35 protein-coding genes and 3 pseudogenes (1 of these 38 only partly in view) are annotated in these 41820 nt (G+C 61.0%); 22 read left to right on the forward strand and 16 right to left on the reverse strand.

All coding sequences use genetic code 11. The annotated features are described in order from the left end of the window. The 3 genes from sigX to hrpA form a co-directional block, all read left to right on the forward strand. Window positions 1-58: the 3' portion of an RNA polymerase sigma factor SigX gene (gene sigX, locus FBY03_RS11530; protein ID WP_147172472.1), read on the forward strand. Its footprint begins 533 nt before the window's first position; the window shows 58 of its 591 coding nt (coding positions 534-591); its start codon lies beyond the left edge, outside the window; the stop codon is at window positions 56-58. 113 nt (window positions 59-171) lie between these two features. Further along, window positions 172-1137 (forward strand): OmpA family protein, encoded by a 966-nt coding sequence (locus tag FBY03_RS11535; RefSeq protein ID WP_147172509.1) that lies wholly within the window; start codon window positions 172-174, stop codon window positions 1135-1137. Between the two features lie 265 nt (window positions 1138-1402). Further along, window positions 1403-5443 (forward strand): ATP-dependent RNA helicase HrpA, encoded by a 4041-nt coding sequence (gene hrpA, locus FBY03_RS11540; RefSeq protein ID WP_147172473.1) that lies wholly within the window; start codon window positions 1403-1405, stop codon window positions 5441-5443. 164 nt (window positions 5444-5607) lie between these two features. Here hrpA and FBY03_RS11545 read toward each other — a convergent pair whose 3' ends face one another. Then, the gene (locus FBY03_RS11545) at window positions 5608-6681 is read right to left on the reverse strand and encodes a GlxA family transcriptional regulator (protein ID WP_147172474.1); all 1074 of its coding nucleotides are present in this window, start codon (window positions 6679-6681) and stop codon (window positions 5608-5610) included. Between the two features lie 157 nt (window positions 6682-6838). On the opposite strand from FBY03_RS11545, the gene FBY03_RS11550 reads away from it, so the two are divergent. Together FBY03_RS11550 and FBY03_RS11555 are read left to right on the forward strand one after the other, a co-directional pair. Continuing rightward, entirely contained in the window at window positions 6839-7669 is an 831-nt protein-coding gene (locus tag FBY03_RS11550; RefSeq protein ID WP_147172475.1) for a S9 family peptidase, read from the forward strand. Between the two features lie 52 nt (window positions 7670-7721). Further along, a complete protein-coding gene (locus FBY03_RS11555; protein WP_147172476.1) occupies window positions 7722-8516 on the forward strand; it encodes an acyl-CoA thioesterase II in 795 nt (264 codons plus the stop codon). A 39-nt stretch (window positions 8517-8555) separates the two neighbouring features. Here FBY03_RS11555 and FBY03_RS23260 read toward each other — a convergent pair. Further along, window positions 8556-8845 (reverse strand): annotated as a pseudogene (locus tag FBY03_RS23260) (IS4 family transposase); the annotation flags it as partial. Window positions 8846-9070: 225 nt separating this feature from the next. Here FBY03_RS23260 and FBY03_RS23265 point away from each other — a divergent pair. Genes FBY03_RS23265 through FBY03_RS11570 form a run of 3 tightly spaced genes read left to right on the forward strand, consistent with a single transcriptional unit; the run spans window position 9071 to window position 11198 of the window. Further along, window positions 9071-9538 carry a hypothetical protein gene (locus FBY03_RS23265; RefSeq protein WP_147172477.1) on the forward strand — a complete coding sequence of 156 codons (468 nt, stop codon included), beginning with the start codon at window positions 9071-9073 and terminating at the stop codon, window positions 9536-9538. 44 nt (window positions 9539-9582) lie between these two features. Continuing rightward, window positions 9583-10710 carry a saccharopine dehydrogenase NADP-binding domain-containing protein gene (locus FBY03_RS11565; RefSeq protein WP_147172478.1) on the forward strand — a complete coding sequence of 376 codons (1128 nt, stop codon included), beginning with the start codon at window positions 9583-9585 and terminating at the stop codon, window positions 10708-10710. A 2-nt stretch (window positions 10711-10712) separates the two neighbouring features. After that, a complete protein-coding gene (locus tag FBY03_RS11570; RefSeq protein WP_147172479.1) occupies window positions 10713-11198 on the forward strand; it encodes a DUF2269 domain-containing protein in 486 nt (161 codons plus the stop codon). 332 nt (window positions 11199-11530) lie between these two features. Here FBY03_RS11570 and FBY03_RS11575 read toward each other — a convergent pair whose 3' ends face one another. Next, complete coding sequence (locus FBY03_RS11575) at window positions 11531-12103, reverse strand: hypothetical protein (protein WP_147172480.1); 573 nt, start codon at window positions 12101-12103, stop codon at window positions 11531-11533. Window positions 12104-12436: 333 nt separating this feature from the next. On the opposite strand from FBY03_RS11575, the gene FBY03_RS11580 reads away from it, so the two are divergent. Beyond that, window positions 12437-12874, forward strand: a complete 438-nt coding sequence (locus FBY03_RS11580; protein ID WP_147172481.1) for an HIT family protein — start codon at window positions 12437-12439, stop codon at window positions 12872-12874. A gap of 41 nt (window positions 12875-12915) precedes the next feature. On the opposite strand, the gene FBY03_RS11585 is transcribed toward FBY03_RS11580, so the two are convergent. Then, complete coding sequence (locus tag FBY03_RS11585; protein ID WP_147172482.1) at window positions 12916-13542, reverse strand: cysteine hydrolase family protein; 627 nt, start codon at window positions 13540-13542, stop codon at window positions 12916-12918. Between the two features lie 118 nt (window positions 13543-13660). Here FBY03_RS11585 and FBY03_RS11590 point away from each other — a divergent pair, with 118 nt between their 5' ends. The 5 genes from FBY03_RS11590 to FBY03_RS11610 all read left to right on the forward strand — a co-directional run bounded on the left by FBY03_RS11590 (window position 13661) and on the right by FBY03_RS11610 (window position 16892). Then, a complete protein-coding gene (locus tag FBY03_RS11590; RefSeq protein WP_147172483.1) occupies window positions 13661-14611 on the forward strand; it encodes a helix-turn-helix domain-containing protein in 951 nt (316 codons plus the stop codon). Window positions 14612-14851: 240 nt separating this feature from the next. Then, window positions 14852-15100, forward strand: coding sequence for a hypothetical protein (locus FBY03_RS11595; RefSeq protein WP_147172510.1), 249 nt, complete (start codon window positions 14852-14854; stop codon window positions 15098-15100). Beyond that, window positions 15097-15399, forward strand: coding sequence for a cell division protein ZapA (locus tag FBY03_RS11600; protein ID WP_147172484.1), 303 nt, complete (start codon window positions 15097-15099; stop codon window positions 15397-15399). Before FBY03_RS11595 ends, FBY03_RS11600 begins: the two co-directional genes overlap by 4 nt. Window positions 15400-15602: 203 nt before the next feature. Beyond that, entirely contained in the window at window positions 15603-16028 is a 426-nt protein-coding gene (locus tag FBY03_RS11605; RefSeq protein WP_147172485.1) for a 3-isopropylmalate dehydratase, read from the forward strand. 291 nt (window positions 16029-16319) lie between these two features. Beyond that, entirely contained in the window at window positions 16320-16892 is a 573-nt protein-coding gene (locus tag FBY03_RS11610) for a cysteine dioxygenase family protein (protein ID WP_218570774.1), read from the forward strand. 153 nt (window positions 16893-17045) lie between these two features. Here FBY03_RS11610 and FBY03_RS11615 read toward each other — a convergent pair whose 3' ends face one another. Together FBY03_RS11615 and FBY03_RS11620 are read right to left on the reverse strand one after the other, a co-directional pair. Beyond that, window positions 17046-18665: a M28 family metallopeptidase gene (locus tag FBY03_RS11615; RefSeq protein ID WP_147172486.1), complete on the reverse strand. Its 1620-nt coding sequence runs from the start codon at window positions 18663-18665 to the stop codon at window positions 17046-17048. Between the two features lie 266 nt (window positions 18666-18931). Continuing rightward, window positions 18932-19348, reverse strand: a complete 417-nt coding sequence (locus FBY03_RS11620) for a CBS domain-containing protein (protein ID WP_218570775.1) — start codon at window positions 19346-19348, stop codon at window positions 18932-18934. Between the two features lie 654 nt (window positions 19349-20002). Here FBY03_RS11620 and FBY03_RS11625 point away from each other — a divergent pair. Continuing rightward, a complete protein-coding gene (locus FBY03_RS11625) occupies window positions 20003-20968 on the forward strand; it encodes a YeeE/YedE thiosulfate transporter family protein (RefSeq protein ID WP_256677917.1) in 966 nt (321 codons plus the stop codon). Window positions 20969-21032: 64 nt separating this feature from the next. Here the strand turns inward: FBY03_RS11625 and FBY03_RS11630 are convergent, their stop codons facing one another. From FBY03_RS11630 to FBY03_RS11640, 3 genes are all read right to left on the reverse strand, one after another. Then, window positions 21033-21644, reverse strand: coding sequence for a LysE family translocator (locus tag FBY03_RS11630; protein ID WP_147172513.1), 612 nt, complete (start codon window positions 21642-21644; stop codon window positions 21033-21035). A 294-nt stretch (window positions 21645-21938) separates the two neighbouring features. Next, window positions 21939-23273, reverse strand: a complete 1335-nt coding sequence (locus FBY03_RS11635; protein WP_147172488.1) for an OprD family porin — start codon at window positions 23271-23273, stop codon at window positions 21939-21941. A gap of 176 nt (window positions 23274-23449) precedes the next feature. Next, window positions 23450-23878, reverse strand: a complete 429-nt coding sequence (locus tag FBY03_RS11640; protein WP_147172489.1) for a hypothetical protein — start codon at window positions 23876-23878, stop codon at window positions 23450-23452. Window positions 23879-24290: 412 nt separating this feature from the next. Between FBY03_RS11640 and FBY03_RS23475 the strand changes: the two are divergent. Together FBY03_RS23475 and FBY03_RS23480 are read left to right on the forward strand one after the other, a co-directional pair. Next, window positions 24291-24893, forward strand: a pseudogene (locus FBY03_RS23475) (type IV pili methyl-accepting chemotaxis transducer N-terminal domain-containing protein); the annotation flags it as partial. A 342-nt stretch (window positions 24894-25235) separates the two neighbouring features. After that, window positions 25236-25751, forward strand: a pseudogene (locus FBY03_RS23480) (methyl-accepting chemotaxis protein); the annotation flags it as partial. A 46-nt stretch (window positions 25752-25797) separates the two neighbouring features. On the opposite strand, the gene FBY03_RS11650 reads toward FBY03_RS23480, so the two are convergent. Continuing rightward, window positions 25798-26343, reverse strand: a complete 546-nt coding sequence (locus FBY03_RS11650) for a PadR family transcriptional regulator (protein WP_147172491.1) — start codon at window positions 26341-26343, stop codon at window positions 25798-25800. A gap of 118 nt (window positions 26344-26461) precedes the next feature. Here FBY03_RS11650 and FBY03_RS11655 point away from each other — a divergent pair, with 118 nt between their 5' ends. Continuing rightward, window positions 26462-28111: an NAD(P)/FAD-dependent oxidoreductase gene (locus FBY03_RS11655; RefSeq protein ID WP_147172492.1), complete on the forward strand. Its 1650-nt coding sequence runs from the start codon at window positions 26462-26464 to the stop codon at window positions 28109-28111. A 65-nt stretch (window positions 28112-28176) separates the two neighbouring features. Here the strand turns inward: FBY03_RS11655 and FBY03_RS11660 are convergent, their stop codons facing one another. The 5 genes from FBY03_RS11660 to FBY03_RS11680 all read right to left on the reverse strand — a co-directional run bounded on the left by FBY03_RS11660 (window position 28177) and on the right by FBY03_RS11680 (window position 37074). Beyond that, on the reverse strand, window positions 28177-29250 hold the full coding sequence (locus FBY03_RS11660) for a lipocalin-like domain-containing protein (RefSeq protein WP_178090644.1): 1074 nt from the start codon (window positions 29248-29250) through the stop codon (window positions 28177-28179). Then, a complete protein-coding gene (locus FBY03_RS11665) occupies window positions 29240-31711 on the reverse strand; it encodes an FtsX-like permease family protein (protein WP_147172494.1) in 2472 nt (823 codons plus the stop codon). The genes FBY03_RS11660 and FBY03_RS11665 overlap by 11 nt, the downstream gene beginning before the upstream one ends. Beyond that, window positions 31711-32376, reverse strand: coding sequence for an ABC transporter ATP-binding protein (locus tag FBY03_RS11670; RefSeq protein WP_147172495.1), 666 nt, complete (start codon window positions 32374-32376; stop codon window positions 31711-31713). Before FBY03_RS11670 ends, FBY03_RS11665 begins: the two co-directional genes overlap by 1 nt. A gap of 302 nt (window positions 32377-32678) precedes the next feature. Beyond that, window positions 32679-34292 carry an FMN-binding glutamate synthase family protein gene (locus tag FBY03_RS11675; protein ID WP_147172496.1) on the reverse strand — a complete coding sequence of 538 codons (1614 nt, stop codon included), beginning with the start codon at window positions 34290-34292 and terminating at the stop codon, window positions 32679-32681. A gap of 172 nt (window positions 34293-34464) precedes the next feature. Next, window positions 34465-37074 (reverse strand): CHASE domain-containing protein, encoded by a 2610-nt coding sequence (locus tag FBY03_RS11680; RefSeq protein ID WP_178090646.1) that lies wholly within the window; start codon window positions 37072-37074, stop codon window positions 34465-34467. Between the two features lie 634 nt (window positions 37075-37708). On the opposite strand from FBY03_RS11680, the gene FBY03_RS11685 reads away from it, so the two are divergent. From FBY03_RS11685 to FBY03_RS11700, 4 genes are all read left to right on the forward strand, one after another. Further along, complete coding sequence (locus FBY03_RS11685) at window positions 37709-38830, forward strand: beta-ketoacyl-ACP synthase III (protein WP_147172498.1); 1122 nt, start codon at window positions 37709-37711, stop codon at window positions 38828-38830. Beyond that, on the forward strand, window positions 38830-39441 hold the full coding sequence (locus tag FBY03_RS11690; RefSeq protein ID WP_147172499.1) for an RNA polymerase sigma factor: 612 nt from the start codon (window positions 38830-38832) through the stop codon (window positions 39439-39441). The genes FBY03_RS11685 and FBY03_RS11690 overlap by 1 nt, the downstream gene beginning before the upstream one ends. Beyond that, the gene (locus tag FBY03_RS11695) at window positions 39435-39668 is read left to right on the forward strand and encodes a zf-HC2 domain-containing protein (protein ID WP_147172500.1); all 234 of its coding nucleotides are present in this window, start codon (window positions 39435-39437) and stop codon (window positions 39666-39668) included. Before FBY03_RS11690 ends, FBY03_RS11695 begins: the two co-directional genes overlap by 7 nt. A gap of 441 nt (window positions 39669-40109) precedes the next feature. Beyond that, window positions 40110-41408 carry an OprO/OprP family phosphate-selective porin gene (locus tag FBY03_RS11700; protein ID WP_147172501.1) on the forward strand — a complete coding sequence of 433 codons (1299 nt, stop codon included), beginning with the start codon at window positions 40110-40112 and terminating at the stop codon, window positions 41406-41408. Between the two features lie 131 nt (window positions 41409-41539). Here FBY03_RS11700 and FBY03_RS23270 read toward each other — a convergent pair whose 3' ends face one another. Continuing rightward, window positions 41540-41674: a hypothetical protein gene (locus tag FBY03_RS23270; RefSeq protein WP_256677918.1), complete on the reverse strand. Its 135-nt coding sequence runs from the start codon at window positions 41672-41674 to the stop codon at window positions 41540-41542. Between the last annotated feature and the right edge of the window lie 146 nt (window positions 41675-41820).

The following is a 41820-nucleotide window of genomic DNA, read 5'->3' on the forward strand; positions in this document are numbered from 1 at the left end:
CTATAAACGCGCTCTCGACCGGTTGCGCGAAAAATTTTCCGATAGCGCCGAAACTTAAATTGTTTTCAGTATGTCGAAGTGCAGGCTTACTTCTGATACAGTTCGCCGGCTAAGGTTGTCTTGAGTTTGTCGGACAACTTACTGGCTACCAAGACACAACAGGGATTAATGATGAAACTGAAAAACACTTTAGGCGTTGTCATCGGCTCATTGCTCGCTACCTCTGCTCTCAGCGCGCTGGCGCAGGGCCAAGGCGCGGTCGAAGTGGAGGGCTTTGCCAAGAAGGAAATCTTCGACAGCGCTCGTGACTTCAAGAACAACGGCAACCTGTTCGGCGGCAGCGTCGGTTACTACCTGACTGACGACGTTGAACTGCGTCTGGGCTACGACGAAGTGCATAACGCCCGTGGCGAAGACGGTCGTAACATCAAGGGTGCCAATACCGCCCTGGATGCTCTGTACCACTTCAACAACGCCGGCGACGCGCTGCGCCCTTACGTCTCAGCCGGTTTCTCCGATCAGAGCATCGGTCAATCCGGTCGCAACGGTCGTAACGGTTCCACCTTCGCCAACGTGGGCGGCGGCGCCAAGTACTTCATCACTGAGAACCTCTACGCCCGCGCTGGTGTTGAGGCTCAGTACAACATCGACCAAGGCGACACCGAGTGGGCGCCAAGCGTCGGTATCGGCATGAACTTCGGCGGTGGCAGCAAGCCGGTTGCCCAGGTGGTAGAAGCGGCTCCAGAGCCGATGCCAGAGCCAATGCCTGTTGAAGAACCGGCCCAGGTTGTGCGCGTTGAGTTGGACGTTAAGTTCGACTTCGACAAGGCTCGCGTCAAAGAAGAAAGCTACGGTGATATCAAGAACCTGGCTGATTTCATGAAACAGTACCCGCAGACCACCACCACCGTTGCCGGTCACACCGACTCCGTCGGTACTGACGCTTACAACCAGAAACTGTCCGAGAAGCGTGCAAGCGCCGTTCGTGAAGTTCTGGTCAACCAGTACGGTGTTGAAGGCGAGCGTGTAAACGCTGCCGGTTATGGCGAAACTCAGCCAGTTGCCGATAACGCAACTGAGTCGGGCCGTGCCATCAACCGCCGTGTAGAAGCTGAAGTAGAAACCCAAGTTAAGTAAGGGTTTTCCACTTTAGATAAAGCCTGGCCTCGACCAATGCCTGTTAACTAAGGCGTTGGCTCGGCAGGCCAGGTAATAAAAGCAGGCCCATGTTTTACATGGGCCTGTTTTTTTTTGCCTCTGTGGAACGGTTTGTAACGAGCTGTCGAGCATTCGCGGATTATTCACAGTGGCAGGAGTATTCGTCCTCGGTTGAGGCTTTTTTCGGGCTGGCGGAGAAATCTGCGACAATCGCGGCCCTCACGAATATGTTCACGGCTGCCTGATGACCGATCCGTTACCCGCCTTCGACCAGTTGCAGAAAAACCTCGAGCACGCCCTCTACGCCGACCGCCATCGCCTGCGCCGTCAACTCCACGAACTGCACAAACGGCCGGATGAGGCCAAGCTGGCGCAGTGGCTGGAGCGTTTCCAGGCCTCCGCTGCCAAGGTCGAGGCGCGGCGCCTGAGTGTGCCGCCGATGCGTTACGACGACGCCTTGCCGATCGCTGCCAAGCGCGACGAGATCAAGGCGGCCATCAGCAAGCATCAGGTGGTGGTGATCGCCGGCGAAACCGGGTCGGGCAAGACCACGCAGTTGCCGAAGATCTGCCTGGAGCTGGGTCGCGGCGTGCATGGCCTGATCGGCCACACCCAGCCGCGGCGGCTGGCCGCGCGCAGTGTGGCGACCCGGGTCGCCGAGGAGATCGGCACGCCACTGGGCGAGCTGGTCGGCTATCAGGTGCGTTTCGAGGACAAGAGCAACGAGCGCAGCTTGATCAAGCTGATGACCGACGGCATCCTGCTGGCCGAGACCCAGCACGACCGCTTCCTCGACAAGTACGACACGCTGATCATCGACGAGGCCCATGAGCGCAGCCTGAACATCGACTTTCTCCTCGGCTATCTGAAAACCCTGCTGGCGCGGCGCCCCGACCTCAAGCTGATCATCACCTCGGCGACTATCGACCTGGAGCGCTTCTCCAAGCACTTCGGCGACGCGCCCATAGTCGAAGTCTCAGGGCGCACCTATCCGGTGGAGACCTGGTACCGGCCGCTGACCGCCGAACAGGACGAGGAGGGTAACCGGGTCGAGGAGGATCTGTCCGTCGACCAGGCGATCCTCGCTACCCTGGATGAAATAGACGCGTTCGAGCGCAGCGAGGGCAAGCGCCCGGGCGACGTGCTGGTATTCCTGCCCGGCGAGCGGGAGATTCGCGACGCCGCCGAAGTGTTGCGCCGGGCCAACCTGCGCTTCACCGAAGTACTGCCGCTGTATGCCCGGTTGACCCCGGCCGAGCAGCAGAAAATCTTCCAGCCGATGGCGGGACGCAAGATCGTTCTGGCCACCAACGTCGCCGAGACCTCGTTGACCGTGCCGGGCATCCGCTACGTGATCGACAGCGGCACGGCACGCATCAGCCGCTACAGCTACCGCGCCAAGGTCCAGCGCCTGCCCATCGAGGCGGTGTCCCAGGCCAGCGCCAACCAGCGCAAGGGCCGCTGCGGCCGGGTCGAGCCGGGCATCTGCGTGCGCCTGTACAGCGAGGAAGATTTTCTCGGCCGCCCCGAGTTCACCGATCCGGAAATCCTGCGTACCAACCTGGCGGCGGTGATCTTGCAGATGCTCCATCTGCGCCTGGGCGAGATCGAAGACTTCCCCTTTGTCGAGCCGCCAGACGGCAAGGCCATTACCGACGGCTTCACCCTGTTGCAGGAGCTCTCGGCAGTCAGCCGCGAAGGTCAGCTGACCCCGCTGGGTCGGCAACTGGCGCGTCTGCCGGTCGACCCACGGCTCGCGCGCATGGTGCTGGAAGGCGCCAAGCAGGGCAGCCTGGAGGAAGTGCTGATCATCGCCAGTGCCCTGTCAGTGCAGGACGTGCGCGAGCGCCCCTCGGATCGCCAACAGGCCGCCGACCAGGCGCATGCGCAGTGGAAGGATGTGGACTCCGATTTCGCCGCGTTGATCAATCTCTGGCGCGGTTTCGAGGAGCAGCGCCAGGCCCTGGGCTCCAGTGCGCTGCGTAGCTGGTGCCGCAAGAACTTCCTCAATTACTTGCGCCTGCGCGAGTGGCGCGATGCCCACCGCCAACTGGTGTTGATCGCCCGTGAGCTGAACCTGTCGCAAGCCAGTGGCGCCAAGGGCAAGAGCGAGCCTGCTGGCGATGCGGCTGGTCAGCGAACGGCTGATCGCGGCCAAGGCCGCTCCCACAAAGGCCAAAGTCTCCTGCCGCAGAGCGTCGCAGGCACGGACGCCACGCAAAGAAGTATCGACTACGCCAAGGTGCACAAGGCGATTCTCTCCGGGTTGCTCAGCCAGATCGGCCAGAAGAGCGAAGAGGGCGACTACCTTGGCGCCCGCCAGCGGCGCTTCTGGGTGCATCCGTCCTCCGGGCTGGGTAGAAAGAAGCCCAACTGGATCATGACCGCCGAGCTGGTCGAGACCACCAAGCTGTTCGCTCGCATGGTGGCGAAGATCGAGCCGGACTGGATCGAGCCGCTGGCCGGTCACCTGATCAAGAAAAACCACTTCGAACCGCACTGGGAGAAGAAGCGCGGTCAGGTCGTGGCCTTTGAACAGATCACCCTCTACGGCCTGATCGTGGTCGGCCGCCGGCCGGTGCATTACGGCCCCATCGACCCGCCGGTGTCGCGCGAGCTGTTTATCCGCGAGGGCCTGGTGCGCGGCGAGATCAACAGCCGCGCCAAGTGCCTGAGTGCCAATCGCCAGCTACTCGAACAGCTCGATGAGCTGGAGGCCAAGGCGCGCCGCCGCGACATCCTCGCCGACGAAGAGACCCTGTTCGCCTACTACGAGGCACGGTTGCCGGCTGAGATCCATCAGGCTGCGACTTTCGACAGCTGGTACAAGATCGAGAGCGCGAAGAATCCGCAGTTGCTGGTCATGCGCGAGGAAGATGTACTGGCCCGCGATGCCCACGAAGTCACCGCCACGCACTACCCGGATACCCTGCACCTGGGCGAGCTGACCCTGCCGCTGAGCTACCACTTCGAGCCCAATCATCCGCGTGACGGCGTCACTCTGCGCGTGCCGGCACCGCTGCTGCCGCAGCTGCCGGGCGAGCGTTTGCAATGGTTGGTACCGGGTTTGCTGGAGGCCAAGTGCGTGGCCCTGGTGCGCAACCTGCCGAAAGCGCTGCGCAAGAATTTCGTACCGGTGCCGGACTTCGTCGGCGCCGCGTTGAGCAAACTCAGCCTGGGCCAGGGCAGCCTGCCCGAGGCCCTGGGCCGCGAGCTGACGCGTATGACCGGCGCCCGCGTGCCCGACGAGGCCTGGGTCGAGGCCGAGGCGCAGCTGGAAAACCACTTGAAGATGAACCTGGAAGTGGTCGACGCCCAGGGCAAGTTCCTCGGCGAAGGGCGTGACCTGGCCGAGCTGTGCGCGCGGTTTGCCGAGGCCAGTCAGGCTGCGCTGGCGATTCCGCGAACCGATAAAACGCCGAAAACGGTGGAGGCCAAGGCCTTCGCCCAGGTGGCGGAAAAGACCCAGCAGAAGATTGCCGGCCTGTCGATGACCGTCTACCCGGCACTGGTAGAGGAGGCGGGCACGGTCAAGGAAGAGCGCTTCTCGACCCAGGCCGAAGCCGAATACCAGCACCGCAGAGCCCTGCAGCGGCTGCTGTTGCAGCAACTGGCCGAGCCGGCCAAGTTCCTGCGGGGCAAGTTGCCGGGCCTGACCGAGCTGGGCTTGTTGTACCGCGACATGGGCCGGGTCGAGGCGCTGGTCGAGGACATTCTGCTGGCCAGCCTGGACAGCTGCGTCCTCGAAGGGCAACAGCCGTTGCCGCGGGACGGCGCCGCGCTAGCTACTTTGGCCGAGAGTAAACGCAGCGACTGGACCGCGCATGCCGAGCGTCTGGCCAAGCTCACCCTGGAAATTCTCAAGCTCTGGCATGGCCTGCAGAAGCGCTTCAAGGGCAAGATCGACCTGGCCCAGGCCATCGCCCTCAACGACATCAAGCAGCAGCTGGGCAACCTGGTCTATTCCGGCTTCGTCCGCGAAACCCCGGCCGAGTGGCTCAAGGAATTGCCGCGTTATCTCAAGGCCATCGAACAGCGTTTCGAGAAAATTGGCGCCCAGTTACAGCGCGATCGGGTGTGGAGTGGTGAGCTGGCCGGTTACTGGGAGCAATACCAGGCGCGTCTGGCCAAACACGGCCAGGAAGGCAAGCGCGACCCACAACTGCTGCTGTATCGCTGGATGCTGGAGGAATACCGGGTCTCGCTATTCGCCCAGCAACTCGGCACCAAGATCGCGGTGTCGGACAAGCGCCTGAGCAAGCAGTGGAGCCAGGTCGAGGGCTGAGGCGCTTCGGTGGCTTCCGCTTTAGCGCCCTCACCCCTGCGGGGGGCGAGGGGCGGTTCAGCCTAGGCTCATGCCTGCTGCCACTTAGGGAGGGTTGAGCACAGCGCCGCCCATTGGCTGTTCGCTGGCGAAAACCATGGCTAAGGCCGGTTAGCGCGGTGGGCTTAGCGTTGCTGCCGGGCCCCCAGACTTTGCCCTGAAGTTGGGGGCAACGCCTGAACCTGTTCCCCTGATCCTGGGCTGTCAGTTGGCACGTTCTCAAAGCGTTTGCGGTAAGCACTGGGTGCCAGGCCCACCCGTTGCTTGAACAGGCGTCTGAAGGAATTGCCATCTTCGTACCCCACCCGCAAGGTGATTTGGTCGAAGGCTTCCTGGCTGCTTTCCAGTAGGTGTTTGGCTTTTTCAATGCGCAGGTTTTGCAGGTATTGGATGGGAGTCTGCTCGGTCGCCTCTTTAAAGCGGCGGATGAAGTTGCGCATGCTCAAGCCAAACTCTGTGGCCACCTGTTCCAGGTGGATGTTGTTGGCAATGCGGTTTTCCAACCAGATTTGAATCTTCAGAATCACGGCATCGGTGTGGTTTTTCTTGAAGGTGGTACAGGCGTAAGGGGTCTGGCTGCGTGCGGAGACATCGACCAACAGTTTCTTTGCGCATTCGGCCGCTAGCTGGGGGGAGGCGAACTTGCGGATCAGGTGCAACAACAAGTCACTGCCGCTGGTGGAACCGCCCGAGCAGAGCATCTGCCCATCGTCGGTGACGGTGCGTTCGGCCTGTAAATTCACTTGGGGGAAGCGTTGCGCAAATTGCTCGCTGAACACCCAGTGGGTGGTGGCGCTACGGCCATCCAACAAGCCCGCCTGGGCGGTGACGAATGCCCCCGTGCACATGCTGGCGATGTAACTGCCTTGCTGATGCTGCTGTTGCAGCCAGCGGATCATCTCGGCCAAGGAGGGCAGCACGCCGAGGATATTGAACATGAAGCCGGGCACGATGATCAGTTGCGGGTTGCGCAGGTCTTTTGCGGCGTTGTCGGGCGTCAACCTGAGGCCGCCCGTGCAGGCAACACTCTGGCCATCCATAGAGGCCGTCGTCACCCTGAATAGAGCCGAATTGCCCTCCTGGCGCTGATTTTTTCGGACGGCATAGTGGTGCAACACATTAGCGGTTTCAAAAAAATCCAGGGTCGCGGCAACACTGGTGGATGAGCATTGATCCGCCATCAAGATGCAGACGTTCATGGTTTATTTCTCCCGATCTGCAGCGTGGTGCGCGGCTGGCATAAATCGCATGCTATTCGTCATTTTTGCCGATGGTGGCGTCTAGGCGCGATGGCCACTATGGGCGCAGACGCTCGTCTCTGCGCCGAGCAGTAAACCGCATCAAGGGATTGCCCGCATGAAAAACGCCGCCTACAGACTATTCAAGAAACCCTTCTTCGGCCGCTTTGCACGGCCATGGCGCTGGCCGGACAGCGTCGACAAGCATCACTGGCAGCGCTTGAGTGTTGAGAGTCAATCCGGCGCCATCATCGCTGCACTGTTGGCGCCTGCACATACACCGCGGGCCAAGGGGGCGGTATTGATGTCCCACCCCATGGGCGTGGTGGCCAAAGGCTTCTGGATGAAATATGGGCATGCCGAACTGCTACGTCAGGCGGGCTACCATGTGATGGTTTTCGATTTGAACGGCTTTGGTGAAAGTACGTCCACCACCATGGACTATCCATTGGACGTGTTGGCCGCAGGGCAAGCCTTACAGGCCCGCTACCCCGACTTGCCCGTGGCGGTAGTGGGCGCCTCCATGGGGGCGGCCATGAGTGTGTGTGCCATGGCGCAGCCTGAGCATCCCTTCAAAGCGGCAGTACTGGAGGCGGCGTTTCCAACGCTACTGCATTTCTGGTCCCGCTACCCCATCCCCAAGTTGGGTATCCAACTGTCCAAAGTTGTATATCCCGCCGGCGAGCGCAGTTTGCGCCCGACTCATGCCGCCGAAAACCTAGTGGGCAGCCCCGCGCTGTTGATGATTTATGGCGACGCCGATGAATTCACCCCGGTTAAAGATGGGGAACTGTTATGGCAAGCACTGAGGCACAGAACGCAAACAGAATTCTGGCAAGTGCCAGGGGCCAAGCATACCCATGCGTATGCCGCGCAGCCCAAAGAATACGCTGAAAAAGTCATTGGTTTTTTGGATAGGCAGTTGGTTGCCAGCAAGCTAGCGTCCTAAGTCGAGTTCGTGGTCTTTGGTTGTTCGTTTATAAGCAAATTAGGGATGAATTATGAGTTTCAGCGATGCCATGGCGGCGGTACGTGAAAGCGCTTCGCGCACAGTGACCATTCCCGAAAAATGGGGGCAGGGGCGAGCTACCTTTGGCGGTATGGTGGCCGCTGCCATGTATGAAAAAATCACTCCGCAGGTGGCACAAGGCAGACCGGTACGCTCCGTCATGGTGTCGTTTGTCGCACCCGTTGCCCCGGGTGCAATGGACGTCATCGTCAAGGTATTGCGTGAAGGCAAAGCCGCCACCCAGGTGCAGGCCACGGCCTATCAAAACGACCAGGTCTGTGCCGTTGTGCTGGCCAGCTTCGGTGGCGATCGGGAATCCGTGGTGAGGGTGGAACCAGGCAAGGCGCCGGTTTTTTACGCCCCGGATGAGGTGCAAGCCTTTCCGTTTATTTCCGGATTAACCCCGGACTTCACCCGCTATTTCGATTACCGCTATACCTTGGGCAAGATGCCGTTCATGGGGTCGGAGCAAACGGCAATGGGCGGTTGGATCAGGTTGCGCGAAGACGCAGAGGGCGCCATCTCGGTGGCGGAACTGTTGGCCCTGCTGGACGCTTGGCCGCCGGCCGTTTTCAGCATGTTGAAGAAACCCGCCTCGGGCAGTTCGTTGACCTGGACTATCAGCTTTGTGGATGTGCCGGCAGATTGCAGCGCCAATGACTGGTGGCAATACCAGGCGGACATTCAGAGCTCGGCAAACGGCTATAGCTATATCGATTCCACCCTGTGGGACAAAAACGGCAAGGTAGCCGTGGTCAGCCGACAGACAGTGAGTGTGTTTGGCTGATAAAGGCGCCTGGCGGCGGCTGAGGTTTTGCTGTACTCAATCAACCAGCACCAAGAGATGCTTCACAGAACCCAGCAAGGCACGCAACATCATCAGGTAGAACAATGGTTTTCCGCGTGCAAATGCGGGTTTGCCAAGAGTCGATCGGCGCGCTTGATCGCGTGTCGAGGCTGACCATTGCCAGGCACAAAACGTCCCACTGCGGTCAAGGTTAAGCGCCGGCCTGCGAGCAGTGCGCTTATGGCGCACATCAGCGAATTTAAACGTTTGGCGTGAACACTCGGCAGTGCTCGCGCGAAGGCTTTATGTAAAAATCGGACAGCTTGCATGGGGGCTTGGGTCTTTGTTTTGTTTGGCGACAACCAAGGTGCCCACCCATGCAAGCTCAACCAAGTGTTAACCGTTTGAAATTTATAGAGATCTTTAGGGGGAACGTCAGGCTTCGCCCCCTTTAATCTTTTTGGCTTTGTAGTACCAATATCCGATCGCAGCAGTGATTGCGTAGCCGGAGGAGACGCGCCAATAATCAACCTTCGCACCCTTAAGGATGGCTCATGGCACGTCGCCGTATACAGCTGACTATGCCCGGGTCTGCCGCCCAGACGTTTGAGGCGTTCCATAACCATGACGTCAGGCAGCGCTGGGACACCCTGCTTAAGCATGCGGCCTTAGAGGGTGGCCATAGTCACCCCTTTATCGGGGCAATCAGCCACAACCCTGGCCGAGGGTTGCTGAGGTGGCTGTCCATGCGCACAAGATTCGTTAATTATATTCCTGACTCCCTCGCAGCTGCTGTAATCGTAGAACCGTCCGGCCCCTTCGAGTGGTGGGCGGCCTCGATGCATCACCGGGATATTGACGAGTCACGTTCGGAGCTCGTTTACATATTTAACTTACGTCTTCGACCTCGCTGGTTTGGGCAATTTTTCAACGGGCTCGCAGCTTGGCTATTCGAACGCGCAACCCGGAGACGGTTGAACGCGATGGCCAATTATCTGACTTCGACATGTGGCCGCATCTGAGCTTCGAGGCTGGGTTTCACCTTCAGTAGTTCAAGGATGGATAAATGGCATTCCGGGTGTTGGTCATTGGTGGTTACGGCAACTTTGGTAGTCTGATTTGCAATCATCTGGTGATGAATCCAGACATCGAACTGGTTATATCGGGCCGAGATAGTCGCAAGCTGGCGAACAAGGTCGCTGAACTGGAGGCGCTCGGCGGCAAGCCCTGCCAAAGTTGCTGTATGGATGCCACACAAAAGGGGATGAGTAGCCAACTTCGCACCTTGGATATTCAGTTGGTCATTCACACGGGTGGCCCCTTCCAAAATCAATCCTACGCTGTGGCTCGCAATTGCATCGAATCAGGGGTGAGCTATTGCGACCTGTCAGACTGCCGTACATTTGTCACGGGCATCACAACCCTTGACGTGAGCGCCCACGAAGCAGGCGTCTGCATATTGAGTGGCTGTAGTTCAGTGCCGAGCCTCTCGGCAGCCATCATCGACCAGCATCGTCAACGTTTTTTGACCATCGACTCGATCGAGCACGGCATTTCATCCGCAGCCAAGATGCCTGGACTGTCCACGGTGCTTGGCGTGCTGGCCTACGCGGGGCGGCCCATCAAGCAGCTTAGAATGGGGCAGGTGCATGAAGCATCTGGCTGGATGGACCTGACACTGCGCCGGCTGCCAGGTATGGGCACCCGTCTGCTGGCCAATGTCGACGTTCCCGACATCGATATATTTGCCTCGCGGTATGCAGCACAGAATCTGAGTTTCAAAGCTGGTTCGGGACTGAAGTTGGGCGGTATTGCCAACTATCTTTTGGCGCAGGCGGTTCGGCGCGGGTTAATTCGCGATCCGGTACCTTGGGCTGCGCGACTGCATCGCTGGGGCACCCGTTTCGAGCGGTTCGGTGATGGCAAAAGCGCAATGTACATTGATGTTTGCGGGGTGAGCCCCGACGGCCAGCCACTGCAAATGCATGCCCTGCTAACGGCACTGAACAACAAAGGCCCGCAAATTCCGAGTTGCGCTGCAGTCGCTCTGGCTACAAAAATGGCTCGAGGCTATCGACCGGATCTAGGTGCACGAGCCTGCGTCGGGGAGATTACTGTGAATGAGTATCTGTCGGCGATCAACGAGCCGACAGACATTCGATTGGACGTGCTTTTTTCGGATGGGAAACCCTGACGTTGCTCTATCTGACCTTGAAATATGCGCACGTCATTTCAGCAATTTTTCTGTTTGGATTCGGCATGGGTTCCTATCTCTACCTGATCTCAGCCAGCCGCAGTGCCAACCCCCAGATAATCGCCCATGTGGCCAGAGCGGTGGTGCGCTTCGACACATGGATCACCACGCCAGCCGGATTCATTCAGATCATTACTGGATATGGGTTGGTGAGATTGGCGGGATTGTCCTTCATGACTTATTGGGTGCTGTCCTCGTTGATCATCTTTGCCTGTGTAGGGGCTCTGTGGATCCCAGTGTTGGTGCTGCAGAAGCGCATGGAACGGTTGGCTGCCCACGCGGTTGAAACGGGAGGGATGCTGACAGTTCAGTTTCAAGTAATTTACCGTACCTGGTTCTGGTTGGGGGTGGCCGGGTTTACGGGAATGTTCGTTATCGTGCTGATGATGGTTAGCAAGATGACGTTAATACAATGGCTGCAAGTTTAGTCTCCCGCGGCGTGGTTTGATGCGATGAGACGCCTATGCCGAGGTCCTCTTTGGGTCGATTCTGTTGAAAAATCGGCCTTGGTACCACGACGTAAAAGTTGGCATCTGAGATTGAAATCTTAAATTCGGCAGAGGTTTGTGGGCTCAGATTTCACGTGGCGACGCACAGAAGAGGGTTTTTCATCGGTCACTATTGGGGCAGTTCGGGCAAAGCGACTTTTTCAACAGAATCGGTCGGTTACGGTCAGTCCTAACAGGCCGCTGCCATCCCATGGCATGCCGCAACGCCTTGTCCACCCATGGCAGCCCAGACTGCCTGAAAGCGAGCTGGGTTAGTTCAGCCCGTAGCCGGCCAGTTCCTGGGGCGAGAGCACGCGCATATTGTGCGGTGCGATGCGTTGCATCTCGTCGGCCAGGCGGCTGGGGATGTTCATTTCGCGCAAGTAGGCGGTCGGGCTGTAGCGCTGGCCCTGGTGGGCGGCTTGCGCCCGGGCCGAGTCGCCGCTGGGGAAGGGCGGGCGGTGCAGGCCGACATAACCGCGCACGGTCTTCTTGTGGCCGGCGGCCAGCAGGTAGATGCAGCTGCCCTGGCAGATGCCGGAAGACGGCACCAGGGCGTCGAAACCCGTTTCGTGCAGCAGGCGGCCCATGCGCATGGCCTCAGGGGCGCTGCCACCTATGTTGTCCAGCAGGACGATCTTGCGGGCGAATTTTCCGGGGTTGGCGCGCAGGCCTTTGAGCAGGGCTTCGTAGTCGCCGGGTGCGATGTCCTCGGAAATCTTGGCAGCCAGTACCGCGCCGAGGGTCTTGTGTTGGGCGGCTTCGACCTCGACCTTGGCCTGCGTGGTGGCCGAACACAGGGCCGCGGCGCAGAGGAGGGCGGCCTGGATCAGGGGAGTGTGCATGGAGTCGCTGGGTCCTGGATAACGGCGGTGTGCAGACGATACTCGCAGCAGTGGAGCTGCGCACCCTCAAGCTCCCAGCCGGGGCTCAATTGCGCTCAGGCATGCTCAGCCCGTGTACCGCCGTTGGATGCGAGAGATAGGCATTCGGCGTGAGTCTGATATAGACAACACGTGTGATCAGCACCCGCGCACAGCTCATGTCAGGTTGCGCATCCAAAGTGAGCGGGGCATTCCGAGGGATCGCTGACCGATCATGTGCAGCGCTGCAGGCGTTTTCTGCACGGACGCAAGCGGGTATGGTGCGCCCATCTTCCACCGGTAAAGGACAATCCGATGAGCCTGCATGGCGAATACGATCCGCAGAACATCTTCGCCCAGATCATTCGCGGCGAGGCCCCTTGCTACAAACTGTATGAGGACGACGATGTGCTGGCCTTCCTCGACCTGTTTCCGCAGGCCTTCGGCCATACCCTGGTAATCCCCAAGCGCGCGGCGGCGCGCAACCTGCTGGAGATCGAGGCGGACGCCCTGTGCAAACTCATGCGTGTGACCCAGCGACTGACCCAGATGCTGGTCGACGAGCTGCAGCCGGACGGCGTACAGGTGGCGCAGTTCAACGGTGCCCCAGCCGGGCAGACGGTGTTCCATCTGCATATGCACATCATCCCGCGCCTCGCCGGTCAGGGGTTGGGCATCCATGCCAGCCAGAAAGCCGACCCAGCCGAGTTGACGGCGCTGCAGGCGCGTTTGCTCAAACGCATCAGCGGCTGAGGGCGGGCCGCGCCTGTTGGGTGAGGCCCTTGGTTGACTACTCAGCGCGCGCGGACGGCACGTTGATTGGACAGGTAGATGTTGTCCGCCTGCGGCACCTCACCGGTTTGCAGGGCGGCTAGCCATTCATCGGTGCCGAGCACGGCGGCGAAACCGGTGTGCATGACGATGCTGAACACCCGATGGATTTCCTCGGCAGTGGCCGCGCCCAGGCTGTTGCGGTAGGGCGGCGAACCCGTGGCGTCGTGCAGCAGCTCGACCTGCCAGCCTTCGTGGCGGGCCTGGCGCACTGTCGAGTCGTCGCAGTGTTGGGTCATGTAGCCGACCACGCTGAGGGTGTCGATCTCGCGTTCGCGTAGCCACTGGCCGAGGTCGGTGCCGACGAAGGCGCTGGCCATGGCCTTCTGGATCAGATGGTCGCGCGGCCGTTCGGCTACCAGCGGGTGCAGTTCTGCGGCCTGGCTGCCGCGGGCGAACAGCGGCGAGTCGGCCGCGGCGAAGTGCTGCACCACCACCACCGGAATGTCGGCGGCGTGGGCCGCGTCCATGGCCTTGGCGATGTTGGCCAGGGACAGCTCGATGTTCGGGTACTCGATGCGCAGGTTGCCGCTGACGTATTCGTTCTGCACGTCGATGACGATCAGGGCGCGTTTGGGCTGTTGATTCATGGTGATGCTCCGGGTAGGTGTTGCAGCCGATTGTTCTCTTGTAAGGGGGCGTGGGGTGAGTGGCCCGAAAGTCAAACTGCGCTAAGATCGGGCCAAGTCGTTGGCCAGGAGCCAAGTCATGCAGCCCCATCGCGTCGCCGTGCTCGCGTTCGACCGCATCAGCCCGTTTCATCTGTCCGTGCCTTGTCTGGTGTTCGGCGAGTCCTTGCCGGGTGAGTGCAAGTACCAGTTGGTGGTGTGTGCGGCCGAGCCAGGCCGGCTGACCACCACCGCCGGCTTCGAGCTGCATGTCGAGCAGGGGCTGGAGGCGCTGCTCGATGCACAGACGATCATCGTGCCGAGCTGGCACAACCCGGACCAGCGCCCGCCACAGGCGCTACTCGATGCGCTGGTCGCCGCCCATGAGCGGGGCGCTCATCTGGTGGGGCTGTGCCTGGGGGCATTCGTGCTGGCCGAAGCCGGCCTGCTCGATGGGCGCCTGGCAACCACCCATTGGGCCTGGGCGAGAGTGTTCGCCGAGCGCTTCCCGGCCGTACGCCTGGATGCCGATGTGCTCTATGTCGACGATGGCAACCTGTTGACTTCGGCCGGTACCGCCGCCGGCATCGATTGCTGCCTGCACCTGCTGCGCCAGCACTGCGGTGCCAAGGCGGCGAACAAGGTGGCGCGGCGCTTGGTGGTACCGCCCCATCGACAGGGCGGCCAGGCCCAGTTCATCGAGCAACCGTTGCCGGCTACGGCGCGCGACGACCGCCTCAGCGATCTGCTCGACTGGGTGCGGGCCAATCTGGATCAAGCGCACAGCCTGGACAGCCTGGCGGACAAGGTACTGATGAGCCGGCGCAGCTTTACCCGGCACTTCCGTCAGCTCACCGGTACCACGGTGGGCGACTGGCTGCTGGCCGAGCGCCTGGCCCTGAGCCAACGCCTGCTGGAGAGTACCGACCAGCCCGTCGACCGCATCGCCGAATTGGCCGGCTTCGGTTCGCCCGTGTCCTTGCGCCATCACTTTGGCCGCAGCTTCGCGGTCTCCCCGAGCAGCTACCGACAGAGCTTCCGTGGGCGCTAGGCTTAACCTCGACCTGAGCAGCGGCATGGCCAAACGAACGGAACTCTCCACCGGTTAGCCGGGTCGGACTGATTCAGTTTTGTGTATTCCACGGGTTATCCGAAACCCTTCATGCCATCCGCGCGGGCGGGCAACTCCTGATTATCAACAGCCGCTTGGCGGGTTCAGCCCTCCAGGCGCCTAGCTTCTCCAGGGGCTTTTCATTATTGTGTGCGCCCGCAAAAAGCTCGAGTAATCAAAATGTTGGAAAATTCTTTAACTCAATTGGAACAACTCGTCGCTGAGCTTGCGCGGCAGAACCAGGCGCTGCAGAGCGCGAATGAGCTTCTGAATGCCGAACTGGCTCAGGTCAAGGATGAGAACGAGAGCTTGCAGTTGAACGCGCTCGAGCAGGAAGAGCAGCAAGGTGCGACGCTCGCGCGTATTCAGGCCCTGGTCGAGCTGGCCACTGCGGGCGGCAAGGTACATGTGAGCCAGGCCAACGCATGAGTCTCGACGGCGCAACGATCACTGCTATTTCAATCCTCGGCAATGACTACAGCATCAAGGCGCCTGCCGGTCAGGAACAGACGTTGGCCGCTTCGGCGCTAATGCTCAAGAAGCTCCTGGCTGAGACCAAGCAACAGTCGCCGGCGCTGATTGGCGACCGGCTGCTGGTGTTGACGGCCCTGAAGCTGTGCGCGCAGCAGATCGAGCTGCAACGGCTGCATCAGCTGGAAATTCAACGTATCGAGGAACAGCTCAGCGTGCGGGTCGATGGTATCAGCGCCTTGATCAAACAGGCCTGAGTGCATCGGCCGCTCCCATCGTCGCTGGCTCGCCGAGGGCAACTGATTCCTGAGCGCCCGACCGCGCCTGCACTGCGCAGCCGGGGCTGAGTCGAACGGATGCTGGTTCATGTGCCAGACTGGTCTGCTTGAGGGTGGTTGTGGCGCCGACATTAACGAACCGGCGCCTGGTCACTCGATCACCCAGCCAGAGAGGGCTTTCCATGCGAATGATCTGTGCACTATTGCTTCCACTGGCGTTGGTTGGCTGCGGCTCGGTACCGGCCGGTGCCGGTAAAGCGACCCCGATACCCAGCGAGCGCCTACTGGCGTACCAGCAGCCGGTCGAGGGCGGTGGCGAGATCGTGGTCAATCGCGATGTCGGCATGCTCGGTGGCGGCTGTTACGTCGCGGTCCTGGTGGATCGCCAGGTGGCCGCTCGTATCGGCATCGGCGAATCGGCCAGTTTTCATGTGCCGCCAGGCACCCGCGTGCTGGGCATCGGTCTCGATGAGCAGGACGACACGCTCTGCAGCAAGGGCCGCCTGCGCCGCGAACTGGCCGTGCCCGTGGCCAACGGCGAGCGCCTGCACTTTCGCATCGTCAGCGAAGCCAAGAGCGGATTCGATATCAGACCCGTCACCCCTTAGCGCTGCATGGGCCGCCCGGTCGACAGTGGGCGGCTGAATGCGAGTCGCATCCCCGAAGGCGGAGTAGGGCTTGCTGGACACTCGTGGGTGGCCAGCATTGCAGCCGTTCGACATCAGGACTTTTGTCCTATCTACCTATGCTTCGTCGCCACAGCGTTGCAGTCATTAACCGCTGATGTAGTCGGCAAGCGATGCTGGCTGTGTCGCTGTCAGGTACCTAGGGCAGACGCTGCATTGGTAATCTGATGGCCTCAAATCAATCTGAACCCGTGTGGCAATGAGGAATACCCGGTGGCAGCAGACGAATACGGCCTGGAGGCTTTTGTCAGTGATGTTCGACGAATCATGAGTCAGCCTCTGGATGAGCCAAGCGTCCTTGCTCAGGTCGCGCCGCTCGCGAGGCGGGCGGCGTTAGCGTCGGGCTGGCGTTCCGAGGTTAATTACCTCGCCGATCCACAACTGGGCTTCGGCACCACCTTGCTGCATGCCGAAGCCGATCATTCGCTGTTCGTGGTGGCCGACTGCTGGTTGGCCGGGCGCGGCGTCAATGCGCACGATCATGGCACCTGGGCGGTGGTGGTCGGTGTCGATGGGCGGGAGAAGAATATCCATTGGCAGCGAGTCGATGACGGTACGCAAGCCGGTTACGCGGAGCTGCGCAAAGTCAGGGAAGAGACGCTCGCCGAGGGCGATGTGCTGACCATGCCCACGGGGGCGATCCACAGCGTGCTGAACGAAACCGCCAACACGACCTTGTCGTTCCATGTTTACGGGCGGCACCTGAACCATACCGGGCGCTCGCAGTTCGACCCGGAACAGAAGGTCGAGAAGCCGTTCATTATCGAAACCCAGCAATCCGGGTAGTTAATTCAGCTAATTCACGCGGTTTTCTCGGATCCTGGCAGCAGGCTTGTCCACCAGGCTTAGGACTGTCCGTTGTGGCACTAATCAAAAAAAACCGGGGCAGGCACTTTGGCCTGCCCCGGTTGTAGTGGGCGGATAGGTTGAAACAACGGCTTACTTGATCCAGTGCTTGCCCCAATGGGTGATGTCGTAGGTCGAGCTGGCCTTGGACCTGGACATGACCCCAGGTTGGCTCTGCGCCGCCTTGGCAGCGGCTATCTGGTCGTCGACGATCTTGGTCGACAGGGATAACCAGCTGGTGGCAAAAGCCGCCGCATCGCCATTGATCTCCAGGGCCTGCATGTCGATGTTGCTGATGTCGTCGCAGCTCTGGTGATAGCAGGGGTCGAAGGCTTCGCCGAATTGGCCGCCATACTTGGCCGCTTGCGCCTCGGACTTGAGCACCTCGGCACCAGTGAACAGACCGCCAAAGGCGATGCCGTCGGTGAAGAACTGCGCGTAGTCGGAGCGGAAGCTGATCTCGTCTCCTTCGGAAGGCAGTGCACGTTTGCCGTAGTACTGCTCGAACAGTTTTTCTACGGCTGCCGAACCCGGCGGGCCTTCCAGGCCGAACTCGGAGCCATCGCCGTCGTAGATGAAGTAGGCGAAGTTGGGTGAGGCAATCATGTCGAAGTTCAGGTAGACCTTGATCTTGGCTTTCTCCTCAGGCGTGAGGTTCTGCACGTAGTAGGTCGAACCCACCAGCCCGGATTCCTCTGCGCCCCACCAGGCAAAGCGCACCTTGTTGCGCGGGTGGGCTTTGCGCATCTGCAGGGCCATCTCCAGGATCGCCGCGCTGCCCGAGCCGTTGTCCTGTACGCCGGCCCCCTCATACACCGAGTCGAGGTGGGCACCAACCATCACCACATTGTCTGGATTGCCGCGTCTGGTTTCGGCCACGAGGTTGAAGGTCTGGGTGCGCTCACGTACCACGTCCGTGACCAGGCGCAGTTGCTGGTCCTGGGTGTTGGCCCAGGTCACGCCGTTGTCGTAGGTGGCGAACATCACCGGAATACCACCTGCGTAGCTATCGCCCAAGGTCGCGTTGAGCAGGCCTTTACGGTCTTCGCTGTTGCCCTGGTTGAAGATGATGACCCCCACCGCACCCGCCGCAGCGGCGTTTTCGGCCTTTTGCTGGAAGCTGCAGGCGCCGCGCTGGATCAGGGCGATGCGTCCTGAGGGGAAGTTTGCGAAGTCTTCCTCCTCACAGCCGCTGGTCGAGAGGTTGTCGGGGCCGAGCTGGAGATCGACCGTGGCGATTTGAGCCGTGACGTCGCCGGCGTCGGTCTGCGACAGATAGGTGAAGTCCACTTCCCACTCGTACAGGGTTGGGGTCGGAGCTGTCGCTTGCAGGATTCCGGGGCCTTGAGGGTAATAGGCGGTGAAGGGGAATGCCTGCAGCGTTACGGTATAGCCGGCGCTCTCCAGGGTCGACTTCACATAGTCCACCGAGGCCTGATAGCCCGGCAGGCCGGCTGCCCGCGTGCCGCCGTTGGCGGCGGCGATGTCATGCAGCATTTGCAGGTGAGTCATCACATTGCTCGCCTGCATGCAGCGTGGCAGCCCGAGTGGGGTGCTGTTCAGAATGCCGAGCCGACACTCGAAGGGCAGGGGTCTGGCGGGGCTCCAGAACTCGTTGAACAGGTCACTTTCCTGAGAGGCGAGCGCCGAGGCGGACAGAGCCAGAACGACAGTACCAACGGCGACGCGTAGTTTGTTTATGGGATAAGGCATGCTTCCTCCAATCCTTAATGGAGATTCCGTTTGGCGGCTTGGCTTGTGACCCAGTCGCCACTAGTCCTTTACTGCATCGATCGGACACGCATCGAGACTAGTCAAGAATGTGAGGACGCTCTGGCTTGTGGTGAATTATGCGAACTTCGCCAGGTTTTATGCCTTTCTGAGCATTAATCATGCTTATTGATCTGGTTTTTCCTGTGATTACTCATCGGTACTGCACGGGGGCGATAGCGCCTTCAACTGGAGGCTGGCCTCCGGTTTCAGCGTGCCTTGCTGAATGTGGACAATTGCTCGATCAGCAGGTTGAGGATGTGGCGGCGGGTGATTACGCCGAGGACCTTGTTGTTGCTGTCGATCACCGGATAGCTCTTGGGTTTATCGCCAAGCATCTGCTGGGCCAGATTGAGTGGGTCGGCGTCGAGTTTCACCGACAGCACGTCGGCACGCATGATGTCTTTGACGGTCGCAACCCGCTGATTGTGATAGACCACCTGGATGCTGACCTGCAGGCATTCCTGTTCAGAAATCCAGCCGAGCAGTTTGCCCTCACGGTCGACCACCGGGCCGCCGAGCATGGCTTTTTTGAGCAGTTTTCCTGAGGCTTCTACGACGGGCATTTCAGGATGAATGATGGCGAAATCGTTACTCATGCAGTCAGCGATAGAGGCAGCAATCACGGTGGTGCTCCAAAGTTATGGGTCGTGCGGCGCACCTCAAGTGCCAATTTTCGGCAGGCCGGTGTCAGCGCTGCTTGAGGGATTGTGCCGCAGTACAGGGTCGGACGTTTGCTCGAACAGGCAGCGCGCTATGGCCTGTGTCTCAGGCGTTGCGGGGTAGAACGGCCGTTCTGGGTTCTAGGTTAAGCAAGTTCCAGGCCGGCAACCCAATCCGCTGTATAGCCGGTCAGGGCTACGTACATAGCGACCTGCTGGTGCTGAGAACGAGCAGGTCGAACGCTATTCAGCGGGTCGTGGCCTTCACATCGTGCTTGCTGACGTGCTGCGCACTCTGAGGGGGCGCCATGGCCCGTGTTTGGTGCTATAGCGGTGCGCGAGTGATGCATCTTGGTGCGAATAAGTGCAGGCGATACCACGGCTGTGCACTGTTGCAGGCCAACCGTCGAGTTTGCGGGGCAGGGGGCGCCGATCTGCTGTAACGCTGCGCGCGAAGACCAGTCAAATGCTCTAGGTCACGGTCGCATGGTTGCTGAGCCGGGCGCCTGACAGTTTTCTGTTTGATTCAGGTCGATTCAGCCTGCATCAGGTTTAACCCTGAGCAGCGCTGGCTGGCGGTTGTGAAGAACGGAAGGAGCGCGAAGGGTGATCGGGGCGATGAGTGTGCTGCTGGCGCTGCTGCTGGGGTTCGCCATCCAGCGCGGTGGCACTTGCACAGTGGCGGCGTTAGAGGAGGTGGTGCAGCACCATCGCTGGACGCGCCTGCGTGCGCTGCTGGAAACCTCATTGTGGGTGTTCGGCGGTGTGGTGCTGCTGCGCGCCTTTGGTCGTTTGCCGCAGGTCCCTCTGGGCTATCCGCTGCACTGGCAGGCGGCGCTCGGTGGTGTGCTATTGGGGCTGGGCGCCTTGATCAACGGCGGCTGTGCTTTCGGTGTGGTGGCGCGGATCGGCTCCGGGCAGTGGGCCTGGTTGGCCACCCCTCCGGGATTCCTGCTGGGGTATGCGGCGATGCTTCGCTGGATTGGCGCTGTAGCCGTTATGCCGTTGGCGGTGCCGGCCTGGCTGCAAGACTTGCCGCTGGGATTGGTGCTGTTGGTCATCACACTGATGTTGGCGCGCTTGGTCTGGCTGGCGTGGCGTCGGCGTGGTCGGCCGTGGGGGCTGAGCAAGCGAATCTGGTCGCCGCACCTGGCGACCATCGTCATTGGCCTGGCTTTCCTGCTGCTGTTCGTCTGCGTGGGGGCCTGGGCCTATACCGATGTGCTGGCGGAATGGGCCACGGGGCGCTTCATGCAGTTGGGATTACGCGGCTGGCTGTTGCCTGCGATGTTCGCCGGCGCGCTGCTGGGCGGCTGGACGGCGGGCCTCTGGCAGCACCGCTGGCCCAACCTGAAAACCCTGGCCCGCTGTTTTTGCGGTGGCCTGTTGATGGGGGCGGGCTCCGCGCTGGTGCCTGGCGGCAATGACGGCTTGATCTTGTTCGGCCTGCCGCTGATGTGGCCAAACGCCTGGTTGGCATTTGCAACCATGTGCGCGGTCGTTACCCTGATTCTCTGGGGGGCGGGCCGTCTGATCCTGGCGTTTAACCTGCAGCCGGTAAACGCCAAACGCGACGGCCGTTGAGTGAGTCCGGTTGCACACGGTCGGGACCCTGAGCTTGCGCTAAACCGCTTTCGCTGAGTTCGATCTACTTGGTCAATGGCAGCGCTGCGCCCATCAGCGCAAACAACCCGCCGCAGCAGCGATTGAAGCCCTTGCCGCTGCGTTGCAGCCAGGGCCGGATGCGGTGGGCGAGGCGCGCGAGCAGGTACTCCACCAGGCCTTCGACGACCGCGAAGGTCAGCGCCATCACTATGAATTGCTGCCAGAGGTCGCGCTGCGGGTCGATGAACTGCGGCAGAAAGGCGCCGTAGAACAGGATCACCTTAGGATTGGACACCGCCGCGAACAGGCCTTGGCGGAAGAGGCTTGGTGCGCTCTTGGGGGGCGCCTGTTCAGGCGTGGTCAGATGCAGGGCGGGGGCGCGCCAGAGTTGAATGCCGAGCCAGATCAAATAAGCACCGCCGAGCCATTTCAGGATGATCAGGGCATGGGCCGAGGCTTGCAGCAGGGCGCCGATGCCGAACATCGACAGGGCAATCAGCACGACAAAGCCGATGACGCCGCCAGCCACCGTGTAAAGGGTCTTGCGGTGTCCATATAGCGCGCCGTGACTGAGCGCCAATAAGCCATTGGGGCCAGGGGTCAGCGACAGGCCGATCACTGCGGTGAGGTAAATCAGCCAGGTGTGCAGAGCCATCATCGAACATCCATTGAGGTGGGTCATTGCGAGACTTGCGAACCGCATGCAGGTAAGCGCGAGGCGTCATGTTTTTCATGGCTGAGCCGGAGGGTCAAGTCTGGCGAGTGCTTTTTAATCGGAAAGGTCAAACTATCGATTAGTCAGTGTGTAGGTGCAGTTCCGCTTTAGCCGGTTCAGACGCGGCAACGACCTTATACCCGCGCGGATATTTCTCGACCATGAAAAAGGGGCTGTATCAATTACAGCCCCGATCAGGGGAATCAATGAGCATTGCCCATCGATGAGTGGGGCTCAGAGAACGCTCAATGGGTATTCGAGAATGACGCGAACCTCGTTGACGTCACCATCGATTTGGTTGGATGAGCCGCGGTGCACCGCATGCCGGACGCGCAAGGATAGATCTTTGGCATAACCGTCCTGAACCACGTATTTGGCCTCCAGGTCGCGCTCCCAATGTTTCTCGTTGTTGGCGGCGGCATCGAAGAAACCGCTGAGTGGATCGGCCTTGGTGCCGTCGATATTGTCACCCCGGATATAGCGCGCCATCAGTGTTAGACCAGGTGCGCCGTAGTTGGCGAGATCCAGGTCGTAACGCAGTTGCCAGGATTCTTCGCGGGGGGCGTTGAAGTCCGAGTACTGCACCGAGTTGGCCAGATAGATGGCGTTGAAACCGATGTAGTCGAAGCCGGTGTCGCTATCCACTTTCTGCAAGGCCAAGGTCAGCGCGTGTGCGCCGAACGCGTACTTGGAGGCCAGCGACCAGGTGGTGTTGTTAATGTCGCCGACCAACGCCTTGCCGTCATCGAGGGTGCGGTAGATGTTGAAGTCGAAGTTCAACGCGCGCATGTCGCCGAGGGGGATGTTGTAGTTGGCGTTGCCGTAGTAGCGGTGCCAGGTATCTTCTACATCCGAGGCGAATAGGCTAAAGCTCAAGTTATCCGAGACGGTATAACTACCCCCGGCCCAGTCGACTGTATCGCCTACGTCCCCGGCATATTGAATCTGCAGTTCACCGTCGGAGTTGGTACTGGCGAACTCGTTCATCGCGGTGATATGGCCGGCATCGATGTTGAGGTTTGCAATTTCGTCACTGTTAAGGAAAATGCCGGTCGCGGTCTGCGGCAGAAGACGGGCATCGCCGGTCGCCACCATCGGGTTCTCGACTTGTTTCTCTCCGAGTTTGAGCGTGGTGTTCGACACCCTCAACTTGAGCACGCCGCCTGACTCGCCGTAGGCATCACCGGGTTCGCCGTCGTCTTCGACGGGTAGCAGGAGGGTGCCTGTGCGACCGCCGCCACTGTCCAGTTTCAGGCCAAGAAAGCCGTAGGCATCGACGCCGAAGCCCACCGTGCCTTGGGTGAAACCGGATTCGTAGAAGGCCATGATTCCGTGGGCCAATTCTTCTCGATAGCCTTTGCGCTGACTAACGGGTTTGAATTGGTTAGTGCCAGCGCCATTAGAACCGCCGTTGCGGAAGTCCCGGTTGAAGTAGAAGGTACGATTGAGGAGGTTGAAGGTGCTGTCTTCAATAAAACCTTTCGAGTCGGTTTGTTGGCTGGCAGCGGCCATCTGCAGAGTGGCTGCCGATACCGCAAGAGCGACTATGCTCCACTTAATAACTTGCATTGGTACATCTCCTACATGGATCTGAATCTATTGTCGTTGTGCCAATGCCAGCGTTCTGTGCTGACGTTTTCAGCCTAGCCACGGGTTTTGTTGTTTCAAACTTTATTTGTTTTTTAACGACTTATAATGGTTATTTCATGTTGATTTCAGATAAGCGGTTACGTGGCGTCAGAGTTTTAACCAATTAAAGAATATTGGATTTTTATTATATAGCCATTGGTGCTATCAACTTGCACGTCCAAGGAGTAGACCCAGTAATCAACTGACACATGCAAAAAGCCGGTGATTTCCAGTGTGCGGTCGTCGAATACATCCTGCCCCGGATGTTTTACCTGCCAGGCGGCAATGACCTGGTCGCGGTGGTTCAATAACGCCTCTATCCGCGTGCGGAACAACTTGAACATGGCGCTTAACCAGAGCTTGCCCGGCCAGGAAGGGTAAGCATGATCGACGGAGAACCAGTCGAGCATCTCGATTAGCGCCGGCGCCGGATACCAGATCGCACCCGCTACCCAGCGGTTGCAGGCCAAAAGCCCAATGGGATAGCCCCAGGAATCCATGGAAATGGCAATCAGGTGGACGATGGCCTGATCGCCGCCTGGCAACTGTTCGGTGGCCAGTGGGTGCAGTCATCGTCGGGCCAGCCAGAACGACTGCCAGTACTGCAGCAGAAATCATGGATGGCAGAGGCTTACCCGCTGATTCAATTCGGCCGGCCGGATGGTCCTTTGGTCGTGTTGGCAACCCGATATCCATGGATTAAGTTCGACGTTTGCAACTGCAGACGAAAGGTTCTGCTGTCAATTTTTGTTGGCACATTAGGTGCTTAAACAATAGGTCGGATATATCCCTTCTCCTGCCTCCGTAACAACAAAGGATGAGCCCATGTCCGTGACCTTGCTGTTCGATCGCCTGCTCCGCTCGGTGGGGCTGCGCACACTCAACCAGCAGTTTCTCTTTTCCTATGCGCTGATGTTCCTGTTGGCGGTTAGCGCATCGGTGGCGCTCTACTTGAGCATGTCGGTCTCACCGGAGACCATCAATGTGGCCGGCGCCCAGCGCATGCTTAGCCAGAAGATGACCAAGGAGGCGCTGTTGCTGCGTGAGGGCGTGATTCCCAAGGCGACCCTGGAGGCCACCATCGCGCAGTTTGAGCAGGCGCATCAGGACCTGCTTAACGGCAACCCCGCGCGCAATGTCACGGCGATTGAGAGCGGCGGGGCGATAGCGGCCCAAGTACGCCTGGTCGGGCAGCTCTGGCAGGCCTTTCGCGGGCAACTGGAGGGGGTGGCACAGGGCGGGCAGCAGGTTGACTCGCAAGAACTGGAGAGCGCTTCGCTCAATCTGCTGCGCGAGATGAACAAGGCTGTAGGGTTGATGGCCAGCGATGTGGAACGCTCTCAGCGCACCTTGATGTGGCTGGCTTTCGTTTGCGTGATGGGCATTCTGCTGTTGGTGGTACTGGGTCGGCAGTTCGGCCTGCGCCCATTGATGGGTAGCCTGCGCGAAGTCGAGACGGCACTGACTCGGGTGGGCGATGGCGACTTCACTCATGCCCTGCACAACCACCCTCAGGACAATGAAATCGGCCGTATTGTGGCGGGCTACAACCGGATGCAGGAGCAGGTGCGCAGCTTGCTCGGGCAGGTGAAGGCAACCGGCTTGAATACCCGTGAGCATGCCGACAAGGTCGTCGCGACCGCCCAGGCCGCAGGGGAAGGTGTGCGCCAGCAGCATGAGAACCTGGATCAGGTGGCCACGGCGATGAACGAAATGAGCGCGACGGTGGCGGAAGTCGCCCGGCATGCCGCCCAGGCCGCGGAGTCTGCACGTAACGCCGACAGCTGTACCAAGGCCGGCCAGCGGGCGGTGCAACGCACCGCCGAGTTGATTACCAGCCTGTCCGCGCAGATGGAGCACAGCTCCTCGCAAATGACCGTGCTGCGCACTGAAACCGAAGGCGTGGGCAAGGTGTTGGAGGTGATCACCGGGATCGCCGAACAGACCAATCTGCTCGCCCTCAACGCGGCCATCGAGGCTGCCCGTGCGGGCGAGGCCGGCCGCGGCTTCGCCGTGGTGGCGGATGAGGTACGTACCCTGGCCAGCCGCACGCAGCAATCCACCGGGGAAATCCAGACGATTATTCAGCGCCTGCGCGATGGCGCCCAGCAGGCGGTGGTGGCGCTGCAGGACAGTGCCAAGCTGGTGCATGACAACCTCAGCCACATCAAGGAAACGACCGAGGTGCTGGACAGCATCGTCGGTGCCGTGGATAGCATCAACGGCCTGAATGCACAGATAGCCACTGCTGCCGAAGAGCAGAGTCAGGTGGCGCACGACATCGACCAACGCGTCACTGAGATATCCGGCCTGGCCGAGCGCAGCCGTGACGATTCACAGAGTGTGATGCACGCCAGCGGGCAGATTCAGGGGGAGGTTCAGCAACTGAACAGCTACTTGGACCGTTTCCGCACCTGAGCATGCCGCGCGTGATCTCAGGCTCTTGCGGTCCGCAGCTCAATCGCTAGCTAAGGGTACGCGCCGCCAGTTCAGGTTCTACCTCGTCGGCCCAGGCCAGCCAGGCCTGTTCGCCGATGATGCCGCGGCGCAAGGTCAGGTAGGGCAGGCGATGTTGGGCCTGTTGCGCTGGCGGGAGGGCCAGGTAGCGCCGCTCTATCTCCAGCAGGCTGTCGAGCGTGGCCCTATGGGTGGCGCGATGGCGGGCCATTTCTTCGCGCAGGTTGTCAGGCTCCGTCAGGGCGCCGGCGAAGAGCTTGACCAGCAGGGCATCGTTAATCTTGTTCGGCGGCGCTGGTTCGGCCAGCCAGCGTTTGAGCTCGGCGCGTCCGGTCGCGCTGATGCTGTAGACCTTCTTGTCTGGCTTGTCGGCCTGCGGCTGTTCGGCACATTGCAGCCAGCCCGAGTCGTTCAGGCGACGCAGCTCCTGATAGACCTGCTGGTGCTTGGCGTTCCAGAAGTAGCCGAGCGACTGCTTGAAGTGGCGGACGATGTCGTAACCGCTGGCCGGTTCGGTGGCCAGCAGGGTGAGGATGGCGTGGCGTAGAGACATGCTGAGTCCGTGGTAGAAGGCTGCGACCATTCTAAATGGATATGCAAAAAGTTGCATTTCTCGCGCGACTGGCTTATTTATGCAAATACTTGCATAACAAAAACACGCCGGAGTCCCCATGAAACGCACAGGCAGCCGTTTTCGTCCGCACAAAGCCCTTAGCCATTACGACGTGATCGTCATCGGCTCAGGCATAGGCGGTCTGTGCAACGCCGCGTTACTGGCCAAGGCTGGCAAGAAAGTCTGTGTGCTGGAGCAGCACTACACCGCCGGCGGTTACACCCACGTCTACGAGCGGGGCGGCTATGAGTGGGATGTGGGGGTGCACTACATCGGCGAGGTGCACAAACCTTGGTCGATGATTCGCCGGGTGTTCGATGTGATCAGCGATGGCCAGCTGCAATGGGCGCCGATGGATGAACACTACGACCATATCGTCATCGGGGATCAACCCTTCCGCTATATGGCCGGGCGCGATGCCTTCACGGCCGAGGTGAAGAAGCACTTTCCCGAGGACGGCGCGGCCATCGACCGTTATGTCGAGCTGATCGCCGAGGTCAGTCAGAAAATTCCGCGCTTCTTCGCCGGTCAAGCGCTGCCACGCAGCGTGGGCGTGCTGTACAACAAGCTGCGCCAGCATTTGTTCCCGGCGTATTTCTTCAAGAGCACCCGCGAAGTGCTGGAGGGCCTGACCAGCAACCAGCAGCTGATCGGCGTGCTCACCGCACAGTGGGGCGACTATGGCCTGCCGCCGGCGCAAGCCGCGTTCATGATGCACGCCATGGTGGCCAAGCATTACATCACCGGCGGCAACTACCCGGTGGGCGGCTCGGTGCGCATCGCCGAAACCATTATTCCGGTGATCGAGGCGGCGGGCGGCCATGTCTTTACCTACGCCGGCGTCGAGCAGGTGCTGGTCAAGGACAACCGTGCCTATGGCGTGCGCCTGGTCAAGGATGGCCATGAGATAACCGCCGACGCGGTAGTCAGTTGCGCCGGTCTGCTGCCGACCTACCAGCGCCTGCTGCCCAAGGAGGTGGTCGAGCAGCATGGTCTGCTCGAGCACCTCAAGCAGGTCGAACCCTCGGCCTCGCATGTGTGCCTCTACGCGGGTTTCAAGGGCGATGCCGCCAGCCTGGGTCTGCCGAAGACCAACTTCTGGTTGTACCCGGAGTTCGACCACGACTTGAGCGTCAAACGCTTCATGGATTCGCCGGGGCTGGAGTTCCCGATGATCTACATCTCCTTTCCCTCGGCCAAGGACCCGGACTGGAACCGCCGCTACCCCGGCAAAAGCACGGTGGAGATCGTCGCGCCAAGCTTCCCGCAGTGGTTCGAACGGTGGAAGGGCAGCACCTGGAACAAGCGCGGCGAAGACTACCAAGCCTTCAAGCAGGAGATCACCACGGTGCTGCTGGCGGCGCTGTACCAGCATCAGCCGCAGTTGCGTGAGGCGCTGGACTACTGCGAACTGTCTACGCCGTTGTCCACCGAGTGGTTCCAGTGGAACCAGGCCGGCGAAATCTATGGCATCGAGCACAGCGTCGAGCGTTTCCAGCAGCACTGGATTCACCCGCAGACACCGATCAAGAACTTCTACCTGACCGGCTCCGACGTGGTCACCGCCGGGGTTGGCGGGGCGCTGATGGGCGGGGTGCTGACCACTGCGCGCATGCTTGGCTGGCGCGCCTACAAGGTCAAGCAGATGATTGCGGACGTCTACTCGGCGGAACCGGACGCTAGCGTCGTGGCCAGTCCCGTCAGCTGATTCAGTTCTGCCGGCTGCACCTGGGCAGGCGGCGGCTGTCAGTTAGGCGGGGCTCAGGTGGATATTCAATAGCCGGTCATTTCCAGGTAGCCACGGCCTGGGTGGCTGCCGCTCAGGCGAACCGGTCCCTCCCAGTAGGGAAAAGGTGTGCTCATCCAGGCCTGGGTGTCGATGGCCTGCACCTCCAGGGACAGCTGGTACGCCGGTACTTCCACCCGCCACTGGGTCGGTACTTTGCGCCCAGTTTGCTGGCTGCTCCAGTGCAGTGGCGTCAGGCGGATCTGCTCAGCGGACAGCGCCCGAGTCTGGCCGTCGGCGGCGATCCAGGTGCCGGCCCGGTAAGGTTCACCCTCGGCCTGTCTGACTTGGAACAGCATCAGCTTGGCGCCGTCTTCCAGGTGCAGGGAAAACCAGTCCCAGCCCTGCTGTTGCGCTGCCAACGGCTGACTGCTCCACTCACGGTCGAGCCAGGCTTGACCGCTGACCCTATAGCGCTGGCCATCGCGTTCGACTTCGCCGCTGACCCGGTAGAACGGCTGGCTGTAGTAATACGAGGCCTGGCCCTGGCCGGACTTCTCGCTGTAGCCCTGTTTGCCGTGCAGCACCAACGGCCCCTCGCTGTCGAGTTGCAGGCGGTAGGCGAAGCCCTCGCCACGCGCCTGCATCTGCAGCTGTTCGAGGCCTGAGCCGGCCGTGCTGCGCAGCGACCAGTCATCGATCCAGGCGTGAAACGGCTGTGCGGTTACGCCGGCTTGGCCGACACCGCCGCGTCCCAGGCTTTCCGCAACCTGATGACCGAAGGGACCGCTCAGCGCGGCGTGGCCCATCCACAGGTTGGGGCTGTCCCAGCCGCTTTTTTCGGCCCCGGGGCGCAGGGCCGAGCGGAACAGGGTCCACTGTGCGCCCCAGTCGCGGCCCTGCTCATCGGTCAGGTTGGCGGTGACGTACCACCACTCGATGCGATAGCCGGAATGGGCGCCATGGTCGGCGGGAAATTGCAGCGCGCGTTGGGGCGTTACGGCCAGGAAGGCGTCGCTGGCCTGACCCAGGCCGGCAAAGCCCTGGGGTGTTGGTGTGGTCTCCTCGCAGGCGCCGAGCAGTAGCGTCAGGCTTAGCAGCCAGCAGGCTTTAGCGTTCATCGGCAAATTGCCTCAACAGGTCGGCAGGTGACTGGCGTGCCAGTTGCCAGAGTGGCCCGGCTGCGGCGAGCAGGCTGGTGAGCAGGCCGAGCAGGGCCAGTTGCAACAGTTGTACGGGAAATACATGCAGCGGCAGGCGCCAGCCGAAGGCCTGCACATTGACCACCGCCACCAGGCACCAGGCCAGCAACAGGCCCAGCGGCATGGCCAATAGCACCGTCAGGCTGGAGAGCATCAGCGTCTGCGCCAGGCTCAGCCAGGCCAGACGTGGGCGACTCAGGCCGAGGGCCCAGAGTGGCGCCAGCTGACTCAGGCGACTCTGGCCGAGGGTCAGCAGGCTGATGAACAGGGCCACGCCCGCCACACCGAGGGTCAGGCTGTTGAGCGCGGCAGTGGCGGCGAAGGTGCGTTCGAATATCTGCGTCGACCAGCTCTTCAGGCCTTGTTGGTCGATCAGTCGCGCGCCCTCCAGGACGAAGCGTTGTTCCAGGGCGCTCTTCAGGCTTGCAACTCGTTCAGGAGCCAGGCGCAGACTGATGTTGCTGATCCCGGCTTGCGGCCAATGTCGGCGCAGCCAGTCGACGTTGACCAGCATATGGCCCTTGGGGTTGCCATAGTCGGCGTACAGCGCCACCAGCGGTAGCTGCACTAGGCCCGTCTCGCTCGGCAGTTGCACGGTGTCGCCCAATTCAAGGCGCAGATGGCGGGCCAGTTGTTCGCTGAGCATCACCCCCTGGCCCGCCGCCAGCTTGTCCCAGGCGTCTGCTTGGGCTTCCAGCAAGGGCCAGTGTTGCCGGTAGGTGGGGTGGTCGACGATGCCCTGCAACTGCGCTGGCCGACCCTGTAGCCGCAGCTCGACGCGCCGTTGCGGAAGGATTGCCTCGACCCCCGGCTGATCCTCGAGCCAGCCGATCAGGGCGTTGGCTTGGGCGCCGTCGCGAGGCGCCAGGTACAGCTCGGCGGCCAGGCGCTGATCGAGCCAGCCGCTGAAGGTCCGGCGAAAACCTTCGGTCATGCTGCCGACCCCGACGCTGGCGGCCAGGGCCAGCAGCAGGGCCATCAAGGCCAGTGACAGGGCGGGCAATTGCTGACGGCTGTCGGCGACGAACCACTCGCTCAGCGGCCCTCGGCACAGGCGCGCGAGCAGTGCCAAGCTGCCGTCGAGCAGGGCGGGCAGGAGCAACGCAGCCGCCAGCAGCAGGCTCGCGAGTAAAGCGAAGCCGGCCAGCAGGCTGTCGCCATAGCGCCAGGCGGCGACGGCCACTAGCAACAAGGTGCAGGCGACCAGGGCCTGGCGCTTGAGCCAGATCCCCTGGGCCAAACGCCAGGCTTGCGGCTGCGCCAGCGCCAACAAGGGCAGGCGGGCCGCGCGCAGCAGGCTGCTGGCGCCGGCCAGTAAGGCGCCGAGCAGGCTGATGGCCAGGCCGGTCAGCCACCAGAGGGGTGACAGGCTGAGCTGTCCGGCCACTTCCGCGCCGTACAGCCCGCGCAGGCTGGCGGCGACATCCGGCAGCAGCAGGCTGGCCAGCAGGTAGCCGCTGGCGACCCCGGCCAAGCCACCGAGCAGGGCCAGCAAGCCGAGTTCCAGTCCCAGTGCACCAAGCAGCGTGACCATGCTGACGCCGCAGGCGCGCAGGGTGCGCAGCAGTCCACGTCGCTGCTCCAGGGCCAGGCCGATGGCGGCATGCACGATGAACAGGCCGACGATGAAGGCCAGCAGGCCCAGCGCAGTAAGGTTGAGGTGGAAGCTGTCGGTAAGGCGCTGCAGGTCGTCGCGGTCCGCCGCTGGCTGTAGCTGCAGGCTGTCGCGCAGCGTGGGCGGCAGCGCCGGCACGCTGAAACCGGCAGGCAGCAGCAGGCGCGACAGCTGACCGGGTGCGTGCAGCAGTGTTTGCGCACGGCCGATGTCCACCACTATCACCCCGGGCGCCAGCTGTGCCTGCAGCTGCAAGGGTGGCAGGCGCTGGCCGTCCAGCGTGAGCGCGGTGTCGCCGCCCTGCAGACCCAGGCGCTGCAAGGTATCCGGGGCAATCCAGGCTTGCCCTGGCGCGCCGAGAAAGCTCGCCAGGTCGAGCCGCTCGCTGGGCTGCCCGGCTACCTGCAACCCGGCGGGCAGGCTCAAGGGTTCGATACCCAGTAACTGCACACTGATCGGCGGCTCGCCGGCGAAGCGCAGGCGTCCTTCGAGCAGCGGCGACACCGGCCAACCGGCGCGGCGCAGGCCGATGTAGGCCGACTGGGCGATACGTTCCCCACGCATCGGGACGAGCTGGGCCTGCGCTGGGCCGGTGAGCACCGCACTGGCCCGCGCGTAATCGCTGCGCGCCTGGCTGTTGAGCGCCTGCACGCCGGTCCACAGGGTAGTGGCCAGCCACAGGCCGACCAGGATGCTGAAGAACTGCAGCGGATGGCGGCGCCAATGGCTGAGCAGTGCCAGCAGGCTGATGCGCAGCTTGCTCATCAGCCTTCCAGAGCCTGCACCCGCCCCTGGTGCAGGTACAAGCGATGGGCCAGGCGGGCCGCCAGCCGGGCGCTGTGGGTGACCATCAACAGGCTGCTGCCAGCCTCGCGCACCAACTCCAGGAACAACGCCAGCACGACTTCGCTGCTGGCCTCATCCAGGCTGCCAGTGGGTTCGTCGGCGAGTACCAGCTGCGGTCGCGCGGCCAGGGCACGGCCAATGGCCAGGCGTTGCTGCTGGCCGCCGGAGAGCTGCTCGGGATAGCGCTGGAGCAGGGGCGAAAGCCCCAAGCGCTCGCTCAGATGGCTCTGCCACTGCGCATCTTGACGCCCGGCCAGGCGTGCCTGAAAGGCCAGGTTGGCGGCGACATTGAGACTGCTGATCAGGTTGTACTGCTGGAACACCAGGCCGATGCCTTCGCGGCGCCAACGCGCCAGCTCGGCTTCGCTGCGTCCATTCAGCGGCTGCCCATGGATCAGGATACGCCCGCTATCGACCCGCTCCAGACCGGCGATCAGGTGCAGCAGGGTGCTCTTGCCGCTGCCGGACTCGCCCATCAGGGCCAGGCTGGTGCCAGCGGCCAACTGCAACTGTACGCCGCGCAGGACCGGCAAGCGGCCCTGAGCGGTGGCGAATGATTTATGCAGGTCTTCGACGATCAACATGCGCAGGCTTCACTCCTAGCTGCCAGTGTGACGTATCAGAAGTATCCATCGGAGTCGTAGGTCGAGTGAGACGCGTGCGCGATGGCCCGCTCCAGTAGCCGAACTTGGCGCGACGGAACCCAGCATGGTTGGCGTGAGTGCCGACGCCTTGCTGGGTTACGCGGCGCTCGGCAACCTGTGTCGTCTGCGCTCCGAGGGTATGCGCCGCTAAGCCAGCCTACAAGGCTGCTGCGCTTCCCGGCTTTTCACTCTATCCGCGAATCGCTGTATCGCTTCAGGGCTGGCAGGCCTTTCGGGGCTCATCACGCTTGCGCCGCATCGAAGCTGTCGGTGCGCGCCATCTGCCACATGCGCTGATAGAACTCACCGGTAGCCTGTTGCGCGTCCAGCAATTCACCCGGCTTGAGGAACACGTGCTGCTGGGAGAACAGCTTGATCTCGCTGGCCGACATGCGCCGCACCAGATGTTTGGCATCGAGCTGCGCCGGATGCTCGAGGCCGGCCGCGGCGAGCATCTCCGCCAGCGCCTTGAGCGTGTTGCGGTGGAAGTTGAACACCCGTTGGGCCTTGTCCTCGGGCACCAGGGCGCGTTGGCGCAGTGGGTCCTGAGTGGCGACGCCGGTCGGGCATTTGTTGGTGTGACAGCTGCGACTCTGGATGCAGCCGATGGCGAACATGAAGCCGCGCGCCGAGTTGGCCCAGTCGGCGCCTATGGCCAGTACACAGGCGATGTCGAAGGCGCTGACGATCTTGCCGCTGGCCCCGAGCTTGATCTGTTCGCGCAGGCCGCAACCGACCAGGGTGTTGTGCACGAACAGCAGGCCTTCGCGCATGGGCACGCCAATATGGTCGGTGAATTCCAGCGGCGCGGCGCCGGTGCCGCCTTCCTTACCGTCGACTACGATGAAGTCCGGCAGGATACCGGTCTCCAGCATGGCCTTGGCGATGCCCATGAACTCCCAGGGGTGACCGAGGCACAGCTTGAAACCGACCGGCTTGCCGCCGGACAGTTCGCGTAGCTGGGCGATGAACTGCAACAGCTCGATGGGGGTGGAGAAGGCGCTGTGCCGTGATGGCGAGATACAGTCTTCGCCCATCGGTACGCCGCGGGTCGCGGAGATTTCCGCGGTGACCTTGTGCTTTGGCAGAATGCCACCGTGACCGGGTTTGGCGCCCTGGCTCAGCTTGATTTCAATCATCCGTACCTGTGGTGTGCAGGCCTGTTCGGCGAAACGCTGCGGGTCGAATCGACCCAAGCTGGTGCGGCAACCGAAGTAACCGCTGCCCAACTCCCAGATCAAGTCGCCGCCATGCTCGCGGTGGTAGACGCTGATGCTGCCCTCGCCGGTGTCATGGGCGAAGTGGCCGAGCTTCGCGCCCTTGTTCAGGGCGCGGATGGCGTTGGCACTCAGTGAACCGAAACTCATCGCCGATATATTCAACAGCGAGGCCGAGTAGGGCTGGCTGCACTGCGCTCCACCGATGTTCACCCGGAAGCTGTTGGGGTCGCTCAGCGGTGCCGGGCGCATGGAATGGCCGATGAACTCGAAGCCGTTCTGATAGACGTCCAGCAGGGTGCCGAAGGGTTTGTCGGCACCTTCATTCTTGGCTCGGGCATAGACCAGGGTGCGCTGCGCACGGGAGAACGGTAGTCGGTCGCCGTCGGCTTCCAGCAGGTACTGGCGAATCTCCGGGCGGATGCCTTCGACCAGGTAGCGGATGTTGCCAAGGATAGGGTAATTGCGCCGCACCGCCTGACGCGTCTGCAGCAGGTCGCCGATGCCGATCAGGCTCAGCACGGCGCTGATTAGGGTCAAGGGCCACAGCCACTCATGCTGTAGAAACGCCAGGCTAATCAGGGTGAAGAGCACACAGAAAACGAAGAAAGCGTAACGGCTGAGTAGCGACAAGGTCATGCGGGCTCCAATGGCAAGGCCGGGCGAGAGGTCAATGTAGACGGCCGAGCGGGCGTTCGTCGACCGCTGCGTTGGCGACCGCATCGTCGAGCCTGGCCAGCGACTGTTCACTTATCGCCGGGGCCGGCCATCGAGCCTATTCACCTCAGACAGTACACGGAAAGAGGCAGGTTCAGGTCTCGCTCAGCGGTAGGGTGAAATAGAAGGTGCTGCCTTCGCCCAGCACGCTGCTGTAGCCAATTTGGCCGTTCATCCGCTCCACCAGATTCTTACAGATACTCAGGCCGAGCCCGGTGCCGCCTTTACGGCGACTGTCCGAGCCATCGGCCTGAGCGAATTTCTGGAAGATGCGTTCGCGGAACTCCTCGGCGATGCCGGGACCGTGGTCGTGTACCTGGACTCTGACGTCACGCTCGATGATTTCGGCGGATATCTGCACCTTGTTCCGGGGCTCGGAGAATTTCACGGCATTGGATATCAGGTTGCTCAACACCTGCTGCAGACGCTGGCTGTCGATTGCCACCGGCACCTGCGCCGGCAGTGCATGGTCGTCCAGGCTGAGATGCACCTCGAAGCTGTCGGCGTAGCCCTGGTTGTGTAGCAGCGCTTCATGCAACAGGGGGCGCAGGTCGGTGCGGCTAAGCTGGATGCGGGTTTGACCGAATTCGAGTTTCTCGATATCGAGAATGTCGTTGACCAGGCTGACCAGGCGTTCCGAATTGCTTTGCGCGATGCTGAGCAGTTTTCGCACCTGTTCCGGTAATTCGCCCACCGCTCCCGCCGCCAGCAAGCCTAGCGAACCCTTGATCGAGGTGAGCGGAGTGCGTAACTCATGGCTGACGGTGGAAATGAACTCACTCTTCAGGCGTTCGATCTGCTTGCGCGCGCCGATATCACGGGCCATGCAGATATAGCGCTGACGTCCTGGCAGTTCATAGCGGCTCAGGTTGATTTCAAGCTCCAACTGCTGGGCCGCGGCATTGGTCGCAGTGACTTCCAGCGGCTTGCCAAGCATGTCATCCAAGGTATTCCCCGAGCGCCGGTACAGCGCTGGGATCAGGCCGCCGATCTGCCGCCCGAGCAGCGCAATGGAGGCATAGCCGAACAGGTGGCTGCTGGCTGGGTTGGCGCGTTCGATCAGGCCTTGTTCATCGAATATGAGAATGCCTTCGGCGGCATTTTCCAGGATGGCACTCAGTTCCAGGGTGTGTTGCTTGACCTGATGGCGAATCTGATCGGCGCGACCGGTGACGGTCAGCAGATAGCCACCGAGCAGGCTGCATAACAACAGGCCGCCTGCCAGCACCGCCCAAGGCTGCAGGCCATGGTTGCGCTGTAGAAAGGCTTCGGTTGGCGCGATCGACAGCTGCAGCATGCGTCCGGCCACCTGAAACGACTCCTGCCAGACCAACCCTGCCGCATAGGGCGGCAGGGCAGTGCTGGCTTGGCCATACAGGGGTTGCGGCGTGGCGTCGGTGATGTCGAGCAACTGTAACTGGAAGCTGTCCGCCGGATAGGCCTGGAGTGCGTTTTCAATAAGGTCGGCAATCCGGATGACCGCCACCGCATAGCCGCGTAAGTCGCGTTTGCGCTCCTCGACACTGAGGGGCAAATCACTCTTGTAGACCGGGTACAGCAAGAGCACGCCGGGTTGCGGCGCCTCGTTGTCCTGGATCAGGGTGATCGGTGCAGTCATCACCGCCTTGGCGCTATCACGCGCTTTTTTCAAGGCTTGTCGCCTGTGTCGCTTGGATTGCACGTCGAAGCCCAGGGCCTTGGCGTTTGCCGCAAAGGGCTCGACAAAGGTTACCGGTGTATAGGTCTCTCGCTGTCCGGCGAGAACCAGTTCGCCAGCGTCGTTGTATTCGCGGATGCGGAACCCGGGAAAGCCTTCGGCGACCATCTGCGCCTCAAAACGCGTGCGCTGGTCTGCGCTGATCAATGGGTCCCAACTGACAGCGGTGATGCCTGGATAGGTGCTCGGCAGATTAGCCACGAAACGGGCGAAATCTTCCCGGGACACTCGACTCGACGCTGAAAATAAGCGCTCTATGGACTGTGCCGCCTTGCTGTAAAGCTCGAAGCGGAACCTCAGGGTAGTGGTCATCATCTTGGTCTGCTCGTGAAAGCGCAGACGCAGATTGTGTTGCTCGGCCTCGCTGGCACGGATGAAAATCAGCACCATAATAGTGCAGCTGATCAGCAGCGGCAGGCCCACGCTGCCAGCGCGGCTGCGCCAGAGGGCACGAGGCTGGGCGAAGAGGATGAACATCAGCGGGGTGGCGATCAGCACGCCAATGCTGTCGCCGACCCACCAGGTCCACCAGCTGAAGGGGAATTGCGCAGCCGTGATGACTTGACTCAGGTAGAGCACGCCAGCGCCGCCACTGGCGCTGATCAGGCAAGCCAGTGGCCCACCAATAAAGAGCAGAAGGAAAATGCTTCGCTCATCGGTGAGCGAAGTGGGGAAACCGACGAAACGACGAATCAGCCAGCTGCCAATCAGGCTCTGCAGTGAGGTGCCGAGCGCGATACCCATGGCGATCGAGAGGCCTTTGAGGCTCAGTTGCTCGAGGCTGATAAAACCGATGCTGAGGTTCAGCAAGGTCGAACCGAGAAACACCCCGGCGAGCATCGGGTAACCCCAGATAAGTACGGCGGCCAGGGCGATCCCCACTGGTGGAAAGATGGCACTGGCGAACCCTGGCGGAATCGCCAGCATCAGTGCCAGGTGACCTGCTCCGGCATAGGCCAGAGCGAGCAACAGTATTTTCGCGGGCATTGGCACTGCGGCAAGGGGTGCAGTCTGCATTGCTGGAGGGCTCCGTTGAACGGGTTGTCCAACTCTTGTGGCGTTTATTGCAGAGTCAGGCTCCGCGCTCATTCAAGCAGGGCAGCATTAATCGGAGGCAGCACACGGGCGCCAGCGGGTGAACTATACGTTTATGCTGGCAATGCAAAACTGGCGAGGGAGGGGTAGGCTTCTTGTCCGTGGGTGCGTCACTGCATGGCTTGAAAGCTAGCGGAAGATAACTCGCACCACAAGTCAGTCAAGTGCAGAACGGGCGGCTTAGCGTCAGATATTCAATTTTATCCAGGCCTGCCACTTTCGAGGGATCGCGCTTCTGCACCGCGGCCTATTGTCCGCGTGCAACTTATATAGTGAAACGGCAATTGTAGTGGAACGGCAATGCCGTATCAGGCTGCAGCCGACTAACAGACTGGGCCCCGCGAGCGCTTGACTGACATGCGGACGAACCTTGGCAGGTTGTGGCACACTCTGCGCTTTGGAACGAGTGTGCTATTGCTCGGCGATAACGCCCTGTTAGTACTCATAAAACTCTGTCTGTGGCCCGCCGGCCAGGGGCTTATGCATAAATGGCCGCGACGCGCGGCATATAACGAGAGGAATGACCGTGCACAACGTCGTGATCAGTGGTACCGGCTTGTACACGCCGGCGAATAGCATTTCCAACGACGAGCTGGTGGAGTCCTTCAACGCTTACGTACAGCAGTTCAATGCGGACAATGCCGCGGCGATCGCCAGTGGTGAGGTCGAGGCATTGACCGAATCGAGCAGCGCCTTTATCGAGCGGGCCTCGGGCATCAAGAGCCGCTTTGTCGTCGATAAGGACGGCATCCTCGACCCTAAGCGCATGACGCCACGCATCGCCGAGCGTAGTAACGAGCAGTGGGGCATCCTCTGTGAAATGGCCATTGCTGCCGCCGAACAGGCCCTGGCTCGTGCCGGTAAAACCGCGGCAGATATCGACGGTGTGATAGTCGCCTGCTCCAACCTGCAGCGCGCCTACCCGGCGGTGGCCATCGAAGTGCAGGCGGCCCTGGGCATTCAGGGCTTCGGCTACGACATGAACGTGGCCTGTTCTTCGGCCACCTTCGGCATCCAGGCGGCGAGCAACAGCGTGCAGCTCGGTCAGGCGCGGGCGGTTCTGATGGTCAACCCGGAAGTCTGTACCGGTCACTTGAACTTCCGCGACCGCGACAGCCACTTCATCTTTGGCGATGCTTGCACGGCGGTGATCATCGAACGTGCCGATCTGGCCACCTCCAAGCATCAGTTCGACATCGTTGGCACCAAGCTGCTGACCCAATTCTCCAATAACATTCGCAACAATTTTGGCTTCCTCAATCGTGCGGCAGAAGAGGGCATAGGCGCGCGCGATAAGCTGTTCGTCCAGGAAGGCCGCAAGGTGTTCAAGGAAGTCTGCCCCATGGTTGCCGAGCTGATCGCCGTGCACCTTCAGGAACACCAGCTCAATGTCAGCGACGTGAAGCGCTTCTGGCTACACCAGGCCAACCTCAACATGAACCTGCTGATCGCCCGCAAGTTGCTCGGTCGCGATGCCGAGCCGCATGAAGCGCCGGTGATTCTCGACAGCTACGCCAACACCAGTTCGGCCGGCTCGGTGATTGCCCTGCACAAGCATCAGGACGACCTGCCGAGCGGCGCCCTTGGCGTACTCAGCTCCTTCGGGGCGGGTTATTCGATCGGCAGTGTGATTCTGCGCAAGCACTGATGGACTATCCCGACGACAGCGCACTGCTCACCCGTCTGCTGGCGGGCGAGCAGAAGGCCTTCCGCGAGCTGGTCGGCACTTACCAGAGCGCGATGCGCGCGGTGGCCTTTGCCATCGTCGGTAGCCGCAACGCCGATGAGGTGGTGCAGGATGCCTGGTTGGCCGTGGTGCGTAACCTGGACAGTTTCCAGGGCCGCTCCAGCCTGAAAACCTGGCTGTTGACCATCACCGCCAACACCGCCAAGACCCGCCTGAAGCATAACCGCCGTGAAGTGCTGCTGGACGACCTGCCGGGACCGCACGGCTCGCTGGGCGATGAACGTTTCTCGGCAGACGGTCACTGGTTGCTGGCTCCTCACGCCTGGCATCAGGACACGCCAGAAGCCTTGCTCACCGAGGGCGAGTTGCGCGAGTGCCTGGAGAAAACCTTGAGCAGCCTTTCCGAACTGCAAGGCAGTGTGTTGCTGTTGCGCGAGCGCCAAGGTTTGGAATTAGATGAAATTTGTAATCTTTTGCAGGTCTCGCTCTCCAATGTTCGGGTGTTGTTACACCGCGCACGCCTGAAGGTGTTCGCTACCCTGGAGCACTTTGAGGAGACCGGCCAATGTTGAGTTGTAAAGAGCTGGTAGCGCAGTCCAGCGATTATCTGGATGTCCAGCTGAGCCTGCGTCAGCGTTTGGCCGTGCGTACCCATCTGGCCATGTGCCGCAATTGCCGGCGCTTTATCCGCCAGATGCGCCTGAGTCAGTTGGTTTTGCGCAGACTGCCGCAAGGGCAGAATGCCGAACTGGATGTTTTGGCCCAGCGCTTGGCCGAACTACGGCGTCAATCCTCCTGAGGGAGCTGCGCTGAGTGATTTCTCGCGCTGTTTAGATAATCCAAACGCCCTAAAAGCGCCACTGAAGTGATTTTGACTGCCATCAATCCGGATGGCAGGGGCTGAGGTTCCAGGACATGCTGCGGCGACCAGTCATAACGGGCTATGGCGAGGAGCGGCAGAGCAGTATCGGGGCCTCAGACGCCGAAACTAACGAACTGAACCTGCCACACAGACCACCAAGTGTGACGCCGTTGCAACACGCCCGGAGGCCTGCTGAGTCATGTCTGAGTGAAAGCCTTGCCTTGCCTTATAGGTAATCGAAGTAAAAAGTTCCTTTGTAATCAAACTTTTATATATCAGCAACTGAGCTGAAATATCCCGCCGCCAAGCTTCCCCCAGCACAAACGAGCGCAAAAGCTCGGGTGTTTTCAACACTAAAGTCCAATAGGGGAATTCTCGATGATCCGTAAGCACTTCGCCGGTTTCGCAACCAGCGCCCTGGCTCTGGCCGTTTCCGCCCAGGCTTTCGCCGGCACCGTCAGCACTGATGGCGCCGATATCGTGATCAACACCAAGAGTGGTTTGGAAGTTGCGACTACCGACAAGGAGTTCAGCTTCAAGCTAGGCGGCAAGATTCAGTGGGATGCGACGAACTTCGATGGCTTGCAAGCGGCCAGTCAGAAGAAACCCTTTGACGACACCTTCAATACCCGCATCCGCCGCGGTGAGCTCTCGGTTGAGGGCGTCGCCTACAAAGACTGGGGCTACGGTGTGCGCCTCAGCTATGACGATGCCGACAAGACTGACGTTGACCGCTCCTTCATCAGTTACTCAGGTTTGGGTTTTGCGACTGTGACTGTTGGCCAGTTTGGGGTCGATTACGGTTTGGAAAACACCACCAGTTCTTCCTGGATCACCGGCATGGAACGTCCTTTCATGTACGACATGCTGAACGGCGACGAGGACGTCAAGTTCGGTGTCAATGTCATGCACACCGGCGAAACCTACGGCCTGATGGCACAGGTCGGTCACTATGACAAAATTGAAACCGACGGCAACGACGAGCTGTTCGGCTATACCCTGCGTGCTAACTGGGCCCCCTATCTGAGTGGCACCGACGTGGTGCACCTGGGTGCCAACTTCCACAGCAGCAACCCGGATGACGGCAGCGCCAAAGCCAAGACTCGCCTGGGTATCCGTAGCGACAAGGATGACAGCCTGACCTTCGCTTCGGTCAGCAAGGCTGACTCCGATACCGAGTGGGTATTGGAATCCGGCGCTCAGTTCGGCGCTTTCCGGGCTCAGGCCGAATATTTCCAGCGCACCATCTCCGGCGAAACTGCTGGTGGCGCTTCGGCTGACGCCGATCTGAGCGGCTACTACGGCCAAGTCTCCTATATGTTCAACGGCGTGCGTAAGTACAAGCCGGGCGTAGGCAAGTGGGACAAACCGACTGAAGCGGGCGCCGTTGAAATCTTCGCCCGTTACGAAAGCAACACCATCGACGCGGACGCCGGTGCCATCCCCGCTCAGCTGAACAGCAACGTGGCCGGGATCGTCGCGGCTGACGTCAATGACGAGTTCCAGGCCGATGCCTTCGTGGTCGGTGTCAACTACTTCCCGACTGCCGCTGTGCGCATGAGCCTGAACTACGTCGACTACCAAGTGGACAACATCAACACCATCGCGCAGATCGGCGGTAAGGATGTGCAGGACGACGGCAAAGCCATCATGGGTCGTCTGCAGTACGTGTTCTAAACACTCGGCTATACAGCTTGCTCCTTTGCAGCCTCGCCTCGTGCGGGGCTTTTTTGTGCGTCCTGTATGAGTTCTCTAAATGGATGCCCGCCGGTGGAGTGCTGAGAGGGGCGCGATGAGTGCCATCCCCGTCAATACAGAATGTCCAAGTCGCGCTTGACCACCGGGCTGATCGGGGCAGTGGTGGCCTTGCCCAGCAGACCGCTGCCATACAGGTGCTCGGCTAGCGTCTTGGCGAACGAGCACTGGGCTTGATCGGTAAACAACCCGAGAAGGGCCGAATTGCTGGCAACAACACAGAGTTTTCTCGCGAGGTTCTAGTGTTCTGTCCCGCTAATACGCGAACAAAGTCGATGCAACTTTTCGAGGATTGAATCGGCGGTGGCGGTCCACCGGAAAGGTTTGCAGTTTT

The organism is Pseudomonas sp. SJZ079 (assembly GCF_007993865.1).
Lineage (GTDB): Bacteria > Pseudomonadota > Gammaproteobacteria > Pseudomonadales > Pseudomonadaceae > Aquipseudomonas.

Excerpts from the sequence above, each read along its gene's own strand:
- FBY03_RS11535 (WP_147172509.1), top strand. The coding sequence starts at position 172 with ATGAAACTGAAAAACACTTTAGGCGTTGTCATCGGCTCATTGCTCGCT.
- hrpA (WP_147172473.1), top strand. The coding sequence starts at position 1,403 with ATGACCGATCCGTTACCCGCCTTCGACCAGTTGCAGAAAAACCTCGAG.
- FBY03_RS11545 (WP_147172474.1), bottom strand. The coding sequence starts at position 6,681 with ATGAACGTCTGCATCTTGATGGCGGATCAATGCTCATCCACCAGTGTT.
- FBY03_RS11550 (WP_147172475.1), top strand. The coding sequence starts at position 6,839 with ATGAAAAACGCCGCCTACAGACTATTCAAGAAACCCTTCTTCGGCCGC.
- FBY03_RS11555 (WP_147172476.1), top strand. The coding sequence starts at position 7,722 with ATGAGTTTCAGCGATGCCATGGCGGCGGTACGTGAAAGCGCTTCGCGC.
- FBY03_RS23265 (WP_147172477.1), top strand. The coding sequence starts at position 9,071 with ATGGCACGTCGCCGTATACAGCTGACTATGCCCGGGTCTGCCGCCCAG.
- FBY03_RS11565 (WP_147172478.1), top strand. The coding sequence starts at position 9,583 with ATGGCATTCCGGGTGTTGGTCATTGGTGGTTACGGCAACTTTGGTAGT.
- FBY03_RS11575 (WP_147172480.1), bottom strand. The coding sequence starts at position 12,103 with ATGCACACTCCCCTGATCCAGGCCGCCCTCCTCTGCGCCGCGGCCCTG.
- FBY03_RS11580 (WP_147172481.1), top strand. The coding sequence starts at position 12,437 with ATGAGCCTGCATGGCGAATACGATCCGCAGAACATCTTCGCCCAGATC.
- FBY03_RS11585 (WP_147172482.1), bottom strand. The coding sequence starts at position 13,542 with ATGAATCAACAGCCCAAACGCGCCCTGATCGTCATCGACGTGCAGAAC.
- FBY03_RS11590 (WP_147172483.1), top strand. The coding sequence starts at position 13,661 with ATGCAGCCCCATCGCGTCGCCGTGCTCGCGTTCGACCGCATCAGCCCG.
- FBY03_RS11595 (WP_147172510.1), top strand. The coding sequence starts at position 14,852 with ATGTTGGAAAATTCTTTAACTCAATTGGAACAACTCGTCGCTGAGCTT.
- FBY03_RS11600 (WP_147172484.1), top strand. The coding sequence starts at position 15,097 with ATGAGTCTCGACGGCGCAACGATCACTGCTATTTCAATCCTCGGCAAT.
- FBY03_RS11605 (WP_147172485.1), top strand. The coding sequence starts at position 15,603 with ATGCGAATGATCTGTGCACTATTGCTTCCACTGGCGTTGGTTGGCTGC.
- FBY03_RS11615 (WP_147172486.1), bottom strand. The coding sequence starts at position 18,665 with ATGCCTTATCCCATAAACAAACTACGCGTCGCCGTTGGTACTGTCGTT.
- FBY03_RS11625 (WP_256677917.1), top strand. The coding sequence starts at position 20,003 with ATGAGTGTGCTGCTGGCGCTGCTGCTGGGGTTCGCCATCCAGCGCGGT.
- FBY03_RS11630 (WP_147172513.1), bottom strand. The coding sequence starts at position 21,644 with ATGGCTCTGCACACCTGGCTGATTTACCTCACCGCAGTGATCGGCCTG.
- FBY03_RS11635 (WP_147172488.1), bottom strand. The coding sequence starts at position 23,273 with ATGCAAGTTATTAAGTGGAGCATAGTCGCTCTTGCGGTATCGGCAGCC.
- FBY03_RS11650 (WP_147172491.1), bottom strand. The coding sequence starts at position 26,343 with ATGTCTCTACGCCACGCCATCCTCACCCTGCTGGCCACCGAACCGGCC.
- FBY03_RS11655 (WP_147172492.1), top strand. The coding sequence starts at position 26,462 with ATGAAACGCACAGGCAGCCGTTTTCGTCCGCACAAAGCCCTTAGCCAT.
- FBY03_RS11660 (WP_178090644.1), bottom strand. The coding sequence starts at position 29,250 with ATGAACGCTAAAGCCTGCTGGCTGCTAAGCCTGACGCTACTGCTCGGC.
- FBY03_RS11665 (WP_147172494.1), bottom strand. The coding sequence starts at position 31,711 with ATGAGCAAGCTGCGCATCAGCCTGCTGGCACTGCTCAGCCATTGGCGC.
- FBY03_RS11670 (WP_147172495.1), bottom strand. The coding sequence starts at position 32,376 with ATGTTGATCGTCGAAGACCTGCATAAATCATTCGCCACCGCTCAGGGC.
- FBY03_RS11675 (WP_147172496.1), bottom strand. The coding sequence starts at position 34,292 with ATGACCTTGTCGCTACTCAGCCGTTACGCTTTCTTCGTTTTCTGTGTG.
- FBY03_RS11680 (WP_178090646.1), bottom strand. The coding sequence starts at position 37,074 with ATGCCCGCGAAAATACTGTTGCTCGCTCTGGCCTATGCCGGAGCAGGT.
- FBY03_RS11690 (WP_147172499.1), top strand. The coding sequence starts at position 38,830 with ATGGACTATCCCGACGACAGCGCACTGCTCACCCGTCTGCTGGCGGGC.
- FBY03_RS11695 (WP_147172500.1), top strand. The coding sequence starts at position 39,435 with ATGTTGAGTTGTAAAGAGCTGGTAGCGCAGTCCAGCGATTATCTGGAT.
- FBY03_RS11700 (WP_147172501.1), top strand. The coding sequence starts at position 40,110 with ATGATCCGTAAGCACTTCGCCGGTTTCGCAACCAGCGCCCTGGCTCTG.